General features: G+C 36.4%; 50 protein-coding genes (3 of these 50 running past the window's edge). 27 read left to right on the forward strand and 23 right to left on the reverse strand.

Features of this window, described 5'->3' with window-relative positions; genetic code table 11:
- On the forward strand, position 1 holds a 1-nt sliver of the coding sequence (locus BUA71_RS11570; protein ID WP_072879921.1) for a hypothetical protein. The gene continues 413 nt to the left of window position 1, outside the view; only 1 of the gene's 414 nt is visible here; its start codon lies beyond the left edge, outside the window; the stop codon is cut by the window's left edge — 1 of its three bases falls inside, at position 1.
- A protein-coding gene (locus BUA71_RS11575; protein ID WP_072879923.1) for an ImmA/IrrE family metallo-endopeptidase crosses the window boundary here: on the forward strand, positions 1–776 show its 3' portion. The gene continues 25 nt to the left of window position 1, outside the view; the window shows 776 of its 801 coding nt (coding positions 26–801); the start codon falls outside the window, past its left edge; it ends in the stop codon at positions 774–776. Before BUA71_RS11570 ends, BUA71_RS11575 begins: the two co-directional genes overlap by 26 nt.
- Before the next feature lie 796 nt (positions 777–1,572).
- Positions 1,573–1,917: a single-stranded DNA-binding protein gene (locus BUA71_RS11585; protein WP_072879927.1), complete on the forward strand. Its 345-nt coding sequence runs from the start codon at positions 1,573–1,575 to the stop codon at positions 1,915–1,917.
- Positions 1,918–1,993: 76 nt separating this feature from the next.
- Positions 1,994–2,443 carry a JAB domain-containing protein gene (locus BUA71_RS11590; protein WP_072879929.1) on the forward strand — a complete coding sequence of 150 codons (450 nt, stop codon included), beginning with the start codon at positions 1,994–1,996 and terminating at the stop codon, positions 2,441–2,443.
- A 10-nt stretch (positions 2,444–2,453) separates the two neighbouring features.
- Positions 2,454–2,651, forward strand: a complete 198-nt coding sequence (locus BUA71_RS11595) for a hypothetical protein (RefSeq protein WP_072879931.1) — start codon at positions 2,454–2,456, stop codon at positions 2,649–2,651.
- A gap of 429 nt (positions 2,652–3,080) precedes the next feature.
- Positions 3,081–3,461 (forward strand): BfmA/BtgA family mobilization protein, encoded by a 381-nt coding sequence (locus BUA71_RS11600; protein ID WP_072879933.1) that lies wholly within the window; start codon positions 3,081–3,083, stop codon positions 3,459–3,461.
- 11 nt (positions 3,462–3,472) lie between these two features.
- Positions 3,473–4,504, forward strand: a complete 1,032-nt coding sequence (gene mobB / locus BUA71_RS11605) for a MobB family relaxase (RefSeq protein WP_072879935.1) — start codon at positions 3,473–3,475, stop codon at positions 4,502–4,504.
- A 15-nt stretch (positions 4,505–4,519) separates the two neighbouring features.
- Positions 4,520–6,100, forward strand: coding sequence for a type IV secretory system conjugative DNA transfer family protein (locus tag BUA71_RS11610; protein WP_072879937.1), 1,581 nt, complete (start codon positions 4,520–4,522; stop codon positions 6,098–6,100).
- A gap of 452 nt (positions 6,101–6,552) precedes the next feature.
- Complete coding sequence (locus tag BUA71_RS11615; protein WP_072879939.1) at positions 6,553–6,870, forward strand: helix-turn-helix domain-containing protein; 318 nt, start codon at positions 6,553–6,555, stop codon at positions 6,868–6,870.
- Positions 6,870–9,584, forward strand: a complete 2,715-nt coding sequence (locus tag BUA71_RS11620) for a restriction endonuclease (protein ID WP_072879941.1) — start codon at positions 6,870–6,872, stop codon at positions 9,582–9,584. Before BUA71_RS11615 ends, BUA71_RS11620 begins: the two co-directional genes overlap by 1 nt.
- 16 nt (positions 9,585–9,600) lie before the next feature.
- Positions 9,601–10,587 (forward strand): PDDEXK nuclease domain-containing protein, encoded by a 987-nt coding sequence (locus BUA71_RS11625; RefSeq protein WP_072879943.1) that lies wholly within the window; start codon positions 9,601–9,603, stop codon positions 10,585–10,587.
- A gap of 2 nt (positions 10,588–10,589) precedes the next feature.
- Positions 10,590–12,650, forward strand: coding sequence for a site-specific DNA-methyltransferase (locus BUA71_RS11630; protein ID WP_072879945.1), 2,061 nt, complete (start codon positions 10,590–10,592; stop codon positions 12,648–12,650).
- A gap of 24 nt (positions 12,651–12,674) precedes the next feature.
- Positions 12,675–14,009: a hypothetical protein gene (locus tag BUA71_RS11635; RefSeq protein ID WP_072879947.1), complete on the forward strand. Its 1,335-nt coding sequence runs from the start codon at positions 12,675–12,677 to the stop codon at positions 14,007–14,009.
- Between the two features lie 40 nt (positions 14,010–14,049).
- Here BUA71_RS11635 and BUA71_RS11640 read toward each other — a convergent pair whose 3' ends face one another.
- From BUA71_RS11640 to BUA71_RS11750, 21 genes are all read right to left on the reverse strand, one after another.
- The gene (locus BUA71_RS11640) at positions 14,050–14,415 is read right to left on the reverse strand and encodes a hypothetical protein (RefSeq protein WP_072879949.1); all 366 of its coding nucleotides are present in this window, start codon (positions 14,413–14,415) and stop codon (positions 14,050–14,052) included.
- Between the two features lie 7 nt (positions 14,416–14,422).
- Positions 14,423–15,256, reverse strand: a complete 834-nt coding sequence (locus BUA71_RS11645; protein ID WP_072879951.1) for a DUF4138 domain-containing protein — start codon at positions 15,254–15,256, stop codon at positions 14,423–14,425.
- 28 nt (positions 15,257–15,284) lie between these two features.
- Positions 15,285–16,214: a conjugative transposon protein TraM gene (gene traM / locus BUA71_RS11650; RefSeq protein ID WP_072879953.1), complete on the reverse strand. Its 930-nt coding sequence runs from the start codon at positions 16,212–16,214 to the stop codon at positions 15,285–15,287.
- A 23-nt stretch (positions 16,215–16,237) separates the two neighbouring features.
- Positions 16,238–16,855, reverse strand: a complete 618-nt coding sequence (locus tag BUA71_RS11655; RefSeq protein WP_041579185.1) for a conjugal transfer protein TraK — start codon at positions 16,853–16,855, stop codon at positions 16,238–16,240.
- Positions 16,856–16,865: 10 nt separating this feature from the next.
- Positions 16,866–17,708, reverse strand: a complete 843-nt coding sequence (locus BUA71_RS11660; RefSeq protein ID WP_041579184.1) for a hypothetical protein — start codon at positions 17,706–17,708, stop codon at positions 16,866–16,868.
- Between the two features lie 18 nt (positions 17,709–17,726).
- Entirely contained in the window at positions 17,727–18,305 is a 579-nt protein-coding gene (locus tag BUA71_RS11665; protein WP_013073496.1) for a hypothetical protein, read from the reverse strand.
- Positions 18,306–18,309: 4 nt separating this feature from the next.
- A complete protein-coding gene (locus tag BUA71_RS11670) occupies positions 18,310–20,712 on the reverse strand; it encodes a TraG family conjugative transposon ATPase (protein WP_013073495.1) in 2,403 nt (800 codons plus the stop codon).
- A gap of 307 nt (positions 20,713–21,019) precedes the next feature.
- On the reverse strand, positions 21,020–21,307 hold the full coding sequence (locus BUA71_RS11680; protein ID WP_072879957.1) for a hypothetical protein: 288 nt from the start codon (positions 21,305–21,307) through the stop codon (positions 21,020–21,022).
- A gap of 1,202 nt (positions 21,308–22,509) precedes the next feature.
- Positions 22,510–23,214 carry an adenylate/guanylate cyclase domain-containing protein gene (locus BUA71_RS11685; protein WP_245812578.1) on the reverse strand — a complete coding sequence of 235 codons (705 nt, stop codon included), beginning with the start codon at positions 23,212–23,214 and terminating at the stop codon, positions 22,510–22,512.
- Between the two features lie 431 nt (positions 23,215–23,645).
- Positions 23,646–24,950, reverse strand: coding sequence for a TolC family protein (locus BUA71_RS11690; RefSeq protein WP_228249475.1), 1,305 nt, complete (start codon positions 24,948–24,950; stop codon positions 23,646–23,648).
- Between the two features lie 7 nt (positions 24,951–24,957).
- Positions 24,958–28,083: an efflux RND transporter permease subunit gene (locus tag BUA71_RS11695; protein ID WP_072879961.1), complete on the reverse strand. Its 3,126-nt coding sequence runs from the start codon at positions 28,081–28,083 to the stop codon at positions 24,958–24,960.
- 11 nt (positions 28,084–28,094) lie between these two features.
- Positions 28,095–29,150, reverse strand: coding sequence for an efflux RND transporter periplasmic adaptor subunit (locus BUA71_RS11700; protein ID WP_072879963.1), 1,056 nt, complete (start codon positions 29,148–29,150; stop codon positions 28,095–28,097).
- 31 nt (positions 29,151–29,181) lie between these two features.
- Complete coding sequence (locus BUA71_RS11705; RefSeq protein ID WP_072879965.1) at positions 29,182–29,772, reverse strand: TetR/AcrR family transcriptional regulator; 591 nt, start codon at positions 29,770–29,772, stop codon at positions 29,182–29,184.
- Between the two features lie 1,331 nt (positions 29,773–31,103).
- The gene (locus BUA71_RS11715; RefSeq protein WP_013073485.1) at positions 31,104–31,619 is read right to left on the reverse strand and encodes a hypothetical protein; all 516 of its coding nucleotides are present in this window, start codon (positions 31,617–31,619) and stop codon (positions 31,104–31,106) included.
- Complete coding sequence (locus BUA71_RS11720; protein WP_072879969.1) at positions 31,616–32,278, reverse strand: ATPase; 663 nt, start codon at positions 32,276–32,278, stop codon at positions 31,616–31,618. The genes BUA71_RS11715 and BUA71_RS11720 overlap by 4 nt, the downstream gene beginning before the upstream one ends.
- Positions 32,262–32,981 carry a hypothetical protein gene (locus BUA71_RS11725; protein ID WP_072879971.1) on the reverse strand — a complete coding sequence of 240 codons (720 nt, stop codon included), beginning with the start codon at positions 32,979–32,981 and terminating at the stop codon, positions 32,262–32,264. Before BUA71_RS11725 ends, BUA71_RS11720 begins: the two co-directional genes overlap by 17 nt.
- 3 nt (positions 32,982–32,984) lie before the next feature.
- A complete protein-coding gene (locus BUA71_RS11730; protein WP_072879973.1) occupies positions 32,985–33,269 on the reverse strand; it encodes a helix-turn-helix domain-containing protein in 285 nt (94 codons plus the stop codon).
- A 279-nt stretch (positions 33,270–33,548) separates the two neighbouring features.
- Positions 33,549–34,388, reverse strand: coding sequence for an RteC domain-containing protein (locus tag BUA71_RS11735; protein ID WP_072879976.1), 840 nt, complete (start codon positions 34,386–34,388; stop codon positions 33,549–33,551).
- A gap of 138 nt (positions 34,389–34,526) precedes the next feature.
- A complete protein-coding gene (locus tag BUA71_RS11740; protein ID WP_083572093.1) occupies positions 34,527–34,784 on the reverse strand; it encodes a hypothetical protein in 258 nt (85 codons plus the stop codon).
- Positions 34,781–35,902, reverse strand: coding sequence for an MBL fold metallo-hydrolase (locus BUA71_RS11745; RefSeq protein ID WP_072879978.1), 1,122 nt, complete (start codon positions 35,900–35,902; stop codon positions 34,781–34,783). The genes BUA71_RS11740 and BUA71_RS11745 overlap by 4 nt, the downstream gene beginning before the upstream one ends.
- A 36-nt stretch (positions 35,903–35,938) precedes the next feature.
- On the reverse strand, positions 35,939–36,790 hold the full coding sequence (locus BUA71_RS11750; protein WP_072879981.1) for an SDR family oxidoreductase: 852 nt from the start codon (positions 36,788–36,790) through the stop codon (positions 35,939–35,941).
- 73 nt (positions 36,791–36,863) lie between these two features.
- On the opposite strand from BUA71_RS11750, the gene BUA71_RS11755 reads away from it, so the two are divergent.
- From BUA71_RS11755 to istB, 3 genes are all read left to right on the forward strand, one after another.
- Positions 36,864–37,415, forward strand: coding sequence for a TetR/AcrR family transcriptional regulator (locus BUA71_RS11755; RefSeq protein ID WP_175545959.1), 552 nt, complete (start codon positions 36,864–36,866; stop codon positions 37,413–37,415).
- A 525-nt stretch (positions 37,416–37,940) separates the two neighbouring features.
- Complete coding sequence (istA, locus tag BUA71_RS11760) at positions 37,941–39,482, forward strand: IS21 family transposase (protein WP_072879984.1); 1,542 nt, start codon at positions 37,941–37,943, stop codon at positions 39,480–39,482.
- 23 nt (positions 39,483–39,505) lie between these two features.
- Positions 39,506–40,243, forward strand: coding sequence for an IS21-like element helper ATPase IstB (gene istB, locus BUA71_RS11765; RefSeq protein ID WP_072879986.1), 738 nt, complete (start codon positions 39,506–39,508; stop codon positions 40,241–40,243).
- 189 nt (positions 40,244–40,432) lie between these two features.
- Here istB and BUA71_RS11770 read toward each other — a convergent pair whose 3' ends face one another.
- Both BUA71_RS11770 and BUA71_RS18010 read right to left on the reverse strand, forming a co-directional pair.
- The gene (locus BUA71_RS11770; RefSeq protein WP_072879988.1) at positions 40,433–41,641 is read right to left on the reverse strand and encodes a site-specific integrase; all 1,209 of its coding nucleotides are present in this window, start codon (positions 41,639–41,641) and stop codon (positions 40,433–40,435) included.
- A gap of 431 nt (positions 41,642–42,072) precedes the next feature.
- On the reverse strand, positions 42,073–42,231 hold the full coding sequence (locus BUA71_RS18010) for a helix-turn-helix transcriptional regulator (RefSeq protein WP_139277096.1): 159 nt from the start codon (positions 42,229–42,231) through the stop codon (positions 42,073–42,075).
- A 779-nt stretch (positions 42,232–43,010) separates the two neighbouring features.
- On the opposite strand from BUA71_RS18010, the gene BUA71_RS17640 reads away from it, so the two are divergent.
- The 11 genes from BUA71_RS17640 to BUA71_RS11835 all read left to right on the forward strand — a co-directional run.
- Positions 43,011–43,181: a hypothetical protein gene (locus BUA71_RS17640; RefSeq protein WP_175545956.1), complete on the forward strand. Its 171-nt coding sequence runs from the start codon at positions 43,011–43,013 to the stop codon at positions 43,179–43,181.
- Between the two features lie 56 nt (positions 43,182–43,237).
- The gene (locus BUA71_RS11785) at positions 43,238–43,594 is read left to right on the forward strand and encodes a single-stranded DNA-binding protein (RefSeq protein ID WP_072879991.1); all 357 of its coding nucleotides are present in this window, start codon (positions 43,238–43,240) and stop codon (positions 43,592–43,594) included.
- Positions 43,595–43,669: 75 nt separating this feature from the next.
- Positions 43,670–44,050 carry a DUF6876 family protein gene (locus tag BUA71_RS11790; RefSeq protein ID WP_072879993.1) on the forward strand — a complete coding sequence of 127 codons (381 nt, stop codon included), beginning with the start codon at positions 43,670–43,672 and terminating at the stop codon, positions 44,048–44,050.
- A 433-nt stretch (positions 44,051–44,483) separates the two neighbouring features.
- Positions 44,484–44,945 (forward strand): BfmA/BtgA family mobilization protein, encoded by a 462-nt coding sequence (locus tag BUA71_RS11795; protein WP_245812579.1) that lies wholly within the window; start codon positions 44,484–44,486, stop codon positions 44,943–44,945.
- Positions 44,946–44,956: 11 nt separating this feature from the next.
- Positions 44,957–45,988: a MobB family relaxase gene (gene mobB, locus BUA71_RS11800; RefSeq protein ID WP_072879995.1), complete on the forward strand. Its 1,032-nt coding sequence runs from the start codon at positions 44,957–44,959 to the stop codon at positions 45,986–45,988.
- Between the two features lie 27 nt (positions 45,989–46,015).
- Positions 46,016–47,563 carry a type IV secretory system conjugative DNA transfer family protein gene (locus BUA71_RS11805; protein WP_072879997.1) on the forward strand — a complete coding sequence of 516 codons (1,548 nt, stop codon included), beginning with the start codon at positions 46,016–46,018 and terminating at the stop codon, positions 47,561–47,563.
- A gap of 116 nt (positions 47,564–47,679) precedes the next feature.
- Positions 47,680–50,292, forward strand: a complete 2,613-nt coding sequence (locus tag BUA71_RS11810) for an AAA family ATPase (protein ID WP_245812580.1) — start codon at positions 47,680–47,682, stop codon at positions 50,290–50,292.
- A 314-nt stretch (positions 50,293–50,606) separates the two neighbouring features.
- Entirely contained in the window at positions 50,607–52,745 is a 2,139-nt protein-coding gene (locus tag BUA71_RS11820) for a type I restriction-modification system subunit M (protein ID WP_072879999.1), read from the forward strand.
- Complete coding sequence (locus BUA71_RS11825) at positions 52,742–54,007, forward strand: restriction endonuclease subunit S (protein ID WP_072880001.1); 1,266 nt, start codon at positions 52,742–52,744, stop codon at positions 54,005–54,007. The genes BUA71_RS11820 and BUA71_RS11825 overlap by 4 nt, the downstream gene beginning before the upstream one ends.
- Positions 54,008–54,019: 12 nt before the next feature.
- Positions 54,020–55,069 carry a PDDEXK nuclease domain-containing protein gene (locus BUA71_RS11830; protein WP_072880003.1) on the forward strand — a complete coding sequence of 350 codons (1,050 nt, stop codon included), beginning with the start codon at positions 54,020–54,022 and terminating at the stop codon, positions 55,067–55,069.
- Positions 55,070–55,072: 3 nt separating this feature from the next.
- On the forward strand, positions 55,073–57,671 hold the 5' portion of the coding sequence (locus BUA71_RS11835) for a type I restriction endonuclease subunit R (RefSeq protein WP_072880005.1). Its footprint extends 698 nt past the window's final position; only the first 2,599 of its 3,297 coding nucleotides appear in the window; its start codon is at positions 55,073–55,075; the stop codon falls past the right edge of the window.

Genomic DNA, 57,671 nt, shown 5'->3' on the forward strand with positions numbered 1-57,671 from the left:
ATAAAGCAAAAGAAATATTAGAGCTAATTGGTTTCGATGAAATCACAGAGCTTTCTATGAAAGATTTATTAGCTGGTTTTGATATTCTCTACATAGAAGAACAATTAAGTGGCTCAGATGGTATAATTATTAGGGGTAGATCAAAAACAATAATCAAGGTAGATGTAAATATCTCTACCCCTCAACGCAAAAGATTTGTTGCAGCACACGAATTAGGGCACTTTTTTCTCCACGATAGATTAGAATTTCATTTGGATGATGAGAAAACATTAAGCTGGAATAGATTAGAAGAAGTTCATAAGAGAGGTATTCAAGAAATAGAAGCAAACGATTTCGCAGGCGAACTTTTAATGCCTGAAAAAGTTTTTAGAAACTTCATTTTAAGAAAGCCATTTGGCCCAGATTTAATAAAAAAAGTAAGTGAGCATTTCAATACCAGTTTAACTTCCGTAATTTTCAGAATGTTAACTTTAGAAATAGCCCCTTTTTTTGTTGTCTTCATTACGGATGGTATCGTTCGATATTGGCGAAAAACAGAAGATTTTAAATGCTTTACAAACGATATTACCAAGATTCCGCCACCAGAATTTTCAGTTGCTAAAGAATACATAGATGAAGATTATGCGTTTGTTTATGAGGGTTCTGAGAAAACTCAATTTATTGACAAATCTACGTGGTTTAAACTAAATAACTGGGAAGAGGATATTGAATTTAATGAATATTGTATTCCTACAAAAAAATATAAAACACTTATAAGTGTCATCTGGGAAGCCTGATTAACGATCTACGATAGAAATCATTAATTTGTTATGAGTGTGTACCAATCCTAACGATTCCCATCTCAGTTGCCTGCTGCTTCCTTATAAAATCAGGATATCGCTACCCACATTTCCAGCTCTACACCTTTGGGTTAAGTCCGCTTTAGATACTATTTTAAGATAAGAGTATAATACGCTTTTAAATTTGTGTCCGCACATTCCCCTATATTCCGCGAAAAGCTGCATTCCGGGAAATGAGCTTCCCTAAAAAGTCTTGGACACCATCCACAATTTCTCCTTTCCATTCCGTTAACCCTTTCCGATACTCTGGGAAGGAACACTGCATTCCCACTCGAAACCGTGTTCGGAGTCCGCTAAATTGGAATTCCATTTTAATCATTTGGTGCCACTTCCTATGTATTGGTACTTCAAAAAAAGCCTTTAGACCTACTCCCGCACCCTCACTATCCTTCCCCTTTTTTGACAGCAAAATACCAACATTTGGAAGTTGAACGGACTGCATAACCGGTCGTGCCTCCCTTTTATAAGTCCTTATCAATTCCAAATATTGAAACTGTATCAGCAACAAAAAAAGGTAACAGCGAGGGCGCTATGGGAAGTAAATCTAAAATGAATCTTATGAAATCGTACAAAAACATCAAAAAGGAAGCGGCACCAAAAAAAACAAAAAAGGAAAACGCTCAAGATATAATAAGTAAATCACTTCAAAAAAAATAGAAACGCAAACTGTCTGAATGGTTCGGATAGCATTATTAACCTGCCTGTCGGCAGACAGGTCTTTAAATATTTTATTATGAGTACTTTAAAAAATCACGTACAGTTAATCGGAAACGTTGGACAAGAACCAACCATTACCAACCTTGAAAGCGGAAAAAAAGTAGCCCGTTTTTCAATCGCCACCAACGAACACTACAAAAATAGCAAAGGCCAAAAGGTGCAGTCCACCGACTGGCACACCGTTGTAGCTTGGGGCAAGACTGCCGAGATTATCGAAAATTATGTAGGTAAGGGAAAGGAAATAGCCCTAACGGGAAAACTACGAACCCGAAGCTATACCACCGATGACGGAAATCAGCGCTATGTTACTGAAGTGGAAGCCAATGAAATCCTATTACTAGGAAGCAAAAATGATAAGTAATCCTAAAAAGCAAAGAGGGCGTTCCCTTCGAAAGTAGCGCCCTCTTTTAATTATTAACCCAATTAATAAGCTAACAATGAAAAGCAAAGTTAATGAAATAGCCATAAGTTATAGCGGAAGCACCAAGGCAAATTTGCTTCCCAAAGTAACCTGTTCCCAAAGTGCGGCAGATTTAGCCTACAGCCATTGGAACAAAGAAACAATCGAACTACACGAAACCTTTAAAATACTTTTGCTCAATAATGCCAATAAAGTCAAAGGGATTTATGAGGTTTCCAACGGGGGGATTACCGGTACTTTAGTAGATGTACGCATCCTGTTTGCCGTCCTTTTAAAGAGCCTTACCACGGCAGTTATTTTACTACATAACCATCCGAGCGGCACCTTAAAACCTAGTGAAGCGGATAAACGCCTGACCCAAAAAATTAAAAAAGCAGGAGAGTTGTTTGATATCAAAATTTTGGATCATTTGATACTGACTCCTGATGGTGATTACTACAGTTTTGCAGATAATGGAATCCTTTAAAATCAAGAGTATGATCTATCTAAATTTTACAGACTTGAGCGAAGAAACTCAAAACCGACTTTTGGAAAATTCTAAAAAAGATGTAGAACGAAAATTTGGGGACGACATCCGCAAATACGTAAAGGAAAATTACATCAGTTTTGAAACGATGATTGAAGAAGAAGCCATACGGAATTTGTATTCCTATACTTTTGTATTCAACATTTGAATTTTAAAAATTACGAATAAAACACCGCTATATTTTAGTGGTGTTTTTTTGTTTAATGAATTCTAATTCCATAAAAATCATTATCTTTAGTTTGCTGAAATTCAGCATTCAATTTTACGTAGGCTTATCCATTTTTTGACTTTCGCCGATAACCCTGCCCATCGAAAAATAACATAACAGGAAATTATTTTCCTCAAAATGGCAATTGGATTTTGGTTCAAATTGTACGGAATTTTGTTCGCCTTGGGCGAACGAAAAGGAGTAGCAAGAGGGTAACACGCGATGCGATGTTTAGCACTCCTTTTGATTTTCAAATAACTGATATTCAGTAATTTAAAAAATTATAAAATTCCAGATCTCCTACAATTTGCGACAAATGCCTTGTAAGCGCCCATTTTTAGGGAATAATTTGCGACAAATCGGCGAATTATGGACTCATTTATCGGCATCAGGTTTAAAAAGGAAACGGCAAAACGTTTCCAGGAATTTTCAAGGTCACACTTCAAATCACACACCGAAGCATTGGAAACAATGCTCGACTTTTTCTTCTATAACGAGATCTCCCCAAAGGAAAAATTAGGGCCTACCGGTAGAACCATCGAAGCGAAACTTTTAAAAAGGATTAATGCTGTTATCGCCATAATGCGGGATGTGGAAAAGACACAAACCAAACCGACTGCGGCAATGATTCAATCGCTGTTTGAAATAGAAGAACCCAAAAAGAAACCCTTGATTGTGGAAAAGAAATATGCCGAAGAACAACCTAAAGTAAGGTTTCAGGAAAAGCAAAACCTTCATAACGAACACTAAATTTTTGAGCTATGTACATCACGATCACACCTCAAAAACTGGGAGGGAATTATTCACAAGGTTCAGGCGATTTTGTCGGTTACCTGGAAAAGGAAAATGAAGGCTTGGAGCCTTCTGAAATGGAGCATTTTTTTAATCAATATGATGATCAAATTTCCGCTGAAGATGTGGTGAAGGATATCGATGGCAACACTGCCAAACTCAAAAAGACCGAACCCAAATTTTATTCCATTACAGTCAGCCCCTCCAAATATGAACTGAATCGCTTACAGGACAGCCGTGAAGATTTAAAAAAATATACACGGGAACTGATGAAAGATTATGTAGCCTCCTTTAACCGTGAAATCAATGGACGACCTATTCGTATTGAAGATATTAAGTATTATGCAAAAATAGAACACCAGCGCAGCTTTAAAGGTACAGATTGGCAGATCAAAGAAAACCAACCTTATGCCACTCAAATCCTTCAGCTTAAAAATGAGATCCGAAAACTAAAAACACAGGAGAGGGAAGGGGAAATTAAATCCCTGCAGCGAAAGATCTCCAAATTGGAAAGGGAAGCGCCCCATCAACAGAATGGGCAACGGATCGTCCAGGGAATGCCAAAAGCCGGAAACCAAAGCCATATTCATATCATTGTAAGCCGGAAGGATGCTTCTAATACGTTTAGTCTTTCCCCGGGGAGCAAGCATAAGGCATCGGAAGTCGAGATGCACGGGAAGAAAGTAAAACGAGGCTTTGACCGTGATGGGTTTTTCCAGCGGGCTGAGAAGACTTTTGACAAAACTTTTGGCTATCAGCGGAACTTCGCTGAGACCTACAAAGCTCGAAAGGATTTCATCAAGAATCCGAAAGTCTATTTTGCATCGCTGATGAAACTGCCAACCAATGAAAAGGCGATTGCTTTTAAAATGATAAAAGAAAGTGGTGTTCCGATGCTGCCCAGCATTCCGGTTTCTCAAGCGCAATTGGCAATGAAAGCTTTTAACCGTCTGCGCCGCGGCGTGGAAGTAGCCACCAAATCAAGTTCCATAGGTATTTAATTTAATTCTAATAGTATGTATGTAGATCATCTCTTTACCGTTCTTTCCATCATTGGGCTGACCAGTGCGTTGTTTTATGGTGGGTATAAAATTTCCAACTATGCATTTCTGGTAAACAATCTGTTATTGTTTGCATTGGCTTATTTTTTACAAGCTTCCAACAATTTGGTTTTGGTGTTGTTGAATGTGGTCTGTCCGCTTTTGCTAATCAATACGGCATTGTACGTTTTCCTGCATAAAAGGGAAAACTCAAAAAATAGTGACCATAGGTACCAAGTTGATTTTAAAACTACCAATGGAGATTTCAAACTGGATAATATTAAACGTGGGGCATCCATCATCGGTTCTGCGGGAAGCGGAAAGACCGAAAGTGTGGTGTATGGCTTCCTAAAGCATTTCCGAGAAGAAGGTTTTTGTGGTATCATCCACGACTACAAAGATTTTGAATTGACGGAAATGGCGTATCCGCTTTTTAAGGATGGGGATATTCCGTTTAAGGTGATTTCCTTGGATAAAATAATCCATCAGGTTAATCCCATTGCTCCACGCTATTTAGAGAATGAGGAAAGTGTGAATGAGGTTTCACGAGTACTTATCGAGAACTTATTAGAGCAACGGGAGTCGGGAACGGCGGGAACCACTAAATTTTTCAATGATGCTGCGGAAGGCTTGATCGGTGGACTCATTTGGAAACTGAAAACGACCTATCCGAAATTTTGTACTCTTCCGCATTTAATCGCTATTTATCAGTACCTGGACACCGATAGCCTGATCCAGTTTTTGGAAACTAATACCACATCGAGGGCAATGGCAGATGCTTTTATCAGCGGGAAAGATTCCGAGCGGCAAACCGCCGGGGTAAAAAGTACCTTGGCCAATGCACTGAAGCGCATCAGTACCCAACGGATTTTTATGGCATTGTCCGCTGATGAAGTCCCACTCAATATTAATAGTGAAGAAAATCCTGCGGTAATTTCAATCGTAAACAATCCAAAATTTGAAAGCTCCTATTCACCGGTGATTGCTACTATTGTTCATACCATTACCAAACAAATGAGCGTGCGCGGTCAGAGACCGTCTTTTTTACTTATGGAAGAAGCGCCGACCATACGCTTACTGAATATGCACCGCATTCCGGCCACGCTGCGGAGTTACGATATTGCCACCATCTACGTGATGCAGGACAAGATCCAGAATGATATGATGTATGGTGATAAGGCGAGCAAGGCAATATTAAGCAATCTTTCCTATCAATTCTTTGGGAAAGTTAACGATCCCGACACCGCTAAATACTATGAATGTTTTTTTGAGATTATAAAAGACCCTACAAAAAGTGTGAGTCGTGGCCATAATTTGGATTTTGATACCAGAGTAACTACCGGGGAAAAAGAAATTCCAAAAATCAGGGCAGATGTTTTCTTTCGTTTGAAACAAGGGGAGTTTATAACCTATGCCGATGGAGAAGACAAAAAAGTGCAATTCAAATTATCAAAGATTCAAAGAAGGGTACCTGAAGAATCAAAGCTTTTTTCTCAAGCTGAGTTGGAATCTAATTTTGATAGGGTTTATGAAGAAGCGAGGTCTATATTTGAGTAAAAGTTTGAACTTATTATAGTCCCATAATATCGGAGTATTTATTGTAAGAATATTCGTGTGTTCATTATTTTGTTTTGTTCAGTGACAATGAACATTCAAATATAATGAACACGACACTTATAGAACTAAAGCTTAAATAATTAGGTGAAGGAACAGGCTTCCTTTCAATAAATTGATAAAATCTACTGCTAAACCATCGAAAAATAAATTCTAAAATTAGGATACCTATTTTCTTCTGATCGAAATAGGGTTCTCGTAATTCGGGACCCACTGTGTCCCGAATTGATTTTTTTTTTGGCGTCCATAAGGGTGGTAAATGATAGAGCTCATTTTAAACCAAGAACAATTTCATTTGTTAATAACTCGCTCACATAATTTTTATCTCCATATTGAAATTTTCGTTATAATTGACAAATATTGTCAAGTTAATTTTATCAACTTATTGTTGTCAAATGAAAAAAAACAATTCCACTGGGGAAATATTGAGGAAGCAGAGAGAAGAAAAAGGCTTATTGCTTAGGCAAGTAGCAGCTCTTTTGGATGTTGATACGGCTATCCTTAGCAAAATTGAGCGTGGAGAGCGTAAGGCAAAAAAGGAACAAATTGTTGAGTTAGCTAAAATCTTAGATTTGAATCAGGAAGATTTAATTATTCAGTTTTTAAGTGAAAGAATACTTTATGAAATTCAAGATGAAGAATTAGGAGAAAAAGCCTTGAAGGTCGCTGAGCAAAAAATAAAAAAGAATAACACTAAGCAGATTAAAGATTGATGGGAATTAAGTTAGAAGAATTAGCGTATCAACAAACAGCGATTAAATCGGTGGTTGATGTCTTTGACGGCACGGTTAAAAATACCTTTGACAATTCCAGTAATGACGGTATTCGCTCGAATAGAATTTCACTCACTGAGCAAGAAATTCAGGAGAATATAAAATCAATTATTCAGGAAAATGGTATTGCTGAAGAAATCGCCAAATTAACTCCCGAACACGAATTGACCATTGAAATGGAAACCGGGACCGGGAAAACCCTGGTGTATTTAAAAACCATTTATGAGCTTTACAAACATTACGGTTTTACCAAGTTTATCATACTTGTTCCTTCTGTCGCTATCCGTCAAGGGGTACTCAATACCTTAGAGACTTTCAATACCCAATTAGAGGGAATATATGGGTTTACCCCAAAGGCTTTTGAATATGACAGTAAGCGTTTGAATAAGGTGACCAATTTTATTGAGGAACAACATCCTCAAATAATGATAATGACCTTAGCTTCTTTTAATTCAGAAGATAAAATTTTGAACCAAGCCCAACGGGAAGATTTATTTGCCAATATTCCTTTTATTGAAGCAATTGGGCGAACCAATCCTTTTATTATAATGGATGAACCACAGGAAGGAATGGATACCCCTAATTCCATTAAGCAAATTAAAAAGCTCAATCCCCTTTTCAAATTAAGATATTCTGCAACGCATAGGGTTTCCAAAAACAAACTGTATCGCTTAACGCCGTATGATAGTTACAAAGAAGGTTTGGTGAAAAAAATAGAAGTACTTACCGTTACCGAAAAAAACGATGAGGCTACTTTAAAACTTGAATTATCTGAAGTTAAGTTTGGAAAAGGCGATCCAAAGGTTAAAATAAAAGCTTGGCACCAAATGGCCAGTGGGAAAATTCAGTTTAAAAATACAGCCTGGTTAAAAGAGGATGATAATCTTGGAGAGAAAACGAATAATCCAAGTTACCTAAACTATAAGATACAACGCATTCATAAAAGTCTTCGTACCCAAAAATGGTCTGTAACTTTCTATAATGGAACAGAAATATTAGAAAAACAGGCTTCCGGCAATATCCAAAGCATTTGGGAATTACAATTGGAATGGCTCATCATTAGACATTTCACCAAAAAGCAAAAACTACAGGAGCAAGGTATTAAATGTCTTTCCCTTATATTTATTGATAAGGTGGCTAACTATGTTAGCGATGATCCTGTTATTAAAAGGATATTTATAGAAAAGTATAAAACACTTTATCCTGAATTTCATAACAATCAAGAGCCTTCAGCCGAACATATCGAACATATTCAAGGTTCATATTTTGCTAAAACGGGCAAGGGAGAGTTTACAGATAGCGAAAGTTCGATGCGTAAGAACAGCGATGTATTTGATGCTATCTTAAAAGACAAAGAGGGTTTACTCAATTATGGTGATAGTGTGGCCAATAAAATCGAGTTTATTTTTTCACATTCCGCTTTGGGCGTTGGGTGGGATAACCCTAACATCTTCAACATTGCTACCTTGAGCAATTCTTATTCTGAAATTAAAAAGCGACAGGAGATTGGGCGTGGCTTGCGTATATGTGTGGATAATAAAGGAAATCGTATTTATGACAAGCCAGATGTTTCCGATGCTGATCGTATCAATCAGCTGACCGTGATTCCAAATGAAACCTATGAAACTTTTGTAACTCAATATCAAGAAGAAATAAAAGAAGTTTATGGAACACAAACGGCTGGTGCCGGAATGACGCATACTCATAAGGGAAAACCGCAAAACGAAGTTCGATTTAAGCGGAATGATAATGAGAATATCAATAAAGCTTTCAAACGTTTTTGGGCTGCCCTCGCTAAAAAAACCAATTATACCGTAGCTTTTGATGAAGAAGCCCTTGTTGAAAGAAGCCGGGAAGCGCTCAATCAAATAGATATTGCCGATTATGTAGCAGAGGTGAATAGCCGATCTATTAGTGCTATTTCAGAGGAAGAATTCAAAGATGAATTTGGAGGGAGTGAAAGCTATAAATTAAAAGCCAGTTATACGGCTTTGGATTTGGTGGAAGAACTCAGCGAAAATACGGGATTGAGCTATACCACAACTTTTTCCATTATTCGGGATATTGAGCACGCCCATTTTGCCAAAAATCCACCACAGTTTATCCACCGGGCTTCTGCACTTATAAAGAATATTGAACTGGAAGAAATGTTACGTGGTTTGGATTATCATTTAACCAATGAAGTCTTTCCTTTTGATTTTGATGATTTTGTAAAACAACTGGATGATAAACGCTATACATTAACTCCAAAACGCGGAGTTTTTGACAAAACCTTAGTAGATAGTGAAGTGGAACACAAATTTGCTTTGACTGCTGATAACGATGATGAGGTAGTCTGTTTTCTTAAACTACCTTCTTATTATAAAATCAAAACACCTATTGGTGAATACGAACCGGACTTCGGAATCGTGATGAAACGCAAAAATTTAAAAGACGGTGTGGAAAGTGAATTTTATTTTGTAATTGAAACAAAGGGAACCAATAACATCAATGATAAGAAGTCTTTAAAAGAAAGTGAAGTTTATAAAATAAAATGTGCGCTTAAACATTTTGAAGCATTGGGCGTAGATGTAAAATACAAAGCCCCTGTAAAAGAGTATGATTATTTTAAAACAGAAGCTCAAAAGGATATAAATAAAGTGCAACAGGCCTAAAAGAATAAAAAAATTAATGAAACCCGGTAAATCACATAGCGCCCTTATTCAAGAAATAAGGGGTATTTTAAAACAGGCTCGTAAACAGGCTGCTACAGCGGTTAATTCCGCAATGGTATTTGCTTATTGGGAGATTGGGCAACGTATTGTAGATGAGGAACAAAAAGGTAGCGAAAGGGCGGAATACGGCACTTATTTATTAAAGGAATTAGCCCAAAACCTAAGTCGGGATTTTGGCAAAAGCTTTGATGCTCGTGAGTTACGTAGGATTCGGCAATTTTACCTGAGTTTTCCAATTCGGGACACAGTGCGTCCCGAATTGAGTTGGTCTCATTATCGCTTATTGATACGTGTGGAAAATGAAAGTATACGGGAGTTTTATTTGAAGGAATCCATTAGCCAACATTGGAGTACCCGAAAACTTGACCGTAACATTAGCAGTCAATATTACCAGCGCATTTTATCCAACCAATCTAATGAGGAAATTACTTCAGAAAAAGGTGAATTATCCAGCTTGGATTTTATTAAAAACCCCTACGTACTCGAATTTCTTGATCTTCCCGCCAATTTAACACATAAAGAAAAGGACATTGAAAAAGCTATTATTGCCCATTTACAAACTTTTCTGTTGGAATTGGGTAAAGGTTTTGCCTTCGTAGCGCAGCAAAAACTGGTGCGAACCGAGACTTCAGATTTCTTTATTGACCTGGTATTTTACAATTATCATTTGAAATGCTTTGTAGTGATTGATATTAAAAGTGGAAAATTGAGCCATCAAGATATTGGGCAGTTGGATATGTATGTACGAATGTTTGACGAGCGTGAAAAATCGAAGACCGATAATCCCACAATCGGGATATTATTATGTGCCGATACCGATAATGTGGTGGCTAAATATTCGGTACTTAATGATAAGAAAAACCTGTTTGCTTCAAAATATCAAATGTACCTGCCCAGTGAGGAAGAACTGCAACAATTTATAGAAAAAGACCTTGAAGAATAGTTATGAGTGATAGTAAAGAAACTATAGAAAACCCATTGGAAAAAGTACAGTCACACGACTGGAATAGAGAACGGTTAGAGCAATTAAAACAACTGATGCCAGATTTGTTTACTAGTGAAGGGAAACTAAATATCAACGAACTCAAAAAAGTGGTGGATCCCGAAAGCGTAAGTGAAACCGAACGCTATGAATTTCGCTGGTTTGGAAAGAGCAAGGCAAAACGAGAAGCTTTTACGCCCACTAATGCTACACTTGTTTATGATGAAGACCGAAGTGTAAACCCTGAAAATAGTGAAAACCTGATTATTGAAGGAGAAAACCTACAGGTGCTCAAGTTACTCAGCAAAAGTTACCGTGAGCAGGTTAAGTGCATTTATATTGATCCGCCTTATAATAAAGATAAAGATTTTGTATATCGAGATACTTGGAAACAAGATGTTAAGTCTTATTGGGAGGATTCCGAAATGACTGAGAATGGAGTAAATGTTGATACGAATTCAGAAACAGATGGTCGTTTTCATAGTAATTGGCTAAATATGATGTACAGTAGATTGCTTATTGCTCGGCAATTGCTAAAGGAAGATGGAGTTTTATTTATCTCGTTAGACGATAGTGAAATACATCACTTGCGAAAGTTGTGTGATGATATTTTTGGAGAAGAAAATTTTATTGAATGTATAACTTGGAATAAGAGAGTACCTAAAAACGATAAGGGTATAGGTAATATTCACGAATATATATTACTCTATGTAAAAAACTCGGGTGTAAAACACGAGTTTACGATGAAAAAGGGAGGAATTGAAGAGATTAATAGACTATTATTTAAATTAAAAAAACAGAAAAAACCGATAGCAGAAGCTGAGAAAGAAATAAAGCGGCTTTATAAAAGAAGAGATTTTGATAGAGGGATTACTTTATATAATTCTTTAAATGCTGATTACAGATTATGGGGTAAAATAAATATGAGTTGGCCTAATGCTGATACCTTTGGACCAAACTATACAGTTAAACATCCTAAGACTGGCAAACCCGTAAAAGTTCCAGACCGGGGATGGAGGTGGAAAAGAGATACTTTTAATGAAGCGGCAAATTTTGTAGATGGAGAGTATCAAGATATTACTGAACTCCACGACGGAAGCTTTCTTTGTGGCAGAATTTGGTTTAGCAATGATGAAAATACCCAGCCAAGTTCAATAACATATTTTGATGAAGTTCAACGATTTCTGCTTAGGTCTATTCTTTCTACTAAAAGTGATGGAGGAATTGAAATTGAAAAACTTTTTGAAGGGAAAAGTTTCTTCTCATATCCCAAGCCTAGCAGATTAATCAAATTGCTATTTGATTCAATTCCTATTAATAAGGGTGATATATTTCTTGATTTTTTCGCTGGTTCTGGGACTACTGGACAGGCGATACAAGAACTAAATGAAGAAGATGGTTTGATAAGAAATTACATTTTGGTTCAGTTTCCAGAGGCAGCTGAAGAAAAAAGCGAGGCTTTTAAAGCAGGTTATAAAAAATTAAGCGATATCACTATTGAGCGTAATAAAAGGGTAATTGAAAAAATAATTGCTGAAAAGAAGAAAGACGAACCGGATTTATTCTCTGAAAGGAAGGACGAAAAAGAACAGTTAAAAGGCCTGGGTTTTAAAGTATTTAAACTCGTAAAATCTAATTTTCCACGGGTAGAATACGCTCCAGACCCGGAAAAGTCTGAGGAAGAAAATATAGCCTTGCTTAAAAAATATATTACCGAGAAAGAAGCCCAATTGGTTTCTGCTTTTAACCGGGAAGAACTCATTGCCGAAATTTTAATAAAGAACGGTTTTAAACTCAATTATACCTTAGATAAACAGGAACAATTTAGGGAGAATGAGATATTCCTGGCATCAGATCGCGAAAAGGAAACCCTGATATGTTTAGATGTAAGCTTGGCAGAGGAAACCGTTGGGTATTTTAAAACACATACTGATCAAAAATTAATCGTGTTGGAAAGAGCTTTGGACACTACCAAAAAGTGGAATCTGAAGCATTATATGGGTGATAAATTTAATGCGTTTTAATGGGGCAGGAGTAAAATTCAAATTATGGAAACAGCATCAATTAAAAATATTCGACAAAAACGTGATGTTTTAATGAAATCTATCAAGCAGGTTAATAAAGCCCGTTTTAAAGATCAGTCATTTGGTAATGAATCAGAATATAATTACCGGGGAATAATTGCCGGAATTGATTCTATGCTAACTGATATTACAACCCTTACTAAAGCTACACGTAAGTTTATAAAAATATCGACTCATAGAGAACGTAATGATATAGCAAGTCATTTAAATCAGATAAATACATATCTCAGTCAACCTTCTCAACCCTCGTTTATAAATCCATTTGAAGCTCTAAAGAAGCTTTTGAGAGAATTAGGGGTGCGTTCATTTTCAGAAAGACAGTTAGAATTTGAAAATGAAATAGAAAATGTAACACGACTAAAAGTCAAAGTGGATGAAGAGCTTAAGGAAATTAATCAATTACGTGATAAGATTGAATCTAATGAAGAATTAATTAAAGATAAATATGAAAAGCAAAAAGAAAAGCTAGAAACTATAAACGAGGGAATAGCAAGCTTAGAAGAACGCAAATCAGAGCTTAAGGCCAGTGCAACAAAATTTGAAAGTCTATTAGGAAATTTAGAAGAGAAAGAGAAGAGTTCTGAAAAGTATCTGGAGGAAATAGAAAAATCTTTAACTGATTCGAAAAGTAATGAAAAGCTTATTAATCAATTTTCGCAAACTGTTGAAAGGCGAGATAAACAGTTAGAAAAATTAGAATCAAGAATGAATGATAATGATAAGCTACTAGAAGATTATGATTTAGAAAGAAAAAAGATATTGAATGAATCCAAGGATTTAATTGCGTCAGCAAAAAAAGCATTGAATTATAAAACTGCAGAGGGTATCAGTGCAGCCTTTCAAGAACAGTATGATCTGGCATCAGACAAGAAATTAACTTCCTTTTGGTTATATGTAGCAGGTGCTTCAATGATTTTGGCAATCGGTCTTGGTATTTGGGTATTGGCTACAGGTGGTGAAATAAATTACATCATCGGCCGTATATCATTAATTCCTTTAGCGCTTTTAGTTGCTTTTTTTGCTGGAAAGCAATACGTACGTCAGAAAAATATAGCAGAAGATTACGCATATAAAATGGTGCTCTCCAAAGCTATCGTTGGTTTTTCAGAACAAATTAAAAAGCACGGTAATGAGAATAACGAAGAGTATGTGCATTACATCAAACGCGCGTTAGAAGAAATTCATAAGGATCCTTTACGTAATAGATCTTTAAAAACTCAAAAAAACGAAAAATCTAATTTGCAGGATATCATAGATATGGCAGAACGTATTGTAGCTTTAACTAAAACTAATAATTGAACTTGACCAGGAAATATAATTTACCTTTTATTTTTTTGCGCTAAAACGGCCCTTTATCTCTCGGACCATTATGCGTAACCTTCCATTGACCATCTTCATTAACCAATTTAAATATACCGGGTTTTCGGTCATAGGAGGTTGAATATTTAATCCACGTTACCTCACCTTCTTTTTGTTCATCCAAGACCTTAAAGTTGGATTTAGAGTCTTTATTCTCAATAAACATTTCTTGTATACTGGAAAGATTTGCATACCCGGATGCTGTAGTATATTCCTTTAAAGTTGTCTTATCACCGTGATAAAAACTTTCAGCTACGAGTTTGGCGGTTTCTGAAGGAGATAAATTTTGTTTTCCGGCACACGACAGAACTAATGCTACTAACGAAAAAAATGCTATTTTTTTCATAACGATGTTAATTTGGATGATTAATAAATCTATGCGATATTTTTAATTTTAAGTTTCGTTCCCCGTTCTTTTCGTTAAGCTCTAAAACCGCCCTTCGGTCATTACTTATCGAAAATTTTGGCAGTACATAAACCAGTTTTACAGTTTCGTTTTCTTTTACTTTTGACGGTAAATTATAGTTGAAAACCGGTTCTTGATAAAGCCGTTGTAAAGACTTCTTTTTGCCCTTTTTTCTGGTCTCCACCGATAATTTCAGAAAGTTGAGGTCATAATCCAATGAAGATTTGTTTTCAATTTGAATCACGAAATAAAGCTCTTTCTTATCAAAAACAATATTCTCAATACTCAAAACGATGCCTTCGTTCCGTTTTTTGAGTCGACCAATGCGTTGTTTTCGATCAACTAGATAAGAACAAAATTTATTGTAATAGTAGGTGCTGTTATCTGTTTTGACTTCACGTTCAATAACAATGGTTGAATCAAGAGCAATAGGTTTTTCATTACCGAAGCTTTTAGACGTCGGTATAAAGTAATTCAGCCGATCCAGCTTTTTCTTATAGGTTACGATATACGAAAAAACAGTCCCGTTTTTGCCTACTACCAAAAGATTGCTTTCTTTCCCGGGCTTTGCCTGAAGCAAACCGAAATATTGCCCTTTCTCACGATTATAGGTGAAGACAAAGTTTTCAGATCCTGTTATTCCCTGACGGATCGGTTCTGGGAAGAACAATGCTACATTTTTTTGATCATTCGTATAAATGGTATCCAGGCGAAAAGATGTTTGTGCTGTGGTGAGGACAGTAACAAAAAGGAATATTGAGATAAAAATAAAATCTTTCATAAGAATAGGTTTAAGTGTTGTTTTGAGTCTATAATTTAGGTTTAAGGATGAGCTTGTAATTGTTGAGTACGGTCACCTTTACGTTTCGGTTATTGCGTTGGAATATCTTTTTGAAACCACTGACCTGTGGTACCCCGGAAATATTGATGTCATCCACCATATCACCAATAACTTCGGTGGAAACCTGAGCCCGGAAGTTGTTTTCTATATAAATCCCCTCACTACCATCCTGAAGATCAAAGGCTTTTAATTGGGTTGGATAATGCTTGATGTTTTCGATTTCGATCAATACCCGGTTGGGCTGAAAACTAATAAAACCGTAAACCGGCGTATTTTGTGGAAGGTGTTTGCTGCTAATGATCGCCGCTTTGGTCAAGCGCATCCGTAAACGGGAATTAGCTTTGACCACCTGGTCACCATCCACTACCGCATAAATGAGTTCATCGGTAGTGCCGGAAACTGAAATTTCATTTTCTTTCGGATCTGAGGCAAAGAATAATTGATGTTCCAGACCCATTTCTTTAGCAGCAATTTTTTGTTTCGCTTTTATTTCGGTAGAATCAATTATCCTTTCCACTTTGGCATCAGCTTCTCTAGCGCCAATATGCTGATAATCCCTTTCGGAATATTTAATTTCACTTGCGGAGTAGATGCTATCCACGATACGTTCTTTTTCACGTTCTGGTAGACTTTCATCATAAAAGCCAAGGGAATCGATCAGTTTTTCGTCATAGATGCTGGGTGCATTGGTTTCCCGGACTTCTTTTAGATCGTTGATGGCATCCAGTTTGGAATCGTATTCCTTTTGGTTTTCTTCCAGTGCGGGAACCGATGTTTCTTTTAAATTAGTATGCTCATTTTCATCATCGCCCATTACCATCATAGAATAGGAGATCAGGAAAAGCACCATTACGGCGAGTACTGACGCAAAGACTATTTTATTTTTTTCAAGCTTCATATTTATTGTCTTTTAAATGCCCATTATGGGTTTTTATTATTTAATTTTTTAAGGGATTTTTCGAAATAATCGGTGATGAGCAATCCGTGTGGATTGTTGGGAAAGTTTCGATCTACGGTCATCAGGTTTCCAGTAGAAATCAATTGATACGTGTCGATGATCGAGCCCCTATTGATCTCAAAGACAGTAACCGTTTTGAAGGAATAAGTTCCATTTTGTTCTTCGACTTGGGAATCGATACTCAATACTTTTTGAACCAGGGAATATTGCAGCAGTCGATTATAAACACCACCTGCCTTTTTTTGACGATATAGATTATCGACTGAGCTATTGCCCAGCCACAGTGCCTTTTCTAAATTCTTTTCATAATTACTTGCATCAATATTGTAAAAATAATTATGGAACAATTGTAAATGCGCCAAAGCCTCTACTTTAAAATTCTCTTTCTGACTAACTAGCTTCAAGGGAATGATACTGCCATCGGTATTGATGGCAAAAGCGTTGTTTAGGGTTTTTTTGTTGATGTTAAATACCATCCAAATGGCAAAACAGCTGGAGAGTAAAGAGCATATTACAACAGCCAAAACAATGAACCGATTTGTTTTAAGGACGGCGTAAATATTCTTGTAAGGTGTTTTCATCATAGTTGTTTTAGGCGGTAAATAATCGTAAAGTGAAAGAGGTGGCACGTCGGTACAGTTTGAACTTCAGAAAAACAATAAACCCTATGGTTCCAATTTGTACCACCGGGGCAAAAAATCCGCTTCCCGTATCGGTACCAAATAGATTTGTCCAAAAGTTGGTATTGATCTCCGTATAAAGTGCATTAACAAAAACATTGACTAGGAAGAACGCCGGCACCAACATATAAACGGCAGCATATAGTTTAAAAAAGGTATAGGCCAGGGGACGGAACTTTTCAAATACGGCCAGGCTAATTACCAGTGGAAAGAACGCCTGCATTATTCCCAGAAGGAAAAAACGTTCCGCTAAGAACAACGGATAGATAAATAAATCAAGAACCCATAAAATGACCCCGCCGATAAAGGCGAGTATCTTGAATCCATAAAGTGGGGTGACTAAAGCTTCATAAAGCAATGTCATTGCATTTTTAGCAGCATCTATAAGGTTGACTTCTTCTTCGATAGGAATATCCTGCATCTGCAAGGGGAGCAAAGCAGGAGCGGTGTCCCGATATTGACTTTCAATGGAAACAAGAATACTGTCAAAAAATCCTAATACCTGTGTCGAGAAAATAACGAGGATAACCACCGCAAAATTTTTAGCGAGTTCCCCTGGGCTCAATCCCCAAGTATAACCGTCTTTATTAGCCACGCCCTCATTATATTTTTTTAAAATATTAATCAGGAAGAAAAGCACAGCAAGGGTTTTCATTCCGCCAATGGTATATTGGGAAAAATCACTGTCTTGAATGGTTTGAAAAACAGTATCCACATATTCAAGACCAAAACTTAAAGTTATTATAGCTCCCATCATTTCATTTAAGTATTATTAAATCCCACTTAGTGGGCGGTTATTGATTTTATCCTGCATCTTCCGAAAGGAAATAATCTCCCGATAACGTTTTGTTTTTACCCTGATAGCGGAGACCATTTCCTTTGATTCCATTTCTTTCTGCTTTAATATGGTGGCACGTTCGGCATCACTCATTTTTAGGTAATCGCTGGATAAGATTTGATCAATAAAATCCATTGTTTCCAAAGAATTCTGGACAATGTTTTCAAAAGATGCTGTGACACGGGAAATTTCATCCGGCTTGATATACGGGGAGTTTAAAATATCCTGTAAATCATTTTGCATTACGTTAATGAGCCGTTGATTGTTTTGCCCAATCTCTTGTACAGCCCTAAGTTGCCGTACTACACTGGAAACCTTTTCAATCCTGTCTTTTGCATCTTTCAGGAATTTCACAGACTTGATAAGTTGAGCAGTCTGCTTCCCGGATTCTACAAGTTGTTTGACCAAGCTTACAAAGTTGGTGTTATCATAGACGGGCATTCCCTGGGCTTTAGCGCGGCTGTGCATCATAAAGGTCAGAGCTATTGCAACGATTAAAATTTTTGTCTTCATAGTATTATGTTTTAGCGATGAATTCTTTTATGGCGGCTTCCATATTATTTGTTCTATTATAAGTGGCCATTATGGTTTCATTTTCCTTACCGTCGGTCAAGTAAGCGGCATAAACTTCCTTGGGAACTTCCAAGCGGAAAATGTTGCTTTCTTTTCCAATTTTGATAAACATTTCAGTGTATTTCCTTTGGCCGGTAAGATTGTTTTTGATAGATTTTAACTGATTCAGATCATGGCTGGAGAGGTTGAGCCGTTTGACTAGTTCCCCATAGCCTTTCTCGTTGTTCAGGCTATAAATGACCTGCGTGTTTTCAAGGATGCTTGCTGAAGTGGAACTGTTCGGGAGCTGGTTAATGGATTGCAGAATGATGCCGATTGCACCATTTTGTTTCCGAATGGCTTGATAATAAAATTCTACGCTTTCCAGTACGTTGTCAAACTTCAGTTGCTTGGCAAACTCATCAAAAAGAATAATCCCTTTTTCAGCACGGTTCTTCCAAATGGTGCGTTGAATGGCCGATTTAATCAGCTTGAGCATTACGGAGAGGATTTCTTTATTGTCCTTGACTTCGTCCAGTTCAAATACAATAAGACGCTTATCTTCTATTTTATAGGTCTGGTCTTCACTGACTTCAAAAAGGAAGCTATATAGACCATCGCCGACGTACTCGGACATTACGTGTAAAAAGCTGGTAACGTTGAAATAGTCGGGATGGATTTTAAGTTGCTTTAAGAGGTTTTTTTGATTGTTCTCAATAAAATTGTAAAAACCATTCAGCGAGTGATTTTCAGAAATACTATGGTAATAATGACGTAGAATCTTTTTTACGGCAACCGATTGTGCCTTGGTTACTTTTAAATCAGAAGCAAAGAGTTCAAAGAGAAATACCGATAAATCCTCCAAGCGTTCCGGGCTCAGGTCATTGGTATCGCTGATGTAAAATGGATTGATACCCAGGTTTTTTCCACTTTCATAGCGGAGTACGGTGTATTGTTCAGAATAAAGCTTGGCAAATTTAGTATAAGAACCACCCAAATCGATAATGACCAGGCGTACTCCGCTTTCAAAATATTGACGCAGAATGTTATTGGCCAAAAAGGATTTTCCCTCACCGGTTGGCGCAAAAATGGCAAAGTTCCGTGCCTTGATTCGTTTTTTTTGTTCGTCCCAAACATCTTTAAGCACGGGAATGTTATGTTCACGGTCATTGAATATAATTCCGGTGGAATCTGATTTGTAATTGCTGTTATTGATCAATAAGCAAAGCGCGTGTTTTAGATCCGTTACATACAAATCGTTATTGGAGAAATTAGAAGAAAAACCGCAGTAGCTGTTCAGGATATAATTCTTCCGCTCTTCGCCCCGTGGATAGTAGGGAATAATATCCAGTTCCTTAAATTCCGTTTTTATTTTGGAGGTAATTCTATCAAGGCTCCGGGCATCCCGGTCCCAGAAAATGATGTTTAAGTGTCCGCGTATAATCCGGGCATTATCATCGGCATTGATCTGATCCAGGATGTGCTGGATTTTACCCAGCACCACTTTGTTTTGCGAACCGAAATTCGAGCTTTTGTTAAGCTCTACCACTTTCTTATCAAGCAGCTTGCGCCATTTATGTTTGTCATCCAAATACAGGATTTGGTTAACGATATGGTTCTCGTTTAGCGTAAGCCCTAAGCCATCAATAAACCCTTGGTGAAATACAAAATCGTCTGAAGTGAATTTATCATTGGTTTTGCTAGTCTGTACACTTTCGCCAAAGCACAGTTCGCTGTTGATGGCCAGGGCATCAAAATAGTTTTCGCCGATGTTGACGTTTTTCTTATCTAGAATAATATCGGTGTCAAAGCCTTTGTTAAAGCCATTAAAATATTCTTTGGTTATCGCTTGAATTTCCTTTGGGTTAAGCGGAAAAAATTTCATTTTCCGACTGTTGTTGATAAAGGAAACGGAATCACTTACGGCACTTATAAAATGCTGAACATTGTCATCTAATTCCTGAATTATCGTTTTTGAGACCTTGCGGAAAGGGTTGACATATTTAGAGTTGTTCAGCGCTTTATTTTTGGTTAGGGTAAAGAAGAGATAACAGTTGTGGTTGATATATTTTCGGCCTTTAAAATGATCGCTTGTGGCTTTTTCCAAAAATGTGGTATAGGGAAGCTCTTCAGCGGTATATTGCTTTTTGAGATAGACATCTTGCTTGTGAACTACGGTACCGACAGGCAATGATTTTAATGCCTGAAACCAAGCCCCGTGCATATCCTCAAAATCCTTTTCAGACAAGGAATAGATTTCTGGTAGGTTTCCTTTATAGCATACCACAACATTGCCATTATTGGCAAATAGGATATTGTCTTGGATATCCGCAATGGGCTGATAAGTAGAAAGATTAATTGTGTTCATAATCGAGACCGGAATTTCGTTTGTTACTGATGCTTTTTGGGAAGGTTCGCGCTAGCTGGAAGACCTGGGGATTGTTGATGATTCTTATCAGGGCGATATATAAGACTGTATTAAGAACCAATACGCCGATGATCATTCCAAAACTGAACGAGAAAATAATAATGAGTAAAGAAGCTATGATGGATATTATCATCACCGCAAAGAGGGAGAGGGGCAGTCCAAAAATAACTGCCCTTTTCCTGATGTTTTTATAGACCTCGAACTTCTTCATAACAGATTCATTAACTGCCAAATGTCGCTTAGCGACTTAGACTACGATTCCAATGAGGTAGGTGAAAATGCCCACTACGGCACCGGCAATAAGGACAAAGACGAGCACACGGGTGATCCCTTTTTTGAGGTCAGCATTTTCCCCGAAGAAATGGCCGGCGTTAAAAAGAAAGCCGATCAAGAAAATGACCCCTAGGATGATGGGGAAAATGGTTCTAATGGTATTGGATACATCATCAACGGAATCTTCAATACCACCAATTTGTGCGAAAAGAGAATTTGAGAGAAGCGAAAGAAAGCTTGCCAGATAGATAGATTTTTTCATAACGGAACGGTTTAAATTTTTGATTCGTTTTCGTTATGAGAAAAGTAATGGTTTTATTGTTTAAATATCTGTAAATCAATTATTTGTTGATAAAATATCATTTATAATCAATTGATTTTTAATAGTGTTATTTCATATCAAATTTTATGAAATCTGGAAAGTAGGTTGTTGATAACTTGAAATGTAGAAAGGAAAAAGATGCTCAAAAACGTCAGTTTTGTGATTTTGCTTCTAGAAATGTGTGTGATTTTGGATAAGAACCGGCAACAAGAAAACGTATTCTTATTGATATTGGCCACGTCGGAAAAGACAACGGTGCATCTGAATAAATTGCATTAAAAAATATGGGATATTTGATATCGCCTTTGAAACTTTATAGCTCAAATAAAGTTAGAAAACGATATATATTTACTTAACTTGCAATAGACATACTCTTATTTACTTATCTAAGAGAAAAACTGAATAATGATTTGTTTTTTTACACTCTGTAATCATTCTCTAATTTATCCGTTTCAATTTACTCTATGTTTATTTTTTTCTAGGCTGGTATACTGTAAAATATAGCTGTTGCCATTTTTATATAGATTAGTTACTTAAAAACTCAGAATTTATTTTTGTATACTTTAATATTTTATAATAAAGGAAAGGATAATCCGATTTCAACTTCCCTATAAAATACTTTTGAAATAATTAGACTTATATTTATAGTAGGACTGCTTTTCCTTTTAACCGTAGATCAGTTTTCCTTACGTAAGCGTACTATTAGAGTTAATGTTCTAAAGGGAATTTAATCTATATAAATTTTCCAAAAAATCATTTGTATATAGGTGAAGTAAAAGTAAGTATCCCATTGCAATTTATCTAGCATCGCCTTTTTAAAGCGTATGTTATTTGTCATCGGCATCGTTTACGCTTATTAACTGATGAATCTGGGTTATCAGTTATTATCCTTATAAATGGAAAATAGGGTGCTTTTTGAACAAAGATCCCTTAGCTATAACCATTATATGATTTGGATCAAAACTGTATAGAAGGTAGCCAATCTGTTTTTTATTAATGAAACTATTAGCAACATGTTATATTATGAAGGATTGAAAATCAATAATTGGAAACATTTTAATGGTATTGTGGGGTTTATGCCTGAATGAATTTTTTCTTTTATTTTTTGAAATTTTAATAAAAGGGCGGTTTCCTTATTCTAACTACTCAACAGCAAAGACTTCTACACTATGTTTCCTTCCTTCCAGTATTTGTGATCCTAACGGAGTAACCTTAAAATTTTGGGAAATTTCCTTGTTTTGGTTTACCTGCTCGGAGATGAGTATTTTTCTATTAAAAATTTTACAGAGCCCCTGTATTCTGGAGCATACATTCATGGTGTCACCGTGAAAGGCAATTTCCCTTTTAAGGTCACCAATTTCAATAGCTGTAACGATCCCTTCGTGGATGCCGGCACGAAAAACAGGTATTGATCCATAATGGGAATTAAACTGCTTTTCCTTTTTTTTTAACCTTTGATTTAAGGCAAACAAGAATTTAATGGAATTTAATGTATTAAAATGTTCTAATTTCCAGGTGATTACAATCTCATCACCAACATATTGATAGATGTGGGCTTTAAATTTTTTAGCTACCTGATTGACCTCCATGATGCTTTCCTGTATAAAACTACTATACTTGAGATGCCCCAGTTCTTCCGCCAAATGGGTAGAACCTTTGAGATCCAAAAATATAAAAAGTCTGTTTTCTTCCCGGGGGAATCGGTATTTGCCAAGGATCAAGGGCATGGTAAAACCTGGACTGTTTTTACTTACCATTTCATTTATAAAGCTCACAATAAAAATCATAAACAAAGTGTAGGTGAGGATAATGATATCAAAATTCCTTGTATTTGAAGGTGTGGCCATATATCCACTTATAAATAAGTAACTATAATCATTCAATAAATTTTTTATAATATTCAAAATAAGCCATAGAGCAACAAAATAAAAAATAGTCCTGACCAGACTGTCGAAGACTAAGGAGCTACTTTTAAATTGCAATATTTTCAATAGTCCTTCCATTAAAGAAAGTACTGTCCCTGTTAAGAGCCCAAAGGCCATAAAAAAAAGAAAGAGGTTAGGAAATTTAATATTCCAACTAATGCTCAATGGTATATTAACCATGTGGGCCGTATAATAGAGGATAACTGAAAGTACGCCATAAGCTATCAACCAAAAAACTACCTGCCTTAAAAACAACCTCAAAAGTGGGTATCGGTAGACAAGACTTAGTATGAACATTTTTTTATAATTACTCTATTAAAATGAAAATGGGACCCATTAATTTCTTGCGAATTTTATAGGTTGTTCGTTACAAACAAATACTTCGATTCTGCAATCTTATAATTCGCATAAGCATTAGCGTATTCAGTTTCTGCCGATTCTTCTTGTTGCTGCGCGTCTAATAGATCCGTAAGGTTGTTCAGTCCGCTGTTGTAATTATCCCGTTGAACCTTTAGGTTCTCATTGGCATACTCCAGATTGTCCTTAGCATAATTAATTTGCTTATAAGCATCCATCAGGTCGTACCAGGACTTCATAATCCCTATTTTAAGTTCGTCTTTGCGATCGTCGAAATTATTCTGTACAATTTTTTCCTGCAGCGCTTTTTGCTTCACTTTATGGCGACCGGCTCCCCACCAATCGGAGATGGGAATGCTTACCATCCCAAAGGCCACCGGCATAAACTGACTGTCAATCGCATCGTTGAACGTTCCGAAATAACCTGCATTTACTCCAACAGAAACCTGTGGTAATAAGTCGGCTTTTGTGATTTTCGTTTGCAATTGCGATGCGCTTATCGATTTTTCAAGCAGCTTGTAATTATTGTTGTTTTGAAAATCGAGATCGGGGTTAGGGTATTTAAGTCGGGGTGGGGTGACTTGCTTTAACGTATCGGCAACGACGGTGGTTGTATCGTAAATTTTCCCTACATAAAGCCCTAAATCAAGTAATGCCAGTTTACGCTGATTGCCGAGTTTGCTTTGTTGTAAAAGTACTCTACTGCGGTTGGTCCTTACCCGAAGTAATTGATTTTTAGCGATAAGTCCGGCTGAAAGCAAATCTTGTTGTTGCTTCAGTAATTCGTCCAGGTACATTTTGCTGGCGCGTATGGCTTTAAGTTGTTCTTGTACTTGTACCAGTTGCCAGTATTTTTGTTCGGTATTTAGAATTACCGAATCTGTTGCCTGCTCGGCTTGTATGGTTCGGGTTTCTGCCTGAAGACTTGCCAGGGCACTGGCGCTTCTTATTTTTCCTCCGGCGTAAACAACTTCGGTTGCTGTGGCTCCGGCCTGATAAAAATTATCGATTCCATCGGGCAGTATTTCTGGGATGGGCGGGACAAAGTCCTTAAACCCATATAAGCCGATTCCGGTTGCACTAACTTGCGGAAAATAATTGGCAATAGCTTCTTGTTTGGCGGCTTCAGCTTGTTCTATTCTTATTTTTCCGTTTTTGATATCGTTGCTGTACGATAATGCGGCTTCCTTAACTTCTTCTAAATTTAGTTTTTCTTGTGCAAGTAAACTTCCGCAGGACAAAAAACTTAGCATACACCAAATAACAAGGGGTGTACTGTTCTTTATTAGCATCTTTTTCATACTATTTCTAGGCGTTTGCATTATTTTCTTTTGTTTCTTCTTTTTCCTCTTCGTCTTTTTCGTTCCTAAAAAACAACCAGTATAATACGGGTAAAACATATAGGGTAAGTATCATAGACATCATTAAACCAAAGGCGATAACGGTTCCTAATGGTCCCCATAAACTTGATCTACTAATAATCATTGGCGTTACTCCAACGGCAGCGGCAGAGGAGGTAAGGAAAATAGGACGCATTCTTCGTTTGGCGGCGTGTGCGGCAGCTCGGTAAACTGAATGGTCGTGATGAACTCTTAATTCATTGGCAAAATCGATCAAAATAATACCGTTTCTTACCACGATCCCGCAAAGTGCCAATATCCCTAAGAAGGAAGTAAATCCAAAAGGATATTGCATTAACATTAGTCCTAGGGCTGCACCAAATATACTAAGTGGCATTGTGATGAAACTTAATAGGGCTTGTTTAAATTTCCTAAAATGCCAAAGCAGGATAAGGAAAATAATAAGGACACTTATGGATAATGAGATTCCCATAGGTACCAGGTTTTCCTGACTCATTTCGTGTTCACCTCCATAACCTACAGTGATACTGTCTGGAAGCTCCATTTCTTCGATTTTGGGACGAAGCTTGCCTAATATCACATTGGCTACGGCTCCTTTTTCAATATCTACACGTACGGTTAAGCAGCGCATTCCGTTACGTCTTACAATTTGTTCTTGTTCCCAACCCGGGGTTATCTTGGCTACCTGACGTAGTGGTACTGTTTTACCGGTATTAGGTGAGATAATGGATAATTCCCTTAGGCTGGAAACCGATTGATCTTTATGATCTTCAGCCTTTACTTTTACGTTAATGGCATAATCGCCGTCCCAAATCTGTGTGGCATTTAATCCTTCCATATTCATCGCTATGGTGTTGGCGATATTTTCACGGGTAAGGCCTATGCGTGATGCTTCGGCTTCATTAACATCAATGGCAACGGTTTGCTGCATTTCCCCATAATTGGTTCTGGACCAAATGGTTTCTGGGGTTTCTCTTGCCAGGTCAATGATTTTATCTCCGTAGCTTTTTAAGGTGTCGATATTATCACCAAAAAGGCGCACTTCTACCTGTGCGGGTTTGGCAATCATATTTAGCTGTTTCATCCTTAAATACGCGTTGGTAAACATTTCAGCGTATTTTTTATCATATTCTTTCAGCACTTCTTCCGTAGCATCGTCTGAGGTAGTGGTGACCAAAATTTGGGCATAGTTCTTAGCGGGAAGGTTGGGCGCGTAAACCATATGGAAACGCGGTGAACTTTCGCCTATAAAACTGGTATAGTCGTGAATACGCTCGTCTTTTTCTAAAATCTTCTCAAACTCTTTTACTACTTTTTCGGTTTCTTCGAGACTGCTGTTTTTAGAAAGATAAACTTCTACTGCAAATTGGTTCCTTTCAATTACCGGAAACAATTCCTGCGATAGGTTAGAGAAAAAGAATACTCCCACAACTATGGAAAGTACACCAATACCTACTGTAATTCTATAATGCTTCATTGCGCTTTCAACACTCTTATTGAAGAAGTGCTGTAACTTTTCTAGCATCGATTTTTTCTTCTCTTTGTCTTCTTCCTTTTTGTTATGGTGCAATCCTTTTTTAATGAATATGGTATTGAAGAAGGGCACTAATAATACAGAAATGGCGAGTGAAAGGAATAATGCCAGCATTATAGTATAGGGGAAGGTACTTAAAAAGTCTTTCGCGGTTCCTGTCATAAAAAATACTAAAGGCAGGAAGGTGGCCGATATGGCAAGGGTTGCTGTAAATACCGATGGGAAAAGTTCTTTGGCACTGTTAAGGGCGGCTTTCCAAACCGATTGTCCTTCATCTAGTTTCTCTACGTGGTTATCTATGACCACAATGGGATCATCTACCACAATTCCCAATACGATAATTAGGGCGGCTAAGGTTACGGTATTTAGCTCCATTCCCAGCATAAACATTAACGCAAGGGTGGCGAGAATGGTAATAGGAATGGTGGCTGCGGCAACTGAAGCTACACGAAAGGGTAGGAGCAGTAGCGTTACAATAATTACCCCGGCTAGGGCAAAGCCGAATTCTTTAAGGAAGTGGCTTATGGAATGATGAACTACTTCGGGCTGGTTGGCAATTTTTCTTAACTGAATATCCTGCGGAAGTTGTTCTTTAAAGGTGTCGAGTTTTTCATCAATTCGGTCTCCAAATTGTACAATATTGTTACCGGAAGCCATTTCGAGCGTAATGATCATCGCTTTGGTTCCATTGGCGGTAATAAAGGAGTCTGGATCTTCGTATTCTTTTTTTACTTTGGCAATATCTTTTATACGGATCACACGTCCGTCCCGATCGGTGCTTACAATGTGGTTGGAAATATCGGTCACATTTTTAAGAAACACCTCCATATTTATAGGACGGTCAAAAGTGGGCGACTCTAAAGTGCCGTTGGGCCGTATGGTTCCCTGCGATTGCAAGCTTTGCATTAAAGTGCCTGGGCTAATTCCGTATTGTGCCAGTTTATTTTGATCTACGTAAACCGAAATTTGCTCGGTAAGTCCGCCGGAGTGGCTAATTTTTGCCATCCCTTTCACCTGCCGAAGTTGATCTTCTATTTCTTCTACGTGTTTTTGCAGGTCTTTGTAAGGTCTGGTTTTAGATTCTACGGCCAGGATCATCGCGGCAGTACTTCCAAAATCACTGTTCACTATAATTCCCTTAACGCCGGGAGGGACACTACGTTGCTGAAAGATTAATAGGTCGTTTTTAAGCTTGTTCCAAAATTGTTCAGTTTCATTGTGGCCTACACGGTTGGCTACTTCCACATAAATGTACATTTCGCCATCACGGGTATAAGAGTAGGTTTTTTCTTTGTCTACTTCATTATAGCTGAACAGGAATTTTTCGACTTTAGCGGTAAGTTGTTCTTCTACTTCTTGTGAATTGGCACCGGGATAAAACCCCATTACCAATCCTTGCCGAATCGTAAATTCAGGAAATTCGTTACGGGGCATATTGAAAAGCCCTAACAAGCCAATCACCACAAAAACAGAAGCTAATGCCAGTGGAAAAGCTTTGTTTTTCATTGCCCATTCTATCATCGAACCTTGTTTTTTCATAAAATAAGGACTTATTGTTTGTTTATAATTGTAACCGGAGTGTCTTGAGTGAGCTTATGGTAGCCTGAAGTGATAAGTTGATCTCCTTTTTGTAAACCTTCAGTGATGGCGATGCCATTGTTGTATAGTTTTCCGGTTTTTACAATGCGTCTTTCTGCTTTGTTTTCGTTTACTACATAGACAAAATTTTCATTCTTTTCGGTTACCGATACGGTTTCTACAGGAACAATGAAAGTGTTAGAGGCTTCTTCTGAAGTATTTTCTTTTTCGGGAAGTGTAACGGTACAGGCCATCCCGGGCTTTATTTTTTTGTCTTTATTGTTAATGGTAATTTTTGCGGTATAGCTAGGGGTGTTACTGTCTGATTGTACGGATATTTCGGTAATTTCACCTTCATATTCGGTATCTAAGACTTCTATTTTTACAATGGCTTTATCTCCGGTTTGATATTGGTTTACCTGATCGTCTGGAATTGGAATGATGGCTTTAAGCTTATCGATATCAAAAAAATCGACGATGGGTTGGCCGGGTGATGCCAGATCTCCGGTTTCCATCATTTTTTCACCAATATAACCAGTAAAAGGAGCGGTAATACGGGTGAATTTCACGTTTTGGTAGCTGGCTTGCGCGGCTGCTTCGGCCTGTTTGTAATTGGAGCGTGCTTCTACCATTTTTACTTCAGCAATACTTCCTTTTTTATAGACTTCTTCTACACGATTGTAATTGTCTTTTGCCATTTCAGCTTGCGCTCTTCTTGCTTCATACTGTTTTTGATAGGCTGTACCATCTATTTTGGCAATTAGGCTTCCTTTTTGTACAAAATCGCCCATACCTACCGGAAATTGTTCAATGGTCCCGGATACCTGAAAACTTAGTTTTACGCTTTTATCGGCAGCAATTCTACCAGTGGCAGAAAAATGGGCTCCACTACTTTCTAAAGAAGTGTTGCCTACCATTACGGTTTTAACCTCGATGGGTTGAATTTCCCTTTCTTTTTCTTCTTTTTTACAACTTTGAAGCGTTAACGTTGCCAAACAAAACAAAAGGATGAAATGAAACTTGCGCATATGTTATAATTTTAATTTGTGAGGATTTTAGTTATTGATCGTATTTTAAACCTTTAATAAGAATATTGACAAGCCAATCGAGCCTTACTGACATATTTTCTATGGAACCGTAAAGGAGCATTTCTTTTTCTAAACCGCTATAGGCGGTTACCATAGTCATTGCTAAAAATTGCATATTTTCCTGACTAATGGGGGCGATTTCTTTTTTATGGATTGCCCACGTGAGTATTTCTTGAAAAATACTATTCTCTATATGTCTTAACTTCATAAATAGGGAATGAGCAATGTTGAAGTTTTGCTTAATGTCTTCTAGCAAAAAAGTATACTCTTTGGTTTTATTTATGAGACTTTTGAGTTTAATCTCATTATATAACCGTAGGTTTTCTTCAATAGTGTTAGATTTTTTAATTTTCGCTTTGGCAGGTTCTATTATAGAAAAGTATTCCATTTCGGCCACCTGCTCAAAAACTTCATGTTTGTTTTTAAAGTAATAGTAGAGTGTGCTTCTACCTTTATTTGCGGCTTTGGCAATATTATCCATTGTGACTTTATCAAACCCCAATTTTTTAAATACCGCCACGGAAGAATTAATAATGTGATCTTTAACTAAATCGTCTTTCATTGGACAAATATAATTAAAATGTTTAATTATAGACAAAAACCAAAATAATATCGAAATAAAAAATATGAATAATATGATTATCTAAAGTGACAACCAATCCACATAACCTCTTTATTTCCCTTACTGAATTTGAGACGAGAATGAATGAAAAATCCATATTAGAAAGGTTCAATGAAAAAGCACACCAAATTTTAAAGCAGCCGGGGTGTTTAACATAGAAAGATGCGATAATTAATTTATTATAAATTTGGATAAAGCCATAGAGCGTGAAATATTTTCGCATCTGGTTCACGAAGAAATTATTCCAAATTTGACAGATGTCAAAAATTTATTACCTGGCTAGTATAAATGTCTTAACATCGGGGTATACCGCTATTCATGTTAGGGAAGATAAAATAATAATAAAATACTATTAGATTGCTGGAGAAGTGCAAATATCAAAGGATAGCAAAATATTTGATTGAAAAAATAAAACAGAATTATCCAAAAAAAACTTATCAAAGCCACTTGCTACATCCCTCAAAAGGATTTTTTAAGCATCTGAGCTTTGTGCTTAAAAAACTGGATAAAGAACTTAATGGAATAATGATGGAACGTAGAATTGTTTAATAAAAAAAATCTCTAGAATATTTTTTAAGATTAAAAAAGAAAAGATAAACGTACAAATAATTCTTTATGAACATTCCTATGGGGATGCCTGTAGGGATATTCATTACCAATGGCTTATCTAATATTTTGAAGACACTAATATGACAAATCTTTTTTTGAGAGCTCTCTAAAAGAAATCCTATATAAAAGGAATATATTTTCTATACTCTCTAGAAAATTAAATTGTTGTTTCTATTGGGTTGGAAAGAGTTACGGACAAAGAATACACCTTGGTCAAGATGAAATTGAAACCAGATTTCCGAGAATTAAGGATTCGACAGTTGTTAACGAATAAAGCCTTGGAAAAACTCAAGAAATGAAATTGCACAGCATGATTTTGTATACCAATCATCCATTGTTTCTGGTTTTAAATATGTATTGCAAGTATGGTTTCCGGTTTGAGAAACCTTAAATTCTATTGGCAAAGAGAGCGACCAAAAAATGGTAAAGAATTTTTTTCATCCTGAAACCAGTAATTTCTAAGATTTTATACTACACTTTTGTCTTTACTTCTTTATAAAACGCGACTAACTTAAACAGCTGCTGCATTTGGCTGCTTACGCTGTTTCCGTAGCGTTCATCTTCTCATCATCATTAAGGTTGGTGATGATAGTTTAAATCGCCCCCATCCCTATAAATTCTTGGGATTTTCTAATGTTCTTAATGAATTACCATAATCCATATTAGGGTTTTAGATCGTTTTTATTCAATGTTTTCATAACAATCTGCTTCGGTAAAAAATTCCAACAAAAATAACTACTGCTAAAAGTAATTTTATTACGGTTGTCGAACTTCATGCGCTTATCAAACATTAATAATTGTAAATCCCTCTCTTTAAATAATTGCTTTGGAGCAGCATCATTTAGCCAAGTATTGGTCATTAAAAGAGCAAAAGGTTTTTTGAAGTAAAGGGCGCGTTCAAAAATTAAACGTTTGTTGGTAAAGGGTGGATTAGAGATAAGGATATCCCAATTCTTAGGTTCGTAGGTATAAAAATTTTCTCCATTTGAAATATGGGAATATACCACTGGACTTTGAAGAGAAATAAGTTTGACAAACCAACTATCTTTAGTATCAAAAGGACACCAAATGATTTTGCCTTTAGGGATATATTCTAAAATTGGAAGTACTCCATACGCAGGGGTATGGCATTCATCGTTTTTACCATTTGAATACAATATTTTTTTCGAATCTATCATACTCTTTTGTCGTTGCTTTTTTTATCAAAAGCAATTAAATTAAATAGTTCTCGCATCCGGCTTCGCACTCGATTTCCGTAACGTTCTTCAAGTTCATCAGCGTTTAGGTTGGTGGTAGCGTGAGTCTTGACTTTATGTTTGGTTTGCAAGTATAAATCATAACGAGATAAAAGCACTTCTCCCATAACATTCAAATCTTTTCCGTAAAACCTACCGGCGGGTTCTACGCCCAGATCGTCAAAGCAGAAGAATTTAGTATTGCCATATTCTTCAATAGTTTTGAAACCTAAATGATTAAAACTGAAACTTACATTACGGCAAGGGATCATTTCATAGGGGCGTTGAAAAGGAACTAAATGTCGAAGCAACTTCATTAAACTGGTTTTGCCACAACCTACCGGACCGGAAAGGAGGATTCCTTTTTCTAAATCGATATCAAATTTGCTGCAAGACTCACGGTCTCTGATAAAATATGAGCATAATTTCAAAAGTATCTTTTTATCCTCTTCATAAATCCTGAATCTTTTACCGAAAAGTAGTTTACCTTTTGCATCCAGGTAAATCAAGATTTTCAGAAAATCGTATGTTACGTTTTTACCGTCAAATTCACCTAGCGAATATTCCACGCCACCTTCGGTTATTTTAGAGGGGTTGTCCATAGTCTTTGGTTTTAGTGGTACGCAAGTTATCCTCTTTATGATACGCTTGCTTTTTGTTTGGCCTGTTTTCCTGGTCAAACAATTCGGTTCTATCCATCCAGTTCACGGCTAAGGCTTTCCAGTCACGTATGGCTTTTCCATCGCTCGTTTTCCAATCTTTGTTTTCGTAATGATCGAAAAATTTTTCTCCTTCATTTGCATCAAAATTTTTTTCAATAAAAAAATCTAAAACAGCCTGCCTGGCCTTTGGCTGTTTATTATTGTTTTCTTGTTTGTTATTGTTTATAGTAGATACCAATGCTTGTCCACTGGTGGGACGGTGCTGGTTCACTACCGGTTCACGTATGGGATGGTACTGTTCCGCAAGTTGCTCTAATTTGGGATCGTAGTGTCCCAGATCTGGTTCATCACTTGTCCCGATAATGGACATCTTAATTTTACTTCCTTTATAAGGATTATTTGATGGAAAATAGGTGAGGTAATTCCACGAGTTAAGGTCAGTTACGCAACGATGATAAGTAGATTTAGAACCAATCTTGGCCGCGCGCATCAAATCTCTACGGTTCACAAAAAAATCTTCTGCAAAACGGCTACTGTTCCATTCCTGAAACAGCGCCATATACAGACTGATGTGAGTAGGGTTTAAACGGTCATCGAAATAGAACGCTGAAAAAGCCGAATTCAATAGCTTAATGTAGTTCATCTCTTAAGAACTTAAATCGTGCTGAACACGATTTTCTTCCATTACGTTTTGGATCTCTTCAGCATCATAATAAATAATACCACCTACTTTTGTGTAGGGAAGGGTACCATTAATCCGTAAATTTTGAAGTGTTCCAGGACTTATTTGAAGTAAGTCCATCACCTCAGAAGATTTAAGATACTTTTTGATTTTTCCGGAAGATTGTTTGGCTAGAAGGTTTTTGATATCATCCAGTAATTCCATTTTGAATTCTTGAAGATCGTCGGTGGTAATAATACTTGTTGGCATAATAGAACGATTTATGGAAAAGCTTTAATAAATTTAAATAGTTAGCTTTTACCTGATTTAACTTTCGTTCTACGAATTTGGAGAGTTTTATTGGGTTTTCTTCACAAGTCGAACCCAAGTTGTGCAAAGATTTAACATTCTGTTATTTAGTGGTTTTTGAATTGGTTTAATATATAAAAGGCTTTTCTTATTATATAGAATTTGCTAAAATCTACTTTAAAGCAAACACCCAAGTTGAAACCAACTTGGGTGTTTGCTTTATAAATAATCTCTTTAAATTTAATTATCTGCTTCTTTAATTTTTTTCAGGAGGCTTGTTTTCAATAAATCTAAAAATCTAGCGTAATCTTCTTTACGTCCTCTGATTTCCAAAAAGCTTCGATAGTAATTTCCCAAGTTGATGTCAAATATTTTTTCAAAAGCGGTCGCTAAATCCTTAATGTCTCCTTTTACAGTTCCAGATGCTATTAATGAGTAAATAAGTTCAATTAAATCAATTTTATTTGAAGTCCACGTAAGACTCAAACTTTCTAATAATTTTTCATTGTTTGAAATTTTTCTTGTTGATTTTTTCAAGTCATTTAATTCATTGGTGTAATGGTTTAACAATAAATCATATGCCAAAATCTTTGCAACAGCATTATCGTGGCTAGTAGAGAATTCGGCATCGGTATAAAAATGAGATGTATCTGAAAGTAAGCCGATGTTATCATTACCACGTAAAAAATAAAACTCATCTAGAAAAGTAGCATTCTGTCTATAATATTTAATAAACTCAGCATTGTGATAATAATATTCCTGAAGTTTTTTTATTTCAGTGTCTAAGTATTTACGTTTTGACTTATCGGTACCTCTTGGTTTCTGAAGTAGGTATTTATATAATTTAGCATAAAACTTAAGTTGCCCGTAGATGAATGGTTTTTGCTTTTTGAAAAAGAGGATTTCATTTTCTTTATTGATAAAATTATTTTCTCGTAAAACAACTCTTAATTTTTGTAAATATTTTCGAGATATTTTAATGCCTTCTTCAACATTCGAAAATTCATTGAGGTTTTTGTCGTTAACGTCATCAAGCGCTAACTTACATTCATCAAGTATATGTTGTATTTCATTTGTCACTAAAATTTAGTTTTATCAAGCTGATTACATCTTATTGAACCTGCATAACTTCAATGATCATATTAAATCCTTTTCGAATTGATTATTAATATATTTATGTTGATAATCAATTATTTAGGTATGGATATTTTTTAAAACCTAATATAGTTCAATACATACGAAGCCATATTTTCTTAATTCATTAGCTAAAAAGTTATTTTGATGAGGTGGATAATTTACTCTCAATATGTTATCTACATCCTCTAAATCAAAATTCCAGTTTCCAGCTCCCACTAAAATGTCAAGCATTGCTCTAAGTTCATTTATATTGGTCTCAGTTGCTACTGAGGTCCTAAAAATTGATATTTCCATTTTAACCTCAACGTTTCTAACATTTTGTTTTTTAGGTACATTCATTCTATAGTTTCCCACCAATTTTCAAATTTTTGATCAATCATGTCTAGATATACCAGTTCACCGATTTTTGGAGTTATCAATGGAATATTACCCCCTTTATTTAATGCGGTAATTTCTGAAAGGGGTTCATTCCAAGGGTGTGCTGCAAGCGCAAATTTTGAAGAATGTACTGGAAATATCCGTTTCGCTTTTAAATCTACAGCCGCTTTTAATACATCTTTGGGAAGATTATGTATATATCTCCAAGCCTTATCATATTGACCGTTGTCCAATATTACTAAGTCTAAAGGACCGTGTTTTTCTCCAATTTCTTTATAATGGGTATCGTATCCGCTATCACCACCTAGATAGATTTTAAAAAGCGAGGTTTGCAGAACATATGAAGCCCATAGGGTGTTGTTTCTAGATAGCCCTCTCCCTGAAAAATGACGTGCCGGTTCTATAAAAACTATAAAATCCTTATCTAATTCGATTTTTTGATACCAGTCTTTTTCAATTATTTTTTTAGGGTCATATCCCCAATGTTCAAAATGAGAACCTACTCCAAGGCCACAAATAACTTTATTTATTTTGTCCTTTAAAGCCACCAAAGTTTTATAATCCAAGTGATCATAATGATCGTGGGAAATAAACAAGTAATCGATTTCAGGTAAATCTTTTACAGAATAAATATCCGTACCCTCAAATGATTTTATAGTATTTGGAATTGGGGAAGCACTGCCACTAAAAACAGGGTCAACTAAAATTCTCTTTTGGTTTATTTGAATAAAATAGGAGGAATGGCCAAACCAAACTAATACATTTTCATCAAGTGATAGATTTAACAAGTCTGTTTTAATTGAAGGTATTTTATCTTTAGGATAGTGATTAGGTTTATTTTTAATAAGGTTATCATACATCACCTCATAGTAATTATAACCCTTTGCCAAAACGGGAGTGTAATTTAAATTTTGGAATTTTCCATTCCGGTAATTGGGGGAACGTTTTATTTTTTCAAGTCTGGATCCAGTAGGTTTTTTGCCAAACATATCTTGTTGCATATATAAAAATGTAGATGTGATAAGCACGACCATTATTGTAATGAATATTATCATCAAATTTTTTATTATTTTTTTCACCTAAATTTTTTAAATTGTTTATAGATTCTTCGTTTCCTATTTCTTAGATAAGCTAATCACTTTATTAAATATAAAATCGACACCTTTATGAGGAAGAATAGAAGGTAAAGTCCAGTTAAAGAATCTTCCCGGGGTAAAAGTATAGCGTACTTTTGGAGAGGATGTTTCAAAAATTTTAAGGGTGAATTTGGCAATAGATGCTGAAGAGGCTGCATTTTTCTCAGCTTTTACCATCATTTTTTTGAAGCTTTTAAATGGTTGCTCATATCGACTGCCATTATATGATTTTTTATCCAGCTGATCTTTTTCCCATATTTTACTTTTAATCGCACCCGGCGCAAGAATAATTACCTTAATGCCGAATAAACTTAATTCTCGACGCAAGCTGTGTGAATAACCTTCTAATGCGTGCTTAGTCGTCGCATATGCGGAAAGAAATGGAAGGGACAATACACCACCTACTGAACTAACATTTATAATTCTGCCAGTATGCTTATTCGCTTTTGAACTAGTGCCAAGAAGTGGTAAAAGGGTTTGAGTAACGTGCATTAAACCAAAAAGATTGGTCTCGAATAAAGTTCTTGTATCTTCCAAATCCTGAAACTCGATGGGAGAAACAATTTCAATAGCTGCATTATTTATCAATCCATCAAGAAGTCCGTTCAGGGAAATCTCTTTTACATATCTCGCAAGATCGTTGACCTGTTCTGGATTCGTTACATCACATATTATAGGGTAAACATTTTCATTTAGTTCTTTTTTGAGTCTTTCGGCATCCTTGACTTTACGGATTGTAGCAATTACTTTGTAGTTAGCTTCTGAAAATTCTTTAGCAATAGAATATCCGATACCACTGCTAGTTCCCGTAATTAATATAGTTTTTTTCATTTTTTACAATTGAACAATATTTGTCAAAGGTATAATTATATATTGACAAAAAATGTATATTTGTAAAAAAAATATGACTAAGAAAGAACTAGAAGTCTTAAATGCCTCTAAAGCCATTTTTGTAAAGTATGGATATACCAAAACTACAATGAACGATATTGCTGAAGCAGTTGGAATTTCGAGACCTGGACTCTATCTTATTTACCCTAAAAAAGAAGAGATTTTCAAAGCTCTTATCCTTATGTTGTCGCAAGAACTTTCTGCGGAAGTAAAAAAAAGAAACGCTAAATTGAAAGAGCCGCTTTTAAAACTGAGAGAGGTGATGAATATTTGGGTAGTAGAAACGTACACTTGGTTAAATCAATCACCTGAAAGTGCAGAATTGTATGAAAATGAATTTTCTTTCACCAGAAATTGTATGCAAAAAAGTACTGACTTATTTATATCTGATTTAGAGGAAGTGCTAAAACTTTTTCCACATAAAAGCTTTAATAATGATATTGAACCTAGAGACGTTGCTGTTATTATCTCATCTGCGGTTATAGGTATTAAGAAACAGGTTGATGATCTGGATGACTTAAAAAGGCATATTGATTTACTTATACGAATTTGTATCAAGATTTAGATTTAATAATTTAAACTGAAATAAGTAAGTTGAATCGTATAGGTATCTTACTTACAGAAAGTATAAAATATTTATAAAACAATTTGAAATTTGATTCAGGAAATTTGGTGAATTTAATTTTTAATATCTATTAATCAGGTGCTTATTTGTTTTGTGAACTTTTGATAATAAGCAATTCAAATATATTTATCAGTATTACAGAATAATACTTGTCGTTACGAAATATATACAGCAATGTCAATCTATTAATTAAAAATGAATAATATTAATTTCGCGATTGTCAGTATTGTATTATAAAAGGTTTTGTTATCACTGAACCCTAATTAGGACTTCATTTGGATATCTCGGATCAAAATGTGCCAGTGATTTCGGTCGGTTAGTGCCAGGCATTTCGGTTCAATTTGTGCCACTTTTATCTGGCGGAGCAAACTTATAACGTTTCGTTTTGTGCCAGTTGTTTCGGTTCGTTTTGTGCCACTTTGAAAGATCAAGTAAATAATACCTTGTCGCTTAAAAACGAGCGACATGGCCAACACACTTGATCCAATGGACTTAAAACAAATCATTTCCCTCCATCTCGATGGGTTTAGCAACCGTAAAATAGGTGCTACCCTTGGGATCTCCCGCAATACGGTAAATACGTATATACGTTTTTTCAAGGCCAGCGACTATTCCCCTAAAGAATTGTTGACCTTTGACAATGCGACCCTGGAGAAGCTTTTTCCTTCCCACACTACTATTAACAACCCTCGTTTCGAAGATTTTGAGGGGGTCAATAAAGCCCGGAACCATCCTGGTTTTACTTTCCTATACCATTACCAGGAATATGTAGCGCAGGCCAAAGATCCTTACGGCTATACTCAGTTTATGGAACACTACCGGCGCAAGTATGCCAAGGTCAAAGGCTCCATGAAACTTGAACACGAACCCGGAAATGAAATGTTTATTGATTATGCGGGCAAGAAACTCCACATTATTGATAAGCAAACGGGGGAGGTGATCCCGGTAGAAGTCTTTGTGGCCATCCTTCCCAATAGCCAGTATACTTATGTGGAAGCCTGTAAAAGCCAGAAACGGGAAGACCTGATTACCTGCTGCGGCAATGCCCTGCATTTTTATGGAGGGGTGCCCAAAGCTATTGTCTCCGACAATCTAAAATCAGCGGTAACCCGTGCCAGTAGGTATGAGGCTGATATCAACCGGAGCTTTAAAGATTTTGCCAGGCATTACAATTGTGTGATCAATCCCGCCCGGGGGTATTCCCCACAAGACAAAGCTTTGGTGGAGAATGCTGTAAACCTTGCCTATCAGCGTATCTATTACCCACTTCGGGAGATGAGCTTCTTCTCTTTGGAAGATTTAAACCGGGAGATAAAACGCTTGCTAGTGCCATACAATAACCTGCTGTTCCAACGCAAGGAAGCCAGCCGCAGGGAGTTGTTTCAATCCGTGGAGCGGGAATACCTAAAACCCTTGCCGGAGATGGCCTATGAACTCAAAGGCTACCGAAGGGCAAAAGTTCAGAAAATGGGCTACGTTTACTTCTCCCCGGATAAAAGCTATTATAGCGTTCCCTACCGGTATATAGGGAAAGAAACCACTATCCATTATACCGGCACTGTGGTAGAGGTGTATTATTACCATCAGCGGATTGCTTTGCACCCACGAAATCCATCAAAAGGAAGTTATAACACCAACAAAGAGCATCTTAGTAGTACCCATAAATACTATAGCGATTGGAGTCCTGAATTTTTTAAAAAGAAAGCCGCCGTCCATGGGGAGTATGTAGTCGGCTGTGTGGAAAAAATCATTACCAAAGTGGACTATCCAGAAATAGGGTATAAACGCGCTATGGGTGTGATCCAGCTTCACAAATCTTATGGTTCCCAACGTCTGGACAACGCCTGCAAAAGGGCGCTACAAGCAGATGCCGCTAGTTACCTGCACATTAAAAATATCCTGAAAAACAACCTGGACAAAAGCTCTCTGTTTTACCAGGACCTCGAAGAAGATAAACCGCACATCCCAGAACACGATAACATACGGGGTGCTTCTGCATATCAATAATAAACTATTTAAATCCAATGAATATGAACAACAATCAGACTATTGAAAAACTAAAACAAATGCGCCTGGGGGCTATGGCCCAGTTGCATCTGCAACACCTAAAGGACAACCGCATAGAGAACATTACTGCCGATGAGTATCTCGCATTGTTAACCGATCACCAATGGGAAGACCGGCAGAACCGGAAAATAGAACGCCTTCTAAAACAGGCAAGGTTTAAACAACAGGCCAATCTGGCCGATATAAACTATACCCAAAACAGAAACCTGGATAAGAATATGTTTACCCGTTTAGGTACCCTGGATTTTATCACCAGGAAAGAAAATATTATCCTGACCGGGGCTTCCGGGGTGGGCAAAAGCTATTTGGCACAGGCTTTAGGGCATCAGGGGTGTATGATGGAATACAAGACCCTTTATACCAATACTGCCCGACTTTTTAAAAAATTAAAACTCAGTAAAATGGATGGTACTTATCTTAAGGAACTAGGTAAAATCCTCAAAGCAGATTTATTGATCTTAGATGATTTTGGCTTGCAGAGCTTTGATAATCACGCCAGGGAAACCCTCATGGATATTATTGATGATCGGTACAACAAAGCTTCTACCATTATATCCTCACAAATACCTGTATCGGCCTGGTATGATATTATTGGGGAAGGAACTATAGCAGACGCTATTTTGGACAGGATCGTGAACTCCTCACACCGGATCGACCTCAAAGGAGAATCATTAAGAAAAGGAGCTTTAAAGAACGAATAAGATTAATTTTTTATATAATTGCAGTATCTTTCAAAGTGGCACTGTTTGACCGAAACAGCTGGCACCATCACTCCGAAATAGCCACTTCATTTACTAGTACTAGGCTTTCACTTCTAATTCTATATGAAATTCTTTTCAATTAGCTAATCGATTTTATAAGAACGTAAATCTTAATTTAAGTATTTGCCTTCAAAAATTAATAACACTGTCTAGCGCATCATCCGCATCTTTGTGAATAAAGTTAGCTTGATAATTTATCGTGGTGGTAACAGAAGAATGCCGATAAAGCTTCTGAAGCATCTGAATAGGAATTTTGTCACCTGAAATATTACCAAAACTATGTCTAGCAATATGCATACTCATCTTTTTGGTAATGCCTAGTTTAGAAGCAACTTTTTTTAAATGTCTATTCAGGTTTCGGGTTACAGTTTGTGTTCTTATAGAAACCTTTTGAGTGTCTTCCAAGTCCGTGACGGTTAAATAATCGAAAATTAAATCATTATTCAATTGACTGTTTTGGCGATATTTTTTGAAGATTGAAATAGCCTTATCAGGTGTTTTTAGGGTTACGAGCTTACTGTTTTTATTCATCCGGTATCTTAATCTACCATCATAAAAATCAGACCACTTTAGTTTTAAAACATCACCTACTCTTATACCAGCAAAATAGAAACTAATAAGCCATACGTCGACTGCTTTTTGCTGAGCTTCTGTCAAATCTCTGTTATTCTCTAATTTTTGAATTTCTTTTCTAGTTAGTCCAATTTTTTGTGATTCAGGAATTCGTATCTGTACTTTCCCTTTACCAAAAGGGTATCTTCCTCTATCCACTAAAGATTCAGATATCGCCAAATTATAAATAGTTCTTATTAAGATCAGATAATTCACAACTGTTCTTGGCGAGCGTTTTTTATTGTGGAGTAAATATGTTTCAAATTTCCTGAGAAGGGGAACATTAAGTTCATTAAAAGATAACTCATTTTTTCTGAGAAAACTCTTAAACTTTTTAAGGCGACCAAGTTCAGTGTCATATTGATGATATTTTTCTCTGTCCTTTAAGTTTTTAAGATGCATTTCTGCTACTACAAAAAAATCAACTTTTTTCTTCTGCCTAATATTTTTTTTAATTGTTGTTACGGTCTGGTAATCAGAATTATTTTCAGCTTCTAGGACTTTTTTATTTGTTTCGGCAACTTTAGTAAGTAAAAAGTTATTAATGAAATTAGCGTTAGGATGAGATTTTCTAACGCATCTATTTTTCTCATCCCAATATCTTTCTTCAATATATTGACCAGTTCCTAAATAAGAGCTTTTTCTATCTTTGGTAATCCTGACAGCGATTGGATATTGACCTTCAGGATTTCTTTTTTTTCGGAGTACTGCTTTAACGGTGGCCATAATAAATGTTTTAGACTATAAAGATAATAAAAACAGGTACAACATAGGTACAACATTTTGTAGATTTAATTGATGATATTTGATTTCAAATACTATTAAAATTTAATTAGAACATTGAAAGTCAGTATATTTATGTAATATTGATGTTGTGTGATAAAATACTCATAACCCGAAGGTCACTGGTTCGAGTCCAGTTCCCGCTACTAGTAAAAACAAGGCTTCACAGAAATTTTAGGCCTTTTTTTATTTCCATTAGTACAGAATAAGTACAGAATAATGAGATTTTCGGGATGTGATTTTATCTAAGGGTATATACAGTTATATGGTAGTATAAATTTTAATTTACTGATTCCTTAAATTAAATGGTTCTTTATTTCTACCTGAATTAGTGGCGGGGATCCTTAGGAAAGTTTCACAATTGTACGAGTATCTTAAATATTAAAGAGGAATAATAGATAATAATTGTCTTTAAGGATTTTTTTCAATTTTCGATAAGCATTCTTTTTTGCTGAATGGACAGTATGAGGAGAAATTTGTAGTCGAATTGCGATTTGTGGGTTTTTCCCAATTCCAAAGATTACGATTTCCATTTCGTTGAACCTGCCTGAATCCCGAATAGGTCGGGAGGCAGAATCACTTCATTACCAATCTCCATTTTTGAAATTAAGTCCGCTTTCAATTCTACTTAAAAGAATAATTTGTTTCCATAACCCGTTCAGCACATTGCCGCTCCATTCCGCGAAAAGCTCCATTCAATGCAAAGAGCTTCCTTTGCAAAGTCTTGAACAAAACTCCAAAGCTTCCGATTTCCACTCCACTTGCCCGCTCATTCCCGAGAAAAATCGGGAAGCGGCCAAACTCCATTACAACCTCCATCTTTGAAATTGAGTCCGCTTTCACTTCTACTTAAAAGAATAATTTGTTTTCATAACCCGGTCAGCACATTGCCGCTGCATTTCACAAAAAGCTTGTCCTGAGCATTTCAACTTAGCCCAATTCAAACATTGTCGAAGGGCTTCATTACGGACAAAGAGCTTCCCTACAAAGGTCTTGGACACCATCCTCGATTTCTACTTTTCATTTCACTAATCTGCACTGCTAATTTGTAATAGAGAGCCTGTCTTGAGCATAAACAAAGGGAATTGTAATCCGAAATCGTGAACGGAGTCCGCTTTATCGGAATTATCATTTTTCGTTTAGTCCCACTTCCTATGTTTTCATACTTCACAAATGCATTTAGAATAACTCCCGCACCGCCGCTGTCCCTACCTTTTTTTGTAAGCAAAATACCAACAGTTGGAAGTTAAACGGACTGCATAACCGGTCGTGCCTCCCTTTTATAAGTCCTTATTAATTCCAACTATTGAAAATGTATCAGCAACAAAAAAAGGTAACAGCGGACGGCACTATGGGAAGTAAATCTAAAACAAATCTTATGAAATCTTACGAAAACATCAAAAAGGAAGCGGGACTAAAGTTAAAAAAACAAAAAGAGGAAAACGCTCTGGATATAATAAGTAAATCACTTCAAAAAGTATAAACCAAAACTATCTGAATGGTTCAGGTAGCATTTAATTAATCTTTAAATCTTTAGTCATGAGTACTTTAAAAAATCACGTACAGTTAATTGGGAATGTTGGCCAGGAGCCACAAATTACGAACCTTGAAAGCGGTAAGAAAGTAGCCCGTTTTTCACTTGCCACAAACGAATATTACAAAAACACCAATGGCGAGAAAACGCAAAATACCGAATGGCACACCGTAGTAGCCTGGGGTAAAACTGCCGAGATTATCGAGAAATATGCCAGCAAAGGCAAGGAAATCGGAGTGAGCGGAAAACTAAAATCCCGGAGCTATGAGGATAAGGACGGTATCAAAAGATATGTTACCGAAATAGAAGCCAACGAAATTCTGTTGTTGGGTACTAAGAACGGCAATAATTCAGCCGATTAATTTAAAAATTAAGAGGGCGTTTCCGTGGAAAGTCGCGCCCTCTTTCTTCATTATTAATTCTAAAAAATAATCAAAATGAAATCCCAAGTTAACGAAATTTTAGAAGGATTAAAACATTTTAATGGGTCTGAAACTATTTATCAAATCCCATTGATTAGAACCCGATATACAAACGGACTGAAATATTTAGCCAATGCAGCAGACTGCTATTGGTTGATAACAGATACTTCAATAATTGCAAAAAGCTTAATGGAAAAAAGCTATTTTATTACCATCGATTTTAAAAAATGTCAGGTAGGGAAGCAAGATTATTCTGGCAACGAAGCGGAAATCACGTACAGCGATGGCAATGGTAGAATTTTAGAAAAGCAAGGCTATAAGATTACGGATTTTCCACTCGATGAACTGCGGTTATTTTTTGTCGATAATACGCTAATGCTACCAAGCGAATATTAAGAAGTTTAAAAACTTAGCCTTATGTTTTATCTTAATTATTCAGGCTTGAACGAGGAAGTATAAAAACGACTTTTATACAGTTATACTTACATATTTAATATCTGAATTTTTCCAAATAGAACCGTAAAGACCTTTGAATCTTCAAGGGTCTTTTAGTGTTGTTTCAGTTTCTGGTTTCAATTATTCGCAAGGCTTTTGAACTTTTATTGTGGATTATTCTAAACTTCAATTTTTTACTTCTTAAAAAGTATAGTTCGTTTCTTTTCTAAAGAAAACGCCATTACTTTTTCAGGAATGGTATGAAATTTTTGTCCCGAGAAAATCGGGACGAAAAGGAATAGCAAGAGGATAACACGTTTCACGATGTTATGGATTCCTTTTTTGTGTTTAAATACTTGTTATTCAATTTCTTACCAGAAATTTGAATTTTATAATGTTGAGTTTTGACGTTATTTTTCACGGAAAAACGCTCTCAGCCCAACAAAATCAACAAATTTTTCACGGAAAAATGGATAAAGGATATGAAAAAGAACGGTTTGAGAGCGTAAGTTTAAAGACTTCGGTAGCAAAGAAATTCCATAGGTTTTGCCGGAAATTATCTAAATCAAAATCGATGACTTTGTTATCAATGATCGAATTTTTTGAGCACAATGGTATTTCACCTGAAGAATCGATGGGGCCTAAAATGCAAACGCTGGAAAGTTTAATTAAGAAGAGGATTAATGGGGTTATTGCCATCTTAAAAGATATGGAGAAGAGCCAAACAAAACCTACCGTGGCGATGATGCAATCCCTTTTTAAGGAAGCCGAACCCAAAAATAAACCGCTCATTTTGGAAAAGAAAAACAGTAGCGAACCCAAACCTAAATATCGAGAAAGAAGCCAAACAGATTAAAAAGGATCATTATGTATATCACCATCACTGCACAAAAATTGGGAAAAACTTATGCGCAAAGTGCTGCGGGTTTTGCAAATTATTTAGAGAAAGAGAATCAAGGTTTGGAGCAAAACCAACAGGAGCATTTCTTCAGTCAATATGAAGATAATATTTCTGCAGAAGAAGTTGTTCAGGAGATAGATGGGAATGCAGCAAATCTCAAAAAGAAAGAACCGAAATTTTATTCCATAACGGTGAACCCTTCTAAATACGAACTTGGTAAGTTGGAGAATAGCAGCAAAGATTTAAAACGATACACCAGGGAATTGATGAAAGAATATGCTTGCTCTTTTAATAGGGAGATTAACGGCCGTCCGGTAAGTGTGGATGATATAAAATATTACGCCAAGATAGAACATCAACGAAATTTTAAAGGGACAGACTGGCAAATAAGGGAAAACCAAACTTTTGCCACCAGGATACTTCAGCTAAAGAATGAGCTTCGGGATATAAAGCAGGGGAGGAGCGAAGGTGACATCAAAAAAATAAAAAGTGAAATTGGTAATTTGGAACGCCAGGCACCACATCAACAAGATGGGAAAAGAATCGTACAGGGAATGCAAAAGGCGGGGAACCAAAGCCATATCCATATTATTGTGAGCCGTAAGGATGCTTCCAATTCTTATAGTCTTTCTCCCGGAAGCAGGTACAAGTCTTCTGAAGTAGAGATGCATGGTAAAAAGGTTAAAAGAGGCTTCGACCGGGATGCCTTTTTTAATAAAGCGGAAAAGACTTTCGATAAAACTTTTGGGTACCAGCGGAATTTCGCAGAAACCTACAAAGCTAGAAAGCAATTTGTGAAAAGTCCTAAAATCTATTTTGCTTCTCTTATGAAATTGCCCACCAGCGAAAAGGCAATTGCTTTCAAGTTGATGCAAAAAACAGGAGCCCCAATAATGCCGAGCATTCCCACCAACCAGGCGCAACTGGCATTAAAGGTTTTTAATACGCTTAAACGTGGGGTGGGCGTAGCTATTAAATCAAGTTCTATCGGGATCTAATACTAATGTTATAAACAAAGCGATATTATGAAAACAAAAATTTTATTCGATTATTTTATCTATTGCAGTTTCAAATACTACCTGTGGATTACTAATATTTGCTTGCTGATAATCATTTTTCTATTCAGTTATAAAATAAACGCTGTCCTAAAAGGTATGCTTTTATTTGCCGGCCCAATCCTGTTTTTAAATACGCTTATATATGTGTATTTCATTGATGGGAAGTTGATAGACGCAGTCTCCAAAAAATATCAAGTCCGGTTTAAAACCATCGGTAAAAGTTTTAAAATTGAAAATATTAAGAGGGGTGTTTCTGTGATTGGTTCGGCGGGTAGTGGAAAAACCGAAAGCGTAGTCTATGGTTTTCTTAGACATTTTGAAAAATATCAATTTTGCGGAATCATCCACGATTACAAGGATTTTGAGATTACCGAAATGGCCTACCCGCTTTTTAAGAACCCGGATATTCCCTTCAAAATTATTTCTTTTGATAAAATCATCCATCGGGTCAATCCCATTGCACCACGATACCTGGACAATGAGGAGAGCGTCAATGAAATTTCCAGGGTGCTCATTGAAAACTTATTGGAGCAACGAGAATCGGGAATGAGCGGAACAACTAAATTTTTCAACGATGCAGCGGAAGGCTTAATTGGTGGATTGATCTGGAAACTCAAAACCTCTTATCCGGAATTTTGCACTTTGCCCCATCTTATTGCGGTCTATCAATTTTTGAACACGGAAAGTCTTATCGCTTTTTTAGAATCGAACACGACTTCCAGGGCAATGGCAGATGCTTTTATTAGCGGAAAAGATTCCGAGAGGCAAACGGCAGGAGTAAAAAGCACCCTGGCCAATGCACTGAAACGTATCAGTACGCAAAGCATCTTTATGACCTTATCGGCAGATGAAGTGCCTTTGAATATTAACAACCCCGATAATCCTGCGGTGATTTCCGTAGTGAACAATCCAAAATTTGAGAGTTCCTATTCACCCGTTATTGCTACAATTATGCACACGATAACCAAACAGATGAGTGTGCGGAACTCCAAACCTTCTTTTTTGTTGATGGAAGAAGCACCTACGATTCGTTTATTAAATATGCACCGCATCCCCGCGACTTTAAGAAGCTATGACATCGCTACTATCTACGTGATGCAGGACAAGATTCAAAACGATATGATGTATGGAGACAAGGCAAGCAAAGCAATTTTAAGCAACCTTTCCTATCAGTTTTTCGGCAAGGTGAATGATCCAGACACCGCAAAATATTACGAACGCTTTTTTGAAATCATAAAAGATCCTACCAAAAGTGTAAGTCGTAGCCATAACCTCGATTTTGATACACGCATTACCACCGGGGAAAAGGAAATTCCCAAAATCCGAGCCGATGTTTTCTTCCGGCTAAAACAAGGAGAATTTATAACCTATGCCGATGGGAAGGATAAAAAGGTGAAGTTTAAATTGCAAAATATTCAGCGGAAACTTCCAGAGGAAACTACACGATATACAAAGGCAGATTTGGAAACTAATTTTGATCGGGTTTATTGTGAGGCGAGGTCGATATTTCTTTGAAGATACAATGATAATATTCTATATAAAACAGACTTTGTGTATATCTCTCAAAATATATGCATATTTGTGTTTTAGTCTTTATTTAACATATTAAGGGGAAATCAAAAAATCAACTTATGGCAGAGAAAAAAGTATTAGGTCAAAAAACGGAACGAGTAGAAACCCTTGAAACTGAAGTGAAAAAATTTGCTGAGAATCTGCCATACTGGGCTAAATACCTTGCCGGGAAAATCTTATCAGGGAATAATATTTCCGATGAAAATATAGATATTTCTTATTCTTATTTACTCGAAGAAATAGGTTTAAAAGAACTAACTGAGAAACCCGAACTTGAAATTAAATATAATAAACAAAATGCAGATGCATATAAAAGTGATTTGATCTTAACCAAATTGCAAAATGTTGAAGGAGTAAATGCTTTAGCTGAGAATCAGATTGTTGAATTCGGTCCTAATCTCACGATTATCTATGGTACCAATGGTTCTGGGAAATCAGGCTATGTTAGATTGTTGAAAAAAAAGTTTTACTCAAAATCACCCGAAGATATTTTACAGAATGTGCATAGCGACGAGAGACATAAATCTACAAATGCAAAATTTACTTTTCGTTCAAATAACGAGGGTATATCGTTAAACTTTACCGATGAAAATAAACCTGAATTTGAGCAATTTTCCGTTTTTGATGGGAAAAGCGTTATAAACCATCTACAATATAAGAATGAATTTGAATTTCGTCCAGCGGGATTGAGCTTTTTTGCTGAATATACGGATGCTATAAATAGAGTAGAACAAAAATTAAATACTGAAATCACTACTAAGCAAGCGGGTAATACCGCAGTTGATCTTTCAGACTTATTTGAAGGGGAGTCTGAAATAAAAACTATCGTCCAAAATTTAAATGCTAAAACAAATCTTGAAGATCTAAAAAAATACACCCCTTTTTCCGATGCGGATAAGACCAAAAAAGAAAATATTCAAAAAGAATATGATGACTTGCTTCTAGCGTCCAAAGGCAAGGAAAAAAGAATAAAAAAGCTTCAAAATATAAAGCGACTTTTAGATGAGAACAAGGAAAAGATTGAAAGACTCAACAAATTTTCTACATCAGAATTTTTATCAAAAATAAAAGAGGCAATTAAGGATTGCATAACTAAGGAAGAAAAAGCAAAAGTAGAAGGTATCGAAAGCTTTAAAACCACTAAAATAAACGGAATAGGAACAGAAGCTTGGAAGGGTTTTATTGCAGCTGCCAAAGAATTTGCCCAGCAACAAATAACCAAAAATAATAACTATCCTTCAAAAGAAGATAATTGCTTGCTTTGCCAACAACCGCTTTCTGAAGATGCAGAAAAATTAATTAACAGTTATTGGGAATTCGTAAAAAGCGAAGCAGAAGAAAATGTAAAAACGGCACAGGAAAAATTGAATAAAATTGAGAATTTTCTTACCAAACTTGAATTTGACCTGTTTCCTACTGATAATACGCTTACTAATTGGCTTGAAGAAAATCGCCCAAAAGATTTAGAATTCTTTAATAAAAGTCTATCCAAACTAAAAGAACTTTCTGAAAATATTGTTTCAGATATTCAAGGTAAGAAAACAAACGACAGACCTGAATTAAAAATTAGCCTTGAGAAACACACAAGTCTTGATACTGGATTAGATGCTACTATCAAATCTCTTATAACTGATGAGCAAATTAAAGAATTACAAGAATTAAAAAGGAATAGAACATTTATAGAGCATAAAGAAAGGTTTAACAATCATTTTGAAAAGTTTGAAACCTATATAAAAAAACAAATTTGGCTTGAAAAGGCAAATAAAGCCGATTTCGCAAAACGTAAGATAACTGATACCGAAAAATCGTTATCAAATAAATACTTCAACCAAAAGTATATTGATATTTTTAATAGCGAGTGTAAAAAGCTGAATGGAAATTTTGGAATTGAAATAAATCATACTGGTTCAGCAGGAAAAACCTTCAGACAGTTAAAATTAAAAGGAAAAAACCCTAACGCAGTTCTTAGTGAAGGAGAACAAAAAGTAATAGCTATTTCAGATTTTATTACTGAAATGAAATTATCAGAAATTAATCGGGGAGTCATTTTTGACGATCCTGTAACTTCTTTAGATGAAAAGAGAAAAAGCGAAATAGCAGAAAGATTGGTTAATGAATCCGTCAATAAGCAAGTCGTTATTTTTACTCATGATTTAGTTTTTGTTTCTTCCCTTATTGGTCATTCTAAAGCACTTGAATTAGATATAGGATGTCATTGGATTGAAAATGTTGATGGGAATCAGCCTGGAACTATTTGGTTAAACAATACACCTTCTTTTGAGAAAAATTACAAAACCTCAGGGAAAGCTCAATCTTATTATGACAAGGCAAAGAAATTACCTCCTCAAGAAAGAGAGGATAAAATTAAAAATGGATTTGCCGCATTGAGAACAGCTTATGAAACACAAGTAGTATTTGGCCTTTTTAATGGAGTGGTTCAACGCTTTGAGGAAAGGGTAAGTGTTGATAGTTTAAGTGGTGTGGTGTTTAATTTAGAAATACGAGACAAAATACTTGATAGCTTTTACCAATGTTGCCGTTATATGGAAGGTCATTCCCATAGTGACAAGTATGTCTACAGAAAACCAACTTTAGAAAATCTCAACGAAGAAATTATAAAATTTAATGAAGTCAAAAAGGAAATTAAAGCAGTGGGGAAAATACAAAAGTAGTAACAAAAGACTAATCAATATAGAAACAGAAATATTATAAAATCCTACACTTTTCTCCAGTTTTTTGAATTAGATAACAAAACTTAAGTATTTTAGTCGCTGTAACGATTCACATCCTTTATGAACAGGATTAAGATAGTGCCGGAGTAGAAAGGAATAAAACAAATTTGGTTGTCTAAAAAATGGGCAAGAGCTATAATACGGTCAATGCTTATGCAAAATCGACAGCAATCACGTCTAAAAGTTTTAAATGAAATTGCACGCATCCTCGATGTGGATGTGAGCCAATTAATCTTATCGAATAAATAGAGTACATGACCAACGAACAATTAAAAGAATTAGAAGACAAGCTCTGGGATGCCGCCAATTCTTTACGGGCTTATGGCGGACTAAAAGCTTCAGATTACGCCGTACCGGTATTGGGCTTGATTTTTCTAAAGTTTGCCGAAAATAAATACAGCCAATTCGAGCCACAGATTAAAAAGGAATTTGAAAAGGGCAAAGGCACGCGCATGGAGCGAAAGATGGAAGAAATTGCTTTGGCCACATGTGGCTTCTATTTGCCCGAAGAAGCACGTTTTGATACGCTTTTAAATTTGCCCGGCGACCAAAGCCTGGCAAAAGCACTAAAAGCTGCGATGGTGGGTATTGAAAAACACCAGGATGCCAAGTTTCAAGATGTACTGCCTACAGAGGCCTATTTCGATATCGAAAAGAAGAAGGCCGATATCCTGCCGCAATTACTGAAAGCTTTTTCAGATATTCCAAAAGAAGCAAGCGGTGATGTCTTTGGGAAGATCTACGAATATTTCTTAGGGAAGTTTGCTATGGCCGAAGGCCAGAAAGGCGGCGAGTTTTTTACGCCTATTTCTGTGGTGCGGTTTATTGTGGAAGTTATTGAACCTTTTAACGGCAAAATTTTAGATCCTGCCTGTGGTTCCGGGGGTATGTTTGTGCAATCGGCCCGCTTTGTAGAGCAGAGCAATCAGGATTTGAAAGATATTTACGTTTGCGGACAGGAATATATGGGCGAAACCGTGCGCTTGGCCAAGATGAACTTATTGGTGAATAATCTTCGGGGTGAAATTATAGAAACTAATTCTTATGAAAACGATCCCCACGAGAGTTATGGCAAGTTTGATTATGTGATGGCGAATCCCCCGTTTAATGTGAAATCTGTAAAGGAAAGTACCGTTAAAAATGACCCACGCTTTTACGAATACGGCTTACCCAAGAATAAAGGCAAAAAAGATGATAAAATCTCAGATGCTAATTACCTTTGGATTTCACTCTTTGCTACTTCCTTAAAACCATCGACTAGCTCAGGTCAGGGCGGGCGTGCTGGTTTTGTAATGCCGAACTCTGCTTCTGATGCTAGAAATGCGGAATACGAAATTAGAAAAAAGATTGTTGACAGTGGCATTGTAGATTGTATGGTAAGTATGCCATCTAATATGTTTTTCACGGTGACTTTGCCGGCTACCTTATGGTTCTTCGATAAACAAAAAGTGCATACCGACCGCAAGGACAAAATCTTGTTTTTGGATGCCCGAAATGTGTATCGGCAAATAGACCGCGCCCACCGGGAATGGACCGAAGAGCAGCAACAAAACCTGGCGGCTATTGTACGCTTATATCGTGGGGAAACCGAGCGTTATTTGGAACTGATAGATAGCTACTTAAAACAAGCCCATCAAGCCGAAAACAAGGTAGAGCCTTTAAAAGAAGTTTTGGTAAGTGCATTAAAGGAAAAAGTAGCGGCTTTAAAGAAATACACCGAAGAGACTGAGACGGAAAAGCGAACCCCAACCAAAAAGGAGATTTTTGAAAAGGTAAAAGAATCTTTAAACGCTTTATTTCTTACAGAAGCCCAACAAAATGAGGAAGAATTAATATTACTTCAGGACTCGTTAACAGAAACACCCCTGGAAAACGAAAAGCAGAAAGCAGCTGCAAATCATTTAGCCTGGAAGGTAAAACAAAACGACTTTGATGAAACGGCTTTAAAGAAAGACGTTCACGCGTTTATTGAAATTTTTAAAGAAGCCGATAAAAAAGCCAAACTGAAGAGCGATAAAACCTGGGTAACGTTGGAACTGTCAAAAACAGATAAAAAATTAGAAGAAGCTTTAACTGCTTATACCAGTGCGGTAGATGAAAGTAAGTATTGGTTTGAAAATATAGATTGGCTGCAAAAACGTTTCCCGGAAGCCAAATACCAGGATGTGGTGGGCTTATGCAAAATGGCTGATAGAACTGAGTATGTGGAAGAACAGGACTATTCCTTAAATGCAGGACGCTATGTTGGGGTGGAGATTGAAGATGATAATATAACTAAAGAAGAGTTTAATTTGAGACTTAAGTTAAGATCAGAATCTTTAGCGATGCTTAACAGTGAAGCTCATGTTTTAGAGAGTCAGATTGAAAATCGTTTGAATAATTTGATTGTATGAGTTTGAATTATAAAATATCACCCCTTAATGAAGTCTGTTCAGAAATTATAGACTGTGTTAACAAGACAGCTCCTGTGGTAGATTATGAAACGCCATACAAAATGATAAGAACAACAAATGTGAAAAAAGGATATATTGATGTTGATACAGTTCGATATGTAACCAAAAAGACATTTGAAAAATGGACGAGACGAGCTAAACCTAAAAGGAATGATATTGTTCTTACTAGAGAAGCTCCATTAGGCGAAATAGGTTTATTAAGAAGTGACGATAATATTTTTCTTGGTCAAAGATTGATACAGTATAGAGCTAATAAAAAGGTTATAGATCAACATTATTTATATTATGCTTTTCAGGATTCATTTATGCAAGGTCAAATAAAATCTTATGGTTCAGGAGCAACTGTAGAACATTTGAGAATTGGTGATTGTGAAACAATAAAAGTCAAATACCCAAGCCTTCCCACCCAAAAGAAAATTGCCTCCATACTTTCTGCCTATGACGATTTGATAGAAAATAACAACCAACGCATTCAGCTGTTGGAAGAAATGGCAGAAGAAATTTACAAAGAGTGGTTTGTGCGTTTGCGTTTCCCGGGTTATCAAGACAGTAAATTCTTTAATAAAAATGGGGAGGAAGTGCCACACGGTACAGTTGGTGCTTTGCCAGAGGGATGGAAAGAAGGCACCGTTGGAGATTTAATTGAAATAAAGAAAGGGAAAAATATTACTAAAACAACGATTAAGGAAGGAACTGTTCCAGTAGTAGCGGGTGGATTACAACCTGCATATTATCATAATACCTCAAACACTAAATCACCAACTATAACAGTAAGTGCTTCCGGAGCAAATGCTGGTTTTGTTAACTTTTATTATGAAGATATTTGGGCTTCTGACTGCTCATTCATAGACACAGAAATGACCGATTGGCTATACTTCTTTTATTCAACCTTAAAAACTAGACAGAAAGAAGTTTATCATTTACAAAAAGGATCTGCACAACCACATGTCTATCCTAGCGATATTATGAGTCTAAATTTAAAATATCCAAAAGACAATCTGATAAATAAGTTTGAGGAAATGATTAAGCCATTTTATGAAGAAATCAGTGTTCTAAAGAACAAAAACCAAGTCCTCCAGGAAACCAGGGATCTGTTATTGCCACGTTTAATCAGTGGAAAGTTGAATGTAGATGATCTTGATGTAGAAAATAATTCGATAACGGCTATGGCTGCGGAGCCGGAAGAAGCCTATAAAAGCTAAAGAATAAAGGGAATGAGTATAGAAAAGCAATTATCGCCAGAAAAATGGTTTGCCAATATTCAGCATAAAATTGAGCTTGCGCAACATAATACTGCCCTAAAAGTAAATCAGGATTTATTACAGCTCTATTATGAGATTGGACGTTCTATTATAGAGGTGCAGGAGCAATTAGGATGGGGAAGCCAAATTATAGATCAATTGGCCGCCCACATCAAAGAGAATTTTCCAGAATCGACAGGGTTTTCCGTACGAAACCTTAAATATATGCGTGCTTTTGCGGCAGCTTATCCAGAATTTCCAATTGTGCAAGTGCCGCTTGCACAAAACAACAAAGAATTAGTGCAAGTATCGCTTGCACAAATACCCTGGTACCATCATATCAGTTTATTAACCAAAGTGAAAGACCTGGCAGAAAGGGTGTTTTACTTGCTGGAAACGGCTAAAAACGGCTGGAGCAGGGATACTATGTTGTTGCAAATAAAATCAGATCTATATAAGCGCCAGGGGAGTGCAATCACTAATTTTAAAGATACCTTGCCACCCTCCCAATCAGACTTAGCCCAACAAACCATTAAAGATCCTTATGTTTTTGACTTTATGAGCTTAACACAGCCATTTAAAGAAAAAGACCTGGAGGTTCAATTAATCAACCACGTTTCTAAATTTTTATTAGAACTCGGTAAGGGCTTTGCCTTTATTGGAAAACAATATCAGCTAAAAATGGCTGAGCAAGATTATTATTTAGATTTACTCTTCTACCACGTTAGCTTGAAATGTTATGTGGTCATAGAATTAAAAAACACCAGGTTTATTCCGGAATATGCCGGGAAACTAAATTTTTATTTATCGGCTGTGGATGATAAGCTAAAAACAGAATATGAGCAGCCTTCAATTGGTATTTTATTATGTAGGGATAAAAATAATTTAGAAGTTGAATTTGCTTTAAGAGGTATGAGCCAGCCTATGGGCGTAAGTGAATTTACCCTAACCGAAATTTTGCCAGAGGAATTAAAAAGTAGCTTGCCCACGGTTGAAGAAATTGAAAACGAACTCGAAAAATAACGCATGGCATTTTTAAACGAATCACATATAGAGGATGCAGATGTTCAATTCTTTTTAGAAGAGCTGCAATACAATCAACATATCAATGCCTGGGAGAAGCAGTTAGTGGGTAGGGACAGTCTAAAAGACGTCGTGCTAAAGGATCGGTTGCAAGCCAAACTTAACCTGTTGAATCCGCAATTACCTGTTGAATGCATCGATACTGCAATGCGCGAGCTGTGCAAAAGTAGAGCTTCCCTTAATCCTGTAATGGCCAATAAGGAGGTGTATGAGCTCATTAGAAACGGTATTCCCGTCACCTATAATAATGAGAACGGTAGGGAGGAAAATGATTATGTAAAGGTGATTGATTTTGAGCAGCCACAACAGAATGATTTTGTGGTGGTGTCTCAGTTAAGTATCGAGTACCTTCAAACGGAGAATATTACACGAAGACCAGATTTATTGCTCTATGTGAATGGCTTGCCTTTGGTAATGATTGAGCTGAAAAATGCTACTGAAAAAGTGAAATCGGGCTTTGATGTTAACCTAAGACGTTACAAACGGGATATCCCACAATTGTTTTGGTATAATTGCTTTGTGGGTATTTCCAATGGTATTCAAACCAGGGTAGGATCTTTTAACGCTCCCTGGGAACATTTTTTCTCCTGGGTGAAATTAAAAGATTCAGCAGTATCACACGAACAACCAAACCGGGAAGAGGTAGAAGCAGAAAGCAAAACTACAGGAAATCATTTAAGCCTTAAGCTTTTTGGAAGAGGTTTGTGTCAAAAAGTGAGTTTGCTGGATTACTTTGAGAATTTCGTCTTGTATCATAGAAACAAGGTAAAGATTATCGCTAAAAACCATCAGTTTTTAGGAGTCAATAATGCGGTAAAATCGCTAAACCAAAGGGCGGGTAAAAAAGGAAAGCTGGGCGTTTTTTGGCATACGCAAGGTTCAGGGAAATCCTATTCCATGATATTTTATTCGCGTAAAATTCAGCGGAAAGTAGAAGGCAACTGGTCTTTCTTAATTGTAACCGATCGTAAAGATTTGGATGATCAGATCTACCGAAATTTTAAGGAAACGGAAACTATTGCTGAAACTAAGGATCAGAAAGAAAATTACTACCGCCCAACTTCAAGAAAAGTGTTGCAAGATTATTTGCAATCTAACCGGACTTATCTGTTTAGCCTCATTCATAAGTTCGGGATTGAAAAAGGGAAAACCTATCCGGAACTCACAAATAGGGATAATTGGATTGTGATGGTAGATGAAGCGCACCGTACCCAATACAAAGGATTTGGTGAAAATATGCGAATAGCTATTCCAAAAGCGCAGTACATCGCCTTTACGGGAACGCCATTATTAAGAAGTGAAAAAACGAAAGACTGGTTTGGGCCTTATATTTCTGAATACAATTTTGCTCAAAGTATAGAAGATGGCGCAACAGTGCCCTTGTATTACAAAAAGAGTGTTCCTAGAGTAGAACAAGTCAATGAAGATTTGGTGGGAAATGCCGCTGAAATCCTCGAAGATGAAAACTTAACAGAGGAACAAAAGAAGAAACTGGATCGAGAATATTCCACTTTACTACAGGTGGTAAGACGAGAAGATCGTTTACAGGAAATTGCGAAGCATATTGTTCAGCATTACCCTTATCGACTTGATGTTGAGAATGCAGAAAAAGAACGAAAACCGATGAAAGCCATGGTGGTTTGTATCGATAAGTTTACAGCCGTTCGCATGTATGAGTTTGTGCAGGAAGCACAGAAAAAAGAAATAAGGGAACTGCGTAAAAAGATTGTAAAAGAAAAAGATCCTGAAATAAAAGAGCGTTACAAGCGAGCAATCGTTTTTATGGAAGAGACCAGAATGGCTGCCGTAATAAGTGGGGAAGGGACAGAGAAAGAAGAAAAGGAGAAGTTTGAGAAAGAAGGATTAAACATTAGTCCGCATAGGAAGTTGATGGACTATCCAGATGAAGATGGCCGGAATATTGAAGATTATTTTAAAGACCCCAATAGCAATTATAGAATGGTATTCGTTACCGCCATGTGGTTAACAGGCTTTGATGCGCCTTCGGTTTCTACTTTGTACTTAGATAAACCGATGCAAAACCATACGTTGATGCAGGCCATTGCCAGGGCGAATCGGGTTATTGAAGGTAAGAAAAATGGTTTGATAATCGATTATTTTGGCGTATTCCGAAACTTGCAAAAAGCTTTAGCAGCTTATGCAGAAGGCACAAAAGGGAAAGCTTCTGAAGACGATGATGCCGATGAATTCCCTGTAAAGGAATTTGATGAATTGATGGCATTATTAGAGGAAGGAATTGCTGAAGCAAAAGCCTATTGCAAAGCATTGGGTGCCGATATTGATGCCATTATTAATTTGGGTGAAAAGGGATTTGCTGAGGTTGAACTCTTTCAGGAATACGCAGATATTATCTTGGAAAATGATGAATATAAAAAACATTTAGGCTTGTTTGTGAATACCATTGTTAGTTTATACGATTCGGCAAAACCAGAAATATACAGCCATCCAAAAATTAAAAAGGAACGCGATGTTTTTGAGTATCTTAAAAAGGTTGTGGATAGACAGGTAGATCAAGATGAAG

This window comes from Salegentibacter echinorum (assembly GCF_900129445.1).
In the GTDB taxonomy this organism is placed as follows: domain Bacteria; phylum Bacteroidota; class Bacteroidia; order Flavobacteriales; family Flavobacteriaceae; genus Salegentibacter; species Salegentibacter echinorum.

Coding starts and splice junctions, on each gene's coding strand:
- BUA71_RS11585 (WP_072879927.1), top strand. CDS start 1,573: ATGAGTACTTTAAAAAATCACGTACAGTTAATCGGAAACGTTGGACAA.
- BUA71_RS11590 (WP_072879929.1), top strand. CDS start 1,994: ATGAAAAGCAAAGTTAATGAAATAGCCATAAGTTATAGCGGAAGCACC.
- BUA71_RS11595 (WP_072879931.1), top strand. CDS start 2,454: ATGATCTATCTAAATTTTACAGACTTGAGCGAAGAAACTCAAAACCGA.
- BUA71_RS11600 (WP_072879933.1), top strand. CDS start 3,081: ATGGACTCATTTATCGGCATCAGGTTTAAAAAGGAAACGGCAAAACGT.
- mobB (WP_072879935.1), top strand. CDS start 3,473: ATGTACATCACGATCACACCTCAAAAACTGGGAGGGAATTATTCACAA.
- BUA71_RS11610 (WP_072879937.1), top strand. CDS start 4,520: ATGTATGTAGATCATCTCTTTACCGTTCTTTCCATCATTGGGCTGACC.
- BUA71_RS11615 (WP_072879939.1), top strand. CDS start 6,553: ATGAAAAAAAACAATTCCACTGGGGAAATATTGAGGAAGCAGAGAGAA.
- BUA71_RS11620 (WP_072879941.1), top strand. CDS start 6,870: ATGGGAATTAAGTTAGAAGAATTAGCGTATCAACAAACAGCGATTAAA.
- BUA71_RS11625 (WP_072879943.1), top strand. CDS start 9,601: ATGAAACCCGGTAAATCACATAGCGCCCTTATTCAAGAAATAAGGGGT.
- BUA71_RS11630 (WP_072879945.1), top strand. CDS start 10,590: ATGAGTGATAGTAAAGAAACTATAGAAAACCCATTGGAAAAAGTACAG.
- BUA71_RS11635 (WP_072879947.1), top strand. CDS start 12,675: ATGGAAACAGCATCAATTAAAAATATTCGACAAAAACGTGATGTTTTA.
- BUA71_RS11640 (WP_072879949.1), bottom strand. CDS start 14,415: ATGAAAAAAATAGCATTTTTTTCGTTAGTAGCATTAGTTCTGTCGTGT.
- BUA71_RS11645 (WP_072879951.1), bottom strand. CDS start 15,256: ATGAAAGATTTTATTTTTATCTCAATATTCCTTTTTGTTACTGTCCTC.
- traM (WP_072879953.1), bottom strand. CDS start 16,214: ATGAAGCTTGAAAAAAATAAAATAGTCTTTGCGTCAGTACTCGCCGTA.
- BUA71_RS11655 (WP_041579185.1), bottom strand. CDS start 16,855: ATGAAAACACCTTACAAGAATATTTACGCCGTCCTTAAAACAAATCGG.
- BUA71_RS11660 (WP_041579184.1), bottom strand. CDS start 17,708: ATGGGAGCTATAATAACTTTAAGTTTTGGTCTTGAATATGTGGATACT.
- BUA71_RS11665 (WP_013073496.1), bottom strand. CDS start 18,305: ATGAAGACAAAAATTTTAATCGTTGCAATAGCTCTGACCTTTATGATG.
- BUA71_RS11670 (WP_013073495.1), bottom strand. CDS start 20,712: ATGAACACAATTAATCTTTCTACTTATCAGCCCATTGCGGATATCCAA.
- BUA71_RS11680 (WP_072879957.1), bottom strand. CDS start 21,307: ATGAAAAAATCTATCTATCTGGCAAGCTTTCTTTCGCTTCTCTCAAAT.
- BUA71_RS11685 (WP_245812578.1), bottom strand. CDS start 23,214: ATGGCCACACCTTCAAATACAAGGAATTTTGATATCATTATCCTCACC.
- BUA71_RS11690 (WP_228249475.1), bottom strand. CDS start 24,950: ATGAAAAAGATGCTAATAAAGAACAGTACACCCCTTGTTATTTGGTGT.
- BUA71_RS11695 (WP_072879961.1), bottom strand. CDS start 28,083: ATGAAAAAACAAGGTTCGATGATAGAATGGGCAATGAAAAACAAAGCT.
- BUA71_RS11700 (WP_072879963.1), bottom strand. CDS start 29,150: ATGCGCAAGTTTCATTTCATCCTTTTGTTTTGTTTGGCAACGTTAACG.
- BUA71_RS11705 (WP_072879965.1), bottom strand. CDS start 29,772: ATGAAAGACGATTTAGTTAAAGATCACATTATTAATTCTTCCGTGGCG.
- BUA71_RS11715 (WP_013073485.1), bottom strand. CDS start 31,619: ATGATAGATTCGAAAAAAATATTGTATTCAAATGGTAAAAACGATGAA.
- BUA71_RS11720 (WP_072879969.1), bottom strand. CDS start 32,278: ATGGACAACCCCTCTAAAATAACCGAAGGTGGCGTGGAATATTCGCTA.
- BUA71_RS11725 (WP_072879971.1), bottom strand. CDS start 32,981: ATGAACTACATTAAGCTATTGAATTCGGCTTTTTCAGCGTTCTATTTC.
- BUA71_RS11730 (WP_072879973.1), bottom strand. CDS start 33,269: ATGCCAACAAGTATTATTACCACCGACGATCTTCAAGAATTCAAAATG.
- BUA71_RS11740 (WP_083572093.1), bottom strand. CDS start 34,784: ATGAATGTACCTAAAAAACAAAATGTTAGAAACGTTGAGGTTAAAATG.
- BUA71_RS11750 (WP_072879981.1), bottom strand. CDS start 36,790: ATGAAAAAAACTATATTAATTACGGGAACTAGCAGTGGTATCGGATAT.
- BUA71_RS11755 (WP_175545959.1), top strand. CDS start 36,864: ATGACTAAGAAAGAACTAGAAGTCTTAAATGCCTCTAAAGCCATTTTT.
- istA (WP_072879984.1), top strand. CDS start 37,941: ATGGCCAACACACTTGATCCAATGGACTTAAAACAAATCATTTCCCTC.
- istB (WP_072879986.1), top strand. CDS start 39,506: ATGAACAACAATCAGACTATTGAAAAACTAAAACAAATGCGCCTGGGG.
- BUA71_RS11770 (WP_072879988.1), bottom strand. CDS start 41,641: ATGGCCACCGTTAAAGCAGTACTCCGAAAAAAAAGAAATCCTGAAGGT.
- BUA71_RS18010 (WP_139277096.1), bottom strand. CDS start 42,231: ATGGAAATCGTAATCTTTGGAATTGGGAAAAACCCACAAATCGCAATT.
- BUA71_RS17640 (WP_175545956.1), top strand. CDS start 43,011: ATGTATCAGCAACAAAAAAAGGTAACAGCGGACGGCACTATGGGAAGT.
- BUA71_RS11785 (WP_072879991.1), top strand. CDS start 43,238: ATGAGTACTTTAAAAAATCACGTACAGTTAATTGGGAATGTTGGCCAG.
- BUA71_RS11790 (WP_072879993.1), top strand. CDS start 43,670: ATGAAATCCCAAGTTAACGAAATTTTAGAAGGATTAAAACATTTTAAT.
- BUA71_RS11795 (WP_245812579.1), top strand. CDS start 44,484: ATGTTGAGTTTTGACGTTATTTTTCACGGAAAAACGCTCTCAGCCCAA.
- mobB (WP_072879995.1), top strand. CDS start 44,957: ATGTATATCACCATCACTGCACAAAAATTGGGAAAAACTTATGCGCAA.
- BUA71_RS11805 (WP_072879997.1), top strand. CDS start 46,016: ATGAAAACAAAAATTTTATTCGATTATTTTATCTATTGCAGTTTCAAA.
- BUA71_RS11810 (WP_245812580.1), top strand. CDS start 47,680: ATGGCAGAGAAAAAAGTATTAGGTCAAAAAACGGAACGAGTAGAAACC.
- BUA71_RS11820 (WP_072879999.1), top strand. CDS start 50,607: ATGACCAACGAACAATTAAAAGAATTAGAAGACAAGCTCTGGGATGCC.
- BUA71_RS11825 (WP_072880001.1), top strand. CDS start 52,742: ATGAGTTTGAATTATAAAATATCACCCCTTAATGAAGTCTGTTCAGAA.
- BUA71_RS11830 (WP_072880003.1), top strand. CDS start 54,020: ATGAGTATAGAAAAGCAATTATCGCCAGAAAAATGGTTTGCCAATATT.